The organism is Collinsella sp. AM13-34, from assembly GCF_003473055.1.
Taxonomy (GTDB): domain Bacteria; phylum Actinomycetota; class Coriobacteriia; order Coriobacteriales; family Coriobacteriaceae; genus Collinsella.
The window spans coordinates 1-55,629 of record NZ_QRLE01000009.1 but is presented as its reverse complement, the minus strand read 5'-3'; the positions used below and the strand labels follow the sequence as shown (position 1 = coordinate 55,629).

The window sequence follows — 55,629 nt, the reverse complement described above, 5'->3', positions numbered from 1 at the left end:
TCATCGCGGGCGCGACGTACTGCGAGCCGGGCGCGTCGGGCCCCGGCTGGGCCTGGACCGATGCCGACCACCTGGAGCTTGACGGCTACGCGGGTGGGGCCATCGGCGCCGAGGGCGACCTGGTGCTGACGCTTGCCGGGCAAAACTCCGTGACGGAGTCGCATGCGCCCGATGCGGACATCACGCTGTGCGGTATGGAGGTGTGGGGCAACCTGACGCTTCGCGGCACCGGGACCCTGACGGCGACGGGCTCGCAGTGCGGGATCCACGTTTCGCAGGCGCTCGTGGTGGACGGCTGCACCGTCGATGTCCGGGCGGACGGGGCCGATATTACGGACGAGGCGTTCGCCGGCGTGATCGCAGGCGACATGGCCGTGCGCGGCGGCGGGCGCATCGTTGCCGCGGGCGCCGGGTCCGGAGCGGGCGTGCGCGCCTACGGCGTGTATCTGCAGGATGCGGGCCTTGGCGCTGGCGCGGCCGGCTGTCGGCTTTCCGTCGATGCCTCGTGGCTCGATGCGACCGGTGCCGACGGCGGTGTTGCGTGCACGGGCGGGTCGCTTGTGTCTGCGCGGTTCGTGGCGCCTGCGGGAGGGGCCTTCGGTGCCGGCGGCGTGGCGAATGCTTCCGGCGACATGGCGCCGCATGTGGTGATCGAGCCCCAGGGCGCCACGGCGCCGCCGGGGGAGACCGACGGGCGCGAGGTGCCCGGCGGCGCGGGCGAGCCGGCCGGCGGTGCCGGTCCTGCCGTTGAGCGGCCCGGTGCCGGGTCCGCGACGGATCCCGTCCTAAAGCCCGCGGCTGCGACGCCCAAGACAATCACGACAACCAAAACGACCGTGACCAAGACCATGGCGTCCACGCCATCCAAGGCCAAGACTGCTGGCGTCTCCACCGTCACGCTCCCCAAGACCGCCGACGGCAACTGGATCGCCGCCTCCCTGGCGCTATTCCTGCTGGGAACAGCGCTTGTGTTTGTTAACGTCGTGATTGCGGTTCTAGGTAGGCCAAAGCGTAACGGCGATTGACCGAAGTGCCATACACTTTCTAGGTAGGGGCAATTGCAACGTGTATGACGCATAGCAGGGGCGCGCCGGCTATTCAAAGAAGCTCGGAAGCCTCTATGCGTCTGTGCAAAAGCGCGTGAACGAGCTCATCTCTTGAGCCCCCAAGAAATTCGCGAGCGCATCAACTCGGGCGTGGTCACTCTGCTGGCCGCGCCCCTCTGCATCGCGCTGCTGCTGGTTTTACCATTTCTGATTTGGGATAGGCACCTTCGCTAGCTCCATGCAAGTGAATTGTGGTCCCACGTGGATTCTTTGGGCCCGATCGCGAGCGCGGGCCCGAAGGCTGTAGTAGCTGGCCCATGCCTGGCGCGACGGATCGCAGACGCTTTCCTGGCTGCCGCCGTCCCATAGGTGGACACGTCCATGCGCGCCTTGGCCTGGGACGAGGCGCTGGTCTGGGTTACGTGGAAGGTCGTCGCGGTGCCCGCGGGGGCGTCGTTCCACGAGACGGTGAAGGTGACGCCGTTTTGGCTTGCGGTTGCGGAGTGGGCGTAGCCGGTTTGTGACGTGGTGGAGATTGCGGCGGGTGTGGGGTTGGTCTGGGTGCTGAGGGATGGGGCGGGGGTGCCGGTTGCGGCGGTGGTGCCGGTATTGGTGGCGTAAGCGCTTTCCGTGTTGGCTGCGCTGGTGCCGGTGGATGTTGCGGTGCTGTCCTCTACGGTATCTGCTGTCGTGCTTGTGTTGGTGCCGTCTTCGGCCTTGCCTGCGTCGCTGCTCGTTGCGTCGGCTTGCGCCTGCTGCCCGGCGGTTTCTTGAGGCTGCATAGCTTCTGCGATGGCTGCCATAGGCAACGTCGCGCCGACCATGGACGTGCACGCGATCGCGCAGAGCAGGTAGTAAAGGGATCGTTTCATAGCGGAGCCTCTCGGTGAGCAGCCAATAGGGTCCGAAGGCAGCTCCAGGCCAGCACTCCGCACATATTTTGTTGGGGATTATTTTACGGGAACCCCAGTCAACATCAGCGAACTTTCTGGGGAATGTTGGGGAGGGGGAGGGAGTTGGTCCTCGGCCTCGCTGTGCGCTGATGTCTTTGCCCTCAACGATGTGCCCGTCGGCGAGGAGCGCGAAGCGACCAATCTGAACAATGACAATCCACCCGTCTGTGCATCCAAACTCCTGGATTATGCACATCGGGATTTTCACGGTCTTGTCGGTGATATTGTCTCGCGGACCGTGTGCATGCATTAGCGTGCATGCATTAGATGGAGGAGTCCTTGTATCCGTAGAGGCGCACCAGCATTTTCGATGCGACCGCCGTCAAGACAATTGGGTGTGCATCAAGGCGCTGTTAACTGCATGAGCCGATTTCTTATAACCTGTTTAAGCAAAGCAAGAATGGGGAATAAAGCTAACTGCCCATCGCGAACTGGCGATGGGGTACGCTACTGCCGTCAATATCGCAAACGACGAAATTCCGACGTTCGCAACATTGACACCAGCGTTGCCTGCTGCTAGCTGGATAAGAGCCTCGATGGTCATAAGTACCAATTCCTCGCTTTCGTCTAGTATGCCATAGGCAAGCATTGTTTTAGGTGGCCGCGAAAGCGTTGGTTGCACTTGCTGCGCCTTTGATTAGCCTGTCCGGGGAGGGTTAGCCGCCGCTTGTTGATCCGGACAGGTTGATTTATTTGGGGGGTATTTTGGCCGAGTTCGATATCGCTCGTATTCCTCGATATAGTTCCAAAAGTTCATATGCCCATTTCGATCATAGGGCCTCTTTTGCCGAAGTTCAGGCCAAGATTTTAGATTCAGGATACGTTTCTCATCATGCGTTCCACCCTCTTATTTCCAACGAGATCATTACTGTTCGGTATCGTGGAGGTAAGCGAAGCTGCAAAGTTCGCAATATCGCTTATGCCTCGCATTTCGATCACCGCGTCTTCCAGTACTACTCTTATCTGTGGTCGGACTTATATAACAAGAAGGCTATTGCCGAAGAGTTTAATGAGGTTGCCGTAGCGTACCGCTCTTCGCTTTCATCAGACAGCGCCGTAACTGCTGGCAGCAATATTTCCTCAGCTAAAAAGGCATTCGACTATATGCGTGAGCAAGATTCGGCTTTTGTGCTTACGGGTGATTTCGAGAGCTTCTTCGACAACCTAAATCATGCCCATCTAATAGCGTCGTTGCGTTCGTTGTTTCCCAGTGGACGCTTGCCGGACGATCACTATCAAGTTATTAAAAATATCCTTCGCTATTCGTGCTGGCCTATTGCTGATTTGGCTGCTCGACATGAATTTCCATGGCCAGTAATCGATCCTACTCGGGAGAAAATGATCAATGAAGCGGCTATCGAACTTCGGTTCAAGTCTATTCGTGAACTTAATAAGCTGGATGTTATCTTGCCAAGGTCTGAGTTTCTTGCAAACAAAAGTAAAGTCATCACCAGGCCGTGGCGGCGAACGGGTATTGATCTCGGCATTCCTCAGGGTCTTGCTGCAAGTGGAGTGCTCGCTAACATCTATATGACCGATATCGATATGAAGGTCAGGCTTGCCGTTGAACGGGTTGGTGGCTTGTATCTTCGTTATTGCGATGACTTTATTATTGCCGTTCCAAAATCTGGCTTTGATGCACTTGTAGAGGCAATCAATCTAATGGCCGATGTCGATTCCGTTAAACTGCAATCTGAGAAAACCAAGGTGTTCCGGGTTGATGGCAACGGAGTTGCTCAGCTTGATTTTGAAAGCGTTTGCGCGGGTGAGGTTCTTTCGTATTCCGGTGCACATCCGGCGCAGAAAGTCAGTTTCCTGGGGTTTGACTTTGACGGGCGCATTGTAAGACTTCGACAGTCTACGGTTGGAAAGTACCACAAACGTCTCCGTGAGGCGGCCACTGCGATTGCGCGTTCTAATGAGGGAGAGGGGAGACACGCATCAAAAAAGCGCGTCTCCGCTCTATATCAACATTATTCACCACTCGGTATTAAGGGAAGAAGGCTATGCCCCTCGGGTGATGCTGACCCTTCTGCATTTTCTCGCTATGGGAACTTTCTTTCCTACGTAGCGAGAGCCCAAAAGGCGTTTCCAAATGATCCGATTGCCCCCGACGAGGCTAAGATTTATAGGAAGATTAAACGCTTGAGTGCTCGGTAAACGATGGCTTTAGCGCTGGATTATTCATAGCCATAAATACTAAATCGATATCGGCCAATTCCGATCACTAGGTAACAATTGACGTGCCTTCACGCGGTCGCGGAACGATGCCTCTGAAACTCGAGCCGAACATCAGAATGATATGACAAGAACGGTAGTGTCGCGAAAGTTGGTGTAATGGACTCCTTGGCCCCTGTGTCCAGGATCCGGAATCTATCGATATCCTAGGCCGACTCCACTCTGTCGGCAAGCTCAAGGCTGGATTCGACCATCTTCCCGGCAGTCTTTTCCAGCTCGGCCCAGTCATGACAGCACGATGCTCCCCTTCGCAGCGCCGCGTCGTGCAACTCGGCCATCTTCCTCTCCGAGAAGTAGCGCGAGGTTGCCATGGAAACGGCCAGGATAACCCCGAAAGCGGCCTGAACGCGCCATGGTGCGCGTATTCTAGGCGAAGGCACGGACCCTTCCGAGCCAGGACGGGCCGCTCGCTCGGCCAACTTTGGCGTACCCTGCTGGAACGGCTTCCGTCAACATCCGTAAAACTACCGCAAAGAGGAGGCCACAGTGATAGATAAGAGGCTTATTGAAGCCGTTCCCGGAGCCGAGAGACTTAAATCCGCAATGATTACCCCAGAATTGTTTGTTAAGGACCTCATGCAAGACTATTCTGGGCGTCCGTTATATACATACGAGGGATGGACGCGCGAGCTCATCAACCACTCTAACGCTTTCAAGGAACTGACCAGAGGTGCGGAGTTTCATGCGCCCGTATCCGAGGCAAATGGGGAGTGTGATGCGGTATCAGACGCGTATCAGTTAGATTTCAAGCTCATCTTCGGAAAATCCATGATGCGCGCCGTAAGTCTCACTTCGTCAAGGCGAGTTTCAGACCGCGGAATAACTTTAGAACAACTTTGCAGAAGTCATGTAAAAGAACAGAGAGGCTTACGCCTGCATGCAATTCTCAGGGATTACAGCCTCGCCAAGCTTGACGAGCTTCTAAAAACTGAGAGTAATAAACAATTGAGCGAAGAAGACCGTGAGGCCCGAGGACTTCTTCGCTCAATCAGTCATTCGAAAAACTTGCTGCTAATTTATCCTTGCCGCTTTGAAGGCATCGATAGACTGCCTGAACTTGAGGAAACCGCCAACGCCGCACTTTACTATGACTTCCGGAACGTGCTCAACGTCCGACGGATACACCATCCCGGCAAGGACACCTTCCTTTCATATTTTTGCGACGACCGCATGGTTGTCACAAGAGCGAGCGGGCACGGCCTATCCAAGTTCGACGATATCATGGTCGCAAAAAGCAGAACATACATGGATATTATGCGTATGCGTGATCCCGGAGAGTATCAAAGGCTGCTGAAACTTGTTTAACCGACCGCAAGGGCTAGTTTTGTGGACATCAACCCAAGATGGGACCTGCCAAGAGGACCGGACGCCGCTGCGTTCGGACTCGTTTTTCTGCATTCAAAAGCAACGCTGAGCTCGACCTCACGGCTTGCGCCTGCTGCTCGGCGGCCTTCTGAGGCTGAACCCCCTCTGCAATGGCTGCCATAGGCATCGTCGCGTTGACCATGGACGTGCACGCGGTCGCACAGAGCGGGTGGTAAAGGGGGCGTTTCATAGCGGAGCCTCTCGGTGTGCAGCCAATAGGGTCCGAAGGCAGTTTCAGGCCGGCACTCCGCACATTTTTTGTTGGGGTTTTACGGGAACCCCAGTCAACATCAGCGACCTTTCTGGGATATGTTGGTTGATCCGGGGTGCGCAAAACAACAGTTTCAAATATTGTTGCTTCCTGTTCAATTCTGTCTATCTACAATTAATCGCAAGCGTATGACCTGAGGAGATTGTTTACAGGTGGAATCGGTCACTATTCATTGGATTGTCTTTTACGTCTTTATCGGTTTGTCGAGCGTTCAGCTTGTCCGCTTTGCTGGGCCCTTGGCGATCGGAGGACAATACACCGTCGAAGAACTGTATCCCTCCGATGAGTCGGGCAGGCTGAACGTTGCCTACCGAATTCTCGCTCCAACAATTTGTTGCCAGCTCCCGGTGTTTATTATGGCTGCGATTTGCGATGCGTTTTCAGTTCCAGGTCCTTCGCTGCGATACATGCCTACCCTTTTCTATTGGTTGTTTCTTGGGGTAATCAAGCATGCAAGGGGTAAATTGCGGTACCGGACTCTTCCTTTCTCATTCGAGGCGTTCATGTCTCTTTTGCTGTCCGTCGCATTCGATCACTTTGTTATCGATGGCTATCTCGGAGGCCAGGGGCTAGATGTGCTTGATACTTCGAGTATTGCCTTTGAGTTTGAGCTGGCATTATTTGGTGTTGTGACCTTTTGGATTTCAACCTTTTTTAAGCGTTATCAAATTAAGTTTAGCCGTGTGTACTCAAATGCCGCTCCATCATATGTCGTTCCTTCGGACTCCGTATTTGGTTACTCTTCAATCGATACGGGTGAGGCCAGGCTCTTCTCATACGAGCGCGAATATGGCGATCTCTTACCTCAGCGATTTTCAAGTGATCTTCTGTTGAGAAGTGTTTTCTTTGCAATTATGGCGATTGAGGACGGGAATCGGCCCGAGTTTATCCGAACGATCGAGCGCATGGCAGCTCATTTCCATTTGGCAAAAACCACTGGAATAATGCAGCAGACGAGCGATGCTCCTTTGTCTGATATGGATAGCGTTAAACTCGCAATTCCCTATATTGAGCGCATGTGGGACCAGTTTCTTGTTGAATTCGCCCGTTCTGCCGAAGGGGCAGGGGGAGACGCCCTACGAATCTTCAAGTGTTACTACACCTACGATTACTGTATGTTGTCGCGGACTATCCGCAATCATTTTGCGCCGTTTTACGGGGACTATTGTGGAACGAGATTACTTAATGCTAATCGCGTATTTTGCGATGTTCTTGAATTTGAGGAAAGGCAGCGCTACGGATTGCTTCCAAAGACGGTTTCTGCGACTGGATCGATATGCGCCACTGAGCTTGGATGGCTTTCTGGGGAGTACTGTTATTGGGCCGATTACAATACGGTTGTATCCTGCCTGAATGAAAATGATGGCAATGGCGTTAAACTGGTCAGCAAAAATGATGTGAATAAAACCCAGATAACCGAGACGACCTTAAGGCTTAAGGAGCAAGGTGTTTCCGTTCTTGAGGCCAAGTATGTGCCCGGCGCTTCGGCGACCATCGTGTGCATCGGCGATTCCTCGAAGATTTCGAGTACTGTCGGTAGTGACTGGATGGTTGTTAGCTAGGTGAATCATCTTTGCCTTTCCGCATATTGATTGCGCATTCTCGTGCACGGACGCGAAAATGCTTCGCATTAGTTTCAACGCGAAGAGTATTTGCTACATGATTAACTTTTTTGGATGCGCAATTACTGCGCATCTAGGTTAACATCCAGTTAGTGATGCAGTTGTCGTGGGCTCTACGTGAGGCGATGACAAAGGAGGGTCGTTGTTTGGTTGTTATCGGCAACGGCCCTTTGATTTTAGGAGTTACTTTGGCGATGGAATTTTAGACTTTCGCTCAACTTATCGAACTCCTAGAGAGTCATGGCGTTCTAACTGATGCCGCTGCGCTAGATTGCCTGAGGCGCGAAATGAATATTTGCTCGTCGGAACACTGCTGAATATTGGGTCACCTGTGCGGTTCGAATTTTCAATTGTCGAGCAGCTTTGTCTCCGATGAAGTCTTGCAATTCTAGTAAAATCCAAACATATGTTCTATACTTATGGAAGTAGCTTGTTTGGAGGCGCTAGATGGAAGTCGGAAGAGATGACATTGTAGAAAGCGTTGTACGTTTGATAAATGGGGTGGGGCGTAGCCCATATTTATTCGTCGGCTCGGGCTTTTCCCGTAGATACATGGGTACCGACGATTGGGTTGGTTTGTTAAGGCACCTCTGTTCCCGTCTTTCCGATGATCCCTTTCGGCTTGACTCGTACCTGGCACGTTGTCCAGATGAGTCTGACAATAGCGCATTGCCCTCTGCCGCGACGATGCTTGATAAGGATATGCGCATAGCTGTTCTTGAGGACCCTCGCTTCGCTTCTTTTAGAAACGATCATGTAGAGGACATTCGTCAGCGTAAATCTATTTTAAAGATCATGGCGGCCGAGAGGTTATCCTCGTTCAAACCTGAATATATGACGCATGAGCTTGATATCTTGAGAGAGGTTGGCAGGCGGCGTATCTCTGGAGTTATAACAACCAACTATGACTGTCTCCTGGAGTCGCTATTTCCCGAGTTTAAAGTTTTTGTTGGCCAAGACGATCTCGTCTTTCACAGAACTTTTGAAATGGGTGAAATCTATAAGATCCACGGTTCTATGGATAATCCTGAATCTATGGTTCTTGAGGAGGCAGATTACGCAAAACTCGCCGAAACACAGGATTACTTGGCTGCCAAGTTGTTAACTATTTTTATGGAATACCCAATTATTTTTATCGGTTATTCCCTTAACGACCCCGATATCCAAGCTATCCTCATGTCGATTTCGCGCTGCCTCGGTTCTAACAATCTTGCGTTGCTTAGAAAGCGCTTTATCTTCCTTACTAGGGGAGAAAACGCAACCTCAACTCATTCGTTTACCTTTCCAGGTATTGGCGAGATAAGCATGACCGAGATTAGGACGAACGATTTTGGTGCAGTGTATGAAGCAATTGGACAATCCAAATGCTCCTTCTCGCCCAGGATCATTCGTGAGCTTCGCAGGAGCATCTACGCCTTGGCTGATGAGGGCGATCCGAATGACTCTCTGGTAGTTGAAGCGAGTTTTAGCGACCTCGAGAGACTTCCGGAGGGACAGCATCTTGTGCTGGGTATCGGTGTTGCGAATGCTTCTTTAGGGCACGGGCATATGGTCAAAGCCGAACTTCTATATCGTGATGTTGTGTTTGATGACGAACATGTTGCTCCTAAGCTTGCCGTCGAGGAATACCTTCCTTCGCTGCTTGCTTCTAACTCGGGTGGTTTGCCCATGTATAAGTATTTAAGCGCGTATTCAGGGGAAGTTCTTAATCCAAGGATGCTAAAGGAAATAGATGAGAAGAAGGATTTAGATGCTTTTCTAAACAACAGCCTACGAAAGGCAAAAGGTAGCTATCATCATTCGGGAATTAGACACTCGGTTCAGTCTGTTATAGCTAACGAAGGCTTTGAGGAAGCATTTAAAAAGCTTGTGCTACTTGAAGAAGATGAGATCGATCTAAATAAGTTGCTTGAATATCTGAGGGCGTTCATCACGGACGATCGCAAGATAATCCACGGTAATAGCGAGCTGAAACGGCTTATTAGAATGTATGATTTCCTTAAGTACAAGAAGGCCTTCGACATATCGGCTACTAGTGAGTAATCCCACCTAGCGTCTATGAAGAAGGCCATCTTTGTAAACTATGGCATCTGAGCGTATAGTGCGAACACCACGTGCAAATGCATACTTAATATAACGCTTTCTGCTTGAAATCACAATGGTGTCTGTTTCGACCCGCCAATCAAGGGAAGATAGTGTAGAGTATCTTCCTGCAATACAAAAGCTCTTTGGGAGCTTTAAGGGTGACGCTTTCAAATTGAGAGTGTTGCCCTTTTTTCATGTATGCAATGTGTGACGTACTAGCCAAGCACCATCCCGGCAATGGAATGATCGAGCATGGGCGGCTTCTACTGGTTGACGTGATCGTGGTCAAACAAGTGATATCGATTAGAATTAAATCAATTGCGCTGGAAGCCTTCGGGCGACACCTGAAGAGGGTTGATGCGTCGGTCCTCTTTTTTTTGTTTGGATGTAAGATTCGGCCAGGCAAAACAAGGATCTCATTTGGGGAGAACAAATATCCGGCGGTTTTCCGCTTCGGGACGCGCGGTTTAAGGGTGCTTTTCGGAAGTGCGGGGAAAAATCGGAAACCTCCGAGCATAAACCGAATTTCGGCAACAAAACCGCAGGTCGCGGAAGGCTAAAACAGGGGTCTGGTCTGTCGATCTCGGTTTTTCACCGCACTTCCGGAAACGCCCGACGGAAGCATGCGGCAAATTTTGGAACCCTCGAGCACATCGTCCTTTTCATGAAAAGAACCCGCAGGTAGAAGCGTTGCCACTATCCAGTGTGGTTGACGTGTCTAGAATATGCCGCACACTTCCGGATTTTGCATAAGCTCGACTGGTTTGTTTATCGATTGGGGCAGAGGAATCTTGTCTGGACCTCGTTATATGTATTTAAATGGATGAACTTAACCTATAAGTTAAGTTCATCTAGAAATGGGAGGTGCCCTTTGGCAGAAGGATATGATCTTGTCGAATATAGAGACCTCAAGGGTCGACCGTTTTGGGAATTGACGGCTTCTCCCGACAACTCTCAATTCCAGAAAATGTTGTCAGACCCTAAGCGGAAATTAACCGCTCGAACAATGATCGGCCAGAATAGCACGTCAACTTCTGGAATCTGAGCCTTGACTTTTATACTTGGCTTTCGAAACGGAGAACACAATGAATAAAGTAGATTTATCTGATTTTTACGCCGATACAGAAACCAGCGAAACACGCGCTTATGAACACGCGCTAGATATCGAGTTTATTGTTCATCGCGAGATGAAGCGTCTGGGTTTAAGCAAAAGCGATTTGGCAAAGCGTATGGGCGTGAGCCTTCAGTCGCTTTCGAAGCTGTTGAATTCTCAGCCCAATATGACGCTGAAGACGATCGCTAGGTTCGAGCTTGCTTTGGGTATCAATATCGTTCCTAAGGTTACCGTTAGCTATTCTAAAGAGCTACCGTTTCTTTCATCCAACAATTTCGTGCGAGAGCAATGGTCTTTTAGGAACGAGCGTCCGTCCTCGCATGTGAATCTCGAGATGATTTCCGGAGGTTTGGCAGCATGAGTGGGGATTTTATTGCTCCGATTCAAGTCGTTCATTTGTTCGTCGTTGACTCCGATTTCCATATCGAGGATTCGCCCTCGGATAACATGGAATTAAAAGTTGACGTTAGCTACCAAGATGTCCATCTTTCGAAAAAAGGTAATGATGCACGCGCAAGTCTAAAGATGTGCGTAATTGGCAGCCTCCTTGACAGAGACGAAGGTGCACAGGAGAAGATGCACGCTGGCGTTACAGTATCCATCTCGGTTTCAGCGCAAATGCCAATGAACTCTCCCGATGACGAGGCGCGTCACTACCTTCTTTCAAATGCTATTTCGATGGCATATGCCCATGCAAAGAGCTATTTGATGGTTGTTACTGGACTTTCACCCATGGGAGCGCTTACATTGCCTGCCATTCTCCCTGCAGAGCTGTCAGCAGATTGCGATGTGCCTTTTCAGAGCGAATAGCATTTCCTCGATGAATCTAAGTCGAATGAGTTGCCGCTCTCACATCCTCTAAAAAGTTCTTAAAACAGCCTTAAAGGCGCCTTGGCTCGCTTTTACAGCGTACAATACGCATGTTTGACTATGGCAAAAGTAGATTTTTGGGGAGGGGGAACGCCGTGGAAGTGCTGGTTGTTGGCAACACCGCATATGTTGACGATGACTTTTGCTCCAAGGCGTTCCCCGGCGACCATGTGTAGGTCGTAGCCGCGCAGGACGCGCGCCGCGATGAGTCGTCGCCCCATGCTTCGTGGAAAGAGCTCCTCCAGCACCTGGACCAGGCCTACGAGTTTGAGCGCGTGGTCTACCTTTCTACCTACCTCACCCCGCATACCGTGACTTTTGGCGACATTGGGCTGCTGCGCTCGGTGTTTCGTGCCTGTATGGGACGCAATGTGCAGCTGCTGTTTATTGCGGGGCCCGCGGGTGCAGAGGGCACCACTGGCGGATGTGACGACGACGCCACGGCCGCCAGTGGGGCCCAGACGGGCAAGGGCATTATCGCCCGCGCTGCCAACGACCTGTGCCGTTACTATGCATCGCGCGACGGCATCCAAGCCAAAGTCCTGCGCGTGCCGTATCTGTATACCGCATCGCCGGCATTAACCGACCCATTTTTGATGCCGTTGTTCGAGGCATGCTCGGGCGGGTCGGTCGCGCTTCAGGGTGCGGCAGATGCGCCGTTTCCCCTGCTGTGTGCCGAGGAACTCGCGGTGTTGGTGCATCGTATCTTTGACAGCTGGGATGCCAACTTTGAGATGCTCGACGTTGCAGACGCTTTTGGCCACCCGAGGCCTATGGCGTGACCGTTGACGCTCCGGGTGCGAGCGTGACCTATCACACGCTCAGCATCTAGGCGTTTCGTCGCCTATCGGCGCTATACTGCAGCCGTTGCCCACGATGCGGGGAACACCCGCATCGTGGGTTTTTTGCTTATGAAGGGACGGTGCCGCGTGGACGTACAGCAGCTAGAAGAGGCCTGGGCTGCAAGGGCCGGCGCGCGTGAGGCGCGTCTTGCTGCAGCGCCGCATGTGCCGGCGGCGCTGTCTCTGTTGGGGATTGTACGTCCCGGCGATCGCCTGGTTGCGTTTGCCGATGACTTTGCCGATGCGTTTGCGCGCGGCTTTGAGTGCTGCGACGTGGCTATGGTGGAGGAGCCGTCGGTTGCGGCGTTTACTGCTGCGTCCGAGGGCTTTGATGCTTCGTTTGAGGTCGAGGGGCCGCACCTGTGGTGGTTCGTCAACTCTATTGGCGGGTTTGGATTGCGCGTGCCCGATCTGCGTACGCTGGGTCGGGCGGCGCGTGAGGCCCATGCGCTGCTGGTTGTGGACAACACCGTGGCATGCGTCTTTGGCTGCGATCCGTTGCGGCTGGGCGCTGCGCTGTCGCTCGAGGCGCTCGATCGCGTATGCGCCGGTAAGGCTCCGCGCAAGCTGGTTGCCGCTTCGGTGGCGCGCTCGCAGCTCAAGCGCCATCGCGTGGATGCCGCGGCTGAATGCGTGCACGCGTTGTTTGCGGGCTGCGGTGCGTCGGCGCTCGACCTTTCTACCGAGGAGGCCGACGTGCTGGAGTGTGGGCTGGACTCGCTCGATGCCCGCATGCAGGCACATTTCGACCGCGCACGTGCGCTGGCCGAGTACTTGGCTGTCAATGAGATGGTGCACGCCGTGCGCTATCCCGGACTGAGCTCGCATCCCGACCATGCGGTTGCAACTGGAATCCTCGAGCACGGCTTTGGTCCGGCAGTTGAGTTTGACCTTATCGAGCGCAGTGCGGGCGATTTGTTCGATGCTTTGCCGGGGGAGTTTCGTACATCGCCGGCCGGCGGCGCAACGACGCGCCTTTCGGCTCCACGCGGCAAGCAGGGGTGCACCATCCGCCTCTTCGTCGGCACCGACAACCCCCTGATCGTGGCCGCCACCCTAGACAACGCCCTCCGCAAGTAGCTAATCGGGGTCTGTGCCACGAAAACGGCCTATTTACTACGTTTAAGCCGTAGGGGTCGACCATACCCGCTTATTTTGAAAATCGCCAAGCTGTCTACCAGCGGTTTTATTTTCATAATGCCCGGTATGGTCTAGGGTATTCAACTAAACGTAGTAGATGGGCCCATTTTGTGGCGCGAGCCTCAATCCGAGGGCGCGCTGGACAACAATTCAGTCCCAAAAGGACTATCCTGCGTTGATGCTGGCGATGAGGTCGTTGGCCTTTGCGGCAATTACTTGGTTGATGTCGGCCTGCAGCTCCTCGTACACCGCTATGGCTCGCTCGCCGGAGGGCGTGAGCGTGGATCCGCGGGCGCCGTCGCGCTCGATGAGTTTGCATCCCAGCTGCCCTTCGGCCTCGTTCACGATGCGCCAGGCCTTAGAATACGCCATGCCCATGCTTTTGGCGGCGCGGTTGAGTGAGTGCTCCCGGGCGATGCCCTGCAGCAGCAAGACACAACCGTGGCCGAACACGCCCGGCAGATCTTTGTCGCACGCTTGAATGACCAACTTTGCCGTCGTCTTGTACTCCATGTGCTCCACGTCTTCCCGCTAAAGTGTTTGCTGGGCAAACGCAAAGCCTGCGTCAAACCCTCGTGTGCTCTTTCTAAACCATGCATTGTAGCAGTCAAAGTGCGTTAAGATACTTCCCCAGTATTGGGCGCCCAAGGTTGGGCTGGGTCCTACGAGGCCTGCAGCCGACCGGTCGCATGGAAAAAGGAGAAACATGGCTACGTTCTTTCCCGGTGAGTCCCACACGTTTTCGGAGTATCTGCTGGTCCCTGGCTACTCGTCCTCGCAGTGCATCCCCAACAACGTCTCTCTCAAGACGCCGCTAACCCGCTTTAAGCGCGGTGAGAAGCCGGCAATCACCCTGAACATCCCCATGGTTTCCGCCATCATGCAATCCGTCTCGGGCGTCGACATGGGTGTCGCGCTCGCTACCGAGGGTGGCCTGTCCTTCATTTACGGTTCCCAGAGCGCCGAGTCCGAGGCCGCTATGGTCAAGGCCGTCAAGGATCACAAGGCCGGCTTCGTTCAGTCCGATTCCACGCTGACCCCCGACATGACCATGGAGCAGGTCATTGAGCTCAAGGAGAAGACCGGTCACTCCACTATGCCGGTCACCGACGACGGCACCCCCAAGGGCAAGCTCCTGGGCATCGTCACCAGCCGCGATTATCGCCCCAGCCGCGATGACCATCAGAAGAAGGTCTCCGAGTTCATGACCCCGCGTGAGCAGCTCATCGTGGGCGACAAGAACATCAGCCTCAAGGTTGCCAACGACGTCATTTGGGACAACAAGCTCAACGCCCTGCCGATCGTCGACGACAACGATCACCTTATGGGCATCGTCTTCCGCAAGGACTACGACAGCCACAAGACCAACCCCAACGAGCTGCTCGATAACGACAAGCGCTACATGGTCGGCGCCGGTATCAACACCCGCGACTATGCCGAGCGCGTGCCGCTGCTCATCGAGGCCGGCGCGGATGTCCTGTGCATCGACTCTTCCGAGGGCTTCAGCGAGTGGCAGAAGCGCACCATCGAGTGGATCCGCGCCAACTACGGCGAGGACGTCAAGGTCGGTGCCGGCAACGTCGTCGACGCCGAGGGCTTCCGCTTCCTGGCCGACTGCGGTGCCGACTTCATCAAGGTCGGTATCGGCGGCGGTTCTATCTGCATCACCCGCGAGACCAAGGGCATCGGCCGTGGCCAGGCCACCGCGCTGATCGATGTCTGCCGCGCCCGTGACGAGTACTACGAGGAGACCGGTGTCTACGTGCCCGTGTGCTCCGACGGCGGCATCGTCTACGACTACCACATGACGCTCGCCCTTGCCATGGGTGCCGACTTTATGATGCTGGGCCGCTACTTCGCCCGCTTCGACGAGAGCCCGACCGAGCGCGTCAACGTCAACGGTCAGTACATGAAGGAGTACTGGGGCGAGGGTTCTGCGCGTGCCCGCAACTGGCAGCGCTACGACCTGGGCGGCGCCGCGAAGCTCAGCTTCGTCGAGGGCGTCGACTCCTACGTTCCCTACGCCGGCTCCCTCAAGGACGGCGTGGGCGGCACGCTCTACAAGGTCAAGTCCACGATGTGCAACTGCGGTGCCCTCTCGATCCCCGAGCTCCAGGAAAAGGCACGCCTGACCCTGGTCTCCTCGACCTCGATCGTCGAAGGCGGAGCTCACGACGTCGTAGTCAAGGACTCCCAACAGAGCGTAACGTATCGATAAGATAAGACCTGCACATAAAGGTTGAGCCTCAACCACGTTATTTAGATAAAGCGAGATGCCTGCAAGTCGCAGGCATCTCGCTTGTCGTATTTGCTATCATCATGCGAGTTAACCTTAGGGTCGGGCGGCTTGACTTTGTTCGCTACAAGTTCCGCACGCAAAGAAGAGCACTTAATGTGCTCTTCGTCTTGCGCAGGACTGTCCGCAGTAGCGAATCAAGCTAAGCCGATCGACCCCAGCTAAGATTAAAGGAGCTGATATGTGCGATTGCACAGATCATAAGGACGAGATCCCTGCCTATGACGCACAGGCCATTGAGTCCAAGTGGATGAAGGCCTGGGAGGACTCCAACCTCTTTGCCGTCGACACCGACGCCAGCAAGCCCAAGAAGTACGTGCTCGAGATGTTCCCGTATCCGTCGGGCGACCTGCACATGGGCCACGCGCGCAACTACACCATCGGCGATGCCATGGCCCGTCAGGCCCGCATGCGCGGCTTTGACGTGCTGCACCCCATCGGCTTTGACGCCTTTGGCCTGCCCGCCGAGAACGCTGCCATCAAGCACAATACGCAGGCTGCCGCCTGGACGTATAAGAACATGGACCAGGCGCTCGCCACGATGAGGCGCATGGGCTTCTCCTACGACCTGGATCGCACCGTTAAGACCTGCAGCCCCGACTACTATCGCTGGGGTCAGTGGATCTTTGAGAAGATGTGGGAAAAGGGCCTGGTCTATCGTAAGAAGAATCCGGTTAACTGGTGCCCCACCTGCAAGACCGTTTTGGCTAACGAGCAGGTGACCGAGGGCAAGTGCTGGCGCTGCGGCACCGAGCCCGAGAAGCGCGATCTTGAGCAGTGGTACTACAAGATTACCGAGTACTCCCAGGAGCTGCTCGACGACCTGGAGAAGCTCCCTGGCTGGCCCGAGCGCGTCAAGCAGATGCAGGCCAACTGGATCGGCCGCTCCGAGGGTGCCGAGGTCGACTTTACCCTGTGCGACGCCGATGGCGAGCCCATCGAGGGCGACGAGGGCAAGATCACCGTCTTCACCACGCGCGCCGACACGCTCTTTGGCGTCTCCTTCTTTGTCCTGGCTCCCGAGTACGCCCGTCTGCACGAGCTCGTCGAGGGCACGGAGTACGAGGCGGCCGTCACCAAGATCGTTGAGGACTCTAAGCACATTTCTGCCGTCGAGCGTGCCCAGGGCACTCTCGAGAAGCACGGTGCCTTTACCGGCCGCTACGTGGTGAACCCCGTTAACGGCGAAAAGGTCCCCGTGTGGGTTGCCGACTACGTCGTGGCCGACTACGGCACCGGAGCCGTCATGGCCGTTCCCTGCGGCGACCAGCGCGACTTTGAGTTTGCCCGCAAGTATGATCTGCCGATCGTGCCGATCATCTTGGACGACGATGATCGCGCTGCCGTCGAGGCCAGCGGCGAGACCATCGATACCTTCCATGCCGAGACTGTCGACTGGGAATGCGCCCACGCTGCCGAGGGCACGCTGGTCCAGTCGGGCAAGTACACCGGCATGCGCGGCGGTAAGCACTCCGAGGGCGAGGCTGCGATCGTGGCCGACCTCGAGGCCATGGGCTGCGGTCGTCGCAAGGTCGAGTTCCGCCTGCGCGACTGGCTCATCAGCCGCCAGCGTTATTGGGGCAACCCCATCCCGGCCATTCACTGCGAGCACTGCGGTATTGTGCCCGTGCCCGAGGATCAGCTGCCGGTGACGCTGCCCGAGAACCTGGACCTGGGCGCCGGCGAGACGCTTGCCGAGTGCAAGGACTTCTACGAGACCACCTGCCCGGTCTGCGGCCGCCCGGCCAAGCGCGAGACCGATACCATGGACACCTTTACCTGCTCCAGCTGGTATTACCTGCGCTATACCGACCCGCACAACACCGAGCTGCCCTTCTCCCGCGAAGCCGCCGACCGTTGGATGCCCGTCGATAACTACATCGGCGGCATCGAGCACGCCATTTTGCACCTGCTCTACAGCCGCTTCTTTACCAAGGCGCTGCGCGACCTGGGCCTGCTGAGTGTGGACGAGCCCTTCACCAACCTGCTGTGCCAGGGCATGGTTAAGGACGAGAACGGCGACACCATGTCCAAGTCCAAGGGCAACGTCGTGCCCCCGAGCTCGGTCATCGAGCCCTACGGCGCCGACACCATGCGTCTGGCGATCCTGTTTATCGCCCCGCCCGAGAAGGACTTCGACTGGGATCCCAAGGCCGTTGAGGGCGCCAACCGCTTCATTAAGCGCGCCTGGCGTATCGTTTGGCAGCTCGTCCAGTCCGGCGACGCCAACGTGGCCTTCGACAAGTCCGCGCTCGACGAGACCGCGATGAAGCTCTATCGCGAGCGTCACCGCACTATCGCCAAGTGCACCGAGGACTTTGACCGAGGCCAGTTCAACACCGCCATCTCGGCCGTCATGGAACTCGTCAATGCCGCGAGTGCTTACCTCAATGCTACTGAGGGCGCTTCCCGTGACAAGGCGATGTGCTACGGCGTGGCTAAGGATATCGTGAGCGTCCTTGCCCCCATCTGCCCGTTCTGGGCCGACGAGCTGTGGCATGAGGCGCTCGGCTGCGAGGGCAATGCCTACACCGCCGCCTGGCCCGAGTTCGACTTGGCCGAGTCCATCGAGGACACGGTGCAGATCGTCGTACAGGTGCTCGGCAAGGTCCGCGGCCGCATCGACGTCGCCCGCGACGCCTCCAACGAGGAGATGCAGGCTGCCGCTGAGGAAGCCGTCGCCAAGTGGACCGAGGGTAAGACGGTCGTCAAGGCCATCTGCGTGCCCGGCAAGCTGGTCAACCTGGTGGTCAAATAAGCTCTGCGCGTAAAGCTGACATGCAATAAACGAGGGGCGGTCCGGTTGGGTCGTCCCTCGTTTTGTTTTGTCTGCTCGCGGCGCCCGCGGTCAATTGTTCTATTCTTGTGGAGATGCTGTGGGCGCGCTGACCTGCGAGTTTCTGTTGTGCTTGCTCGTTTTCGCAGGTATTGGTATAGTTTGCTTGCAAATGAAGTTGTAATTGAAAGAAGTGGGGTTTCGGCCCCGCTTCTTTTTTGTATGGATGGAGGTGCCGCAATGGTCAAGACCAAGACCGAGCAGGCGATCATCGACGCGCTCGAGGCCGTTGCTCCCCAGCACGATGTCGACATTGTCGACGTTGAGCTCGTGGGTGCCACCAAGGCCCCCTGCGTGCGCGTGCGTATCGAGGGTGCCGAGGGTCAGAGCCTGTCGCTCAATGACGTCACGGCCAACACCAAGTGGGTCGGCGATGTGATTGAGGAGCTCGACCCTATCTCTTCGAGCTATACGCTTGAGGTGTCGAGCCCGGGCATGGCGCGCCCGCTGCGCCGTCCGCGCGACTTTGCCCGCTTTGTGGGCGAGAACTGTGAGCTCACCTCCACCGCCTCCGAGGGCCGTCGCAAGTACGCCGGCAAGATTGCGGCTGCGACCGAGACCGACGTGACCCTCGAGCTCGAGGACGGCGAGTCCGTCACCCTCGATTTCTCTGATGTTAAAAAGTGCAAGTTGAAGCCCACCTACGACTTCAAGCCCGCGAAGGAAGGAAAGTAAGATGGCAGCATCCGACATGATGTCCGCCCTGATGGAGCTTTGCCAGGAGAAGCACATCGACCAGCTCTACCTGATCGACCGCCTGGAGCAGTCGCTCGCCAAGAGCTATGCCGAGATCCTGCATCTTGAGTGGGGCGCCAAGGTGACCATCGACCGCACCACCGGCAAGATCTACGTCTACCGCCTGGAGCCGATCGACGATTCCATGGACGAGGAGGGCAACTTCACCGAGTTCGAGGAGATCGACGTCACCCCCAAGAACACGAGCCGCATCGCCGCCCAGCACGCCAAGGCCGAGATCAATGCCATCGTGCGCAACTCCGCCCGCGAGCAGATCTACGAGGAGTTCTCCGGCCGCATCGGTGACCTCATCAGCGGCACCGTGCTGCAGTCCACGCCCGACTTCACGATCGTCAAGATTCGTGAGGGCGTCGAGGCCGAGCTGCCGCACTTCGATCAGCGCCGTTACGAGAACGAGCGCAACGAGCGCCCGATGGGTGAGCGCTACCTGCACAACCAGCATATCAAGGCCGTAATCATCGACGTTCGCGACCCCAACTCCAACCTGCAGCCGGTTCGTGGCGAGCACAGCCGTCCGCCGATTGTCATCTCCCGTACCCACCCCGAGCTCATGCGTCGTCTGTTTGAGCAGGAGGTGCCCGAGATCTATGAGGGCACCGTCCAGATCAAGTCGATCGCCCGCGAGCCCGGCCAGCGTTCCAAGGTCGCCGTCCACTCGCTCGACGACCGTCTGGATCCCGTGGGCGCCTGCGTCGGCCCCAAGGGCAGCCGTGTTCGCGCTGTCGTGGGCGAGCTCCGTGGCGAGCGCGTCGACGTCATCCTGTGGGATGCCGATCCTGCCGTCTACGTCGCCAACGCCCTGTCGCCCGCTAAGGTCACTCGCGTCCTCATTGACGAGGAGAAGGCCTACGCCGGCGTCATCGTCCCCGACGACCAGCTGTCCCTCGCCATCGGCAAGGAGGGCCAGAACGCCCGCCTCGCCGCGCGCCTGACCGGCTGGCACATCGACATCAAGTCCGAGACGCTTGCCGCCGACATCCTCAAGAACGTTCCCGTTCACGAGGAGCCCGCCGCCGACCTGATCGGTGACGAGGAGGACGAGGACGTCCGTCGCTGCGAGTACGTGTCCGAGGACGGCATCCAGTGCCGCAACCAGGCCCGTCCCGGCTCCCGTTTCTGCGGTGTCCACGACACCGACGCCTTCGATGATGCGGAGGACCTGATCTAGCGCGCGGTCGCGCCGGGCAGGTCCCAGCGCATACCCCACGCTCGTTCAGTCTCTAGGCACCCAAGGTGCCAGAAAGGGTAGGTGAAGTCATATGGCAAAAGTCCGTGTGTCCACCCTGGCCAAAGAGTTCGGCATGACCTCCAAGGAACTGATGGGTCATCTCGCCGATATGAAGATTCCCGCTAAGTCCGCATCCTCCACCTTGGAGGACGCCTATGTCGCCATGGTCCGCAAGCAGCTCGCCTCGGTGATCGAGGCCCGCGCTCAGGAAGTCGAGGCCGCCAAGCAGGCCGAGGAGCAGGCAGCTGCCGCCGAGGAGGCTGCACGCGCCGCCGAGGCCGAGCGCGAGCGCATCGCCGCCGAGAAGGCACGCGAGGAGGAGCGCCGTCAGTTTGCCGCAGCCCAGGCTGCCGAGGAGGCTGCCCGCGCCGAGGCCGAGGCCAAGAAGAAGGCCGAGCAGGAGCGCCTTGCTCGCGAGAAGGAGGAGGCTGCCCGCGAGGCCCAGCGCCGCGCCGTTCCCGCTTCCGACTCCGGTTCGCGCTTCCGTTCGCTGCTCGACCAGATCGCCGCACAGGAGACCGTGCTCAAGGAGAAGAAGGACGCCGAGGACAAGGCCAAGGCCGAGCGCGCTGCCGAGCGCGGTAACCGTCGTGGCGGCAACAATGACCGCCGCGGTGGCCGCCGTAACGATCGTAACGCCTCCGACAACAACTCCGAGCGCAACGCCTCCGAGAGCCGTCCGCACAGCCATCGCACCAACGCCAGCAACAACGTCGCTGCCGGCATGGACTTCCCCAACCCCGATAAGCAGGGCAAGGGCAAGAAGCGCAAGGGCGGTCACAACAACGAAGAGGACCACTACAGCCGCATGGCTCGCGAGGCCGAGGAGTACAGCCGCGAGAAGGTGCTCGAGGAGGCTCGTGCTGCCGTCGAGGAGGCCTCTCGTGAGTCCACCGGTCGCCGCAAGAAGCGCAAGGAGAAGCGCGAGCGCGAGGCTGCCAAGGCTCAGGAGGAGCGCAAGATAGAGGAGGCGTTGGCCCAGGGCGTGAACCCCGAGGAGCTCGACGCCATCAAGGTCTCCCAGGGCGTTACCGTCCAGGAGCTTGCCGAGGCTCTCGACGTTCCGGCCAACGACATCATCAAGCGCCTGTTCCTGCTGGGTACGCCGCTCACCATGACACAGTCCATGTCTGACGACCTCGTCGAGCTCGTTGCCGACGACCTGGGCCGTCAGATCAAGATCATCACCCCCGAGGAGGAGAACACCTTCTCGTTCTACGACGATCCCGCCGACCTTAAGCCGCGTGCCCCGGTCGTCACCGTCATGGGCCATGTCGACCACGGCAAGACGAGCCTCCTCGACGCCATCCGTCACACCGGCGTTGCTGCCGGCGAGGCGGGCGGCATTACGCAGGCCATCGGTGCTTCGCAGGTTATGATCAACGACCGCAAGATCACCTTCATCGATACCCCGGGTCACGCTACCTTTACGGCCATGCGTGCCCGTGGTGCCAAGGTGACCGACATCGTCATTCTGATCGTGGCCGCCGACGACGGCGTCATGCCCCAGACCGTCGAGTCAATCAACCACGCCAAGGCCGCCGGCGTACCCATCGTCGTTGCCGTCAACAAGATCGATAAGCCGGGCGCCAACCCCGACCGTGTGCGTCAAGAGCTCACCGAGTACGGCGTCATCCCCGAGGAGTGGGGCGGACAGAACATGTTCGTCAACATCTCGGCCAAGCAGAAGATCGGTATCGACGACCTTCTGGAGACCGTGCTGCTCCAGGCAGACGTGCTCGAGCTCAAGGCTAACCCGGACACCTTTGCCTCCGGCAACGTCCTCGAGGCCAAGCTCGACAAGGGCCGCGGCTCGGTCGCTACCGTGCTCGTGACCCGCGGTACCCTGCACGTGGGCGATACGCTGGTCGCTGGCCTTACCTACGGCCGCGTCCGCGCCATGCTCGACCCCAAGGGCCGCGCCGTCACCGAGGCCGGTCCCTCCGACGCTGTTGAGATCTTGGGCCTGCAGTCCGTGCCCAACGCCGGTGACGAGTTCCGCGTGTTTGAGGACGAGCGCGAGGCTCGCGCCCTGGCCGACGAGCGTTCGCTGAAGGCCCGTATCGAGGAGCAGAGCCGCGTCAAGCACGTCACGCTCGAGAACCTCTTCGAGACCATCGCCGACGCCGAGGTCAAGGAGCTCAACCTGATCATCAAGGCCGACGTCCAGGGTTCCATCGAGGCCCTTCAGGACTCCCTCGACAAGATGGATCAGTCCGAGGTTCGCATCAATACGATCCACTCCGCCGTTGGTGCCATCAACGAGACCGACGTCGTCCTGGCCGACGCCTCCAACGCCATCATCATCGGCTTTGGTGTCCGCCCCGACGGTAAGGCGCGTTCCGCCGCCGAGCGCGAGGGCGTCGAGATCCGTTGCTACGACGTCATCTACAAGTGCCTCGAGGAGCTCGACGCTGCCCGTATCGGCATGCTCAAGCCCACCGAGGTCGAGGTCTCCACGGGTACCGCGACCGTCCTGGACACCTTCAAGGTGCCCAAAGTCGGTATCGCCGCCGGTGTCCGCGTCGAAGAGGGCGAGATCGCCGCGACCGATTCCGTGCGTCTGGTGCGCGACGGCATCGTGGTCTTCAACGGCAAGATCGCCTCGATGCGTCACTACAAGGACGAGGCCAAGAGCCTCAAGAGCGGTTCCGAGGGCGGCATTGGCCTGGAGAACTTCCAGGACATCAAGCCCGGCGACCAGATCGAGGGTTACCGTATCGACCAGGTTGCCCGTACCGAGTAGGGGGTAGCGCTATGAAGCAAACGCAGGCAACCCGCCGTCTGGGCGAGCAGCTTCGCGAGAAGCTCGGTTATATCCTGCTCTTTGAGGTTTCCGATCCGCGTCTCGACCTGGTTACTTTGACCGCGGTCGAGGTCGCGGTGGACCGTTCGTTCGCGCGCGTGTACGTGTCGTGCGATGCGAGCCGCTACGATGAGGTCATGGAGGCGCTCTCCAGCGCCAAGGGCCGTATTCGTAGCCTGTTGGCTCGTTCGCTCGATTGGCGCGTCACGCCCGAGCTCGATTTTCGCATCGATCGCTCGACCGATGAGGCCGAGCGCATCACGCGTGCGCTGGAAAACGTTCCGGCCACGCTTGCGATCGAAAAGGACGAGGACGGCTACCCCATAGCGGATGCCGCCCAGGAGGCAGCTTTAGATGACTAATTCCGCCGACCTCGCCTCGTGCGAGTCTGCAGATATTCAGCGACGCATCCTCGAGCTCATCGAGGGTGCGTCCTCCATTGCGATTTCGGGACACACTTCTCCCGACGGCGATGCTTTGGGCTCTGTATTGGGTCTGGGCCTTTCGCTCATGAAGTTTTTCCCCAACAAGGACATTGCGCTGCTGCTGGCAGACGATGACCCGGTTCCGCGCATCTACCGCTTTATGGAAGGCTCCGATCGCCTGGTGCCAGCATCTGCGTACACCGGCAATCCGGACCTGTTCATCTCGGTGGACGTACCGGTCGTCGAGCGTCTCAATAATTCCGCCGAGGTGCTTCGTCGCTCCAAGCATGTGGTGTGCTTTGATCACCATCCGGCGCGCGAGGAGTTTGCCGAGCTCAGCCTGAGGCGCGTCGAAGCTGCAGCCTGCGCCATGATCATCGACCGTTTCTTGGACAATTGTGGCATTGTCGCCCGTGATGGCGTCGCGACTTGCTTGCTGTGCGGCTTGGTGACCGACACCGGTCGTTTCCAGTACCAGAACGCCGATGCTGCTGCGTTCCATGCGGCCTCGCGACTGGTTGCACACGGTGCCGATCCGGCGCGTGTGGCACTCGAGGTATATCAGAGCATGCGCGTTGAGTTTTTGCACCTCAAGTCCATCGTTATGGGCCGTATTAAGACGGTGGCCCACGGGCGCGTGGCGTATAGCTACGCGTACCAGAGTGACCTTGAGGCTTGCGGTGTCACCTCGGATGAGTGCGACGGCCTGGTTGACGTGGTGCGCTCGGTGATGGGCGTGGAGGTCTGCCTGTTCCTGAAGGGCATTGAGGGCGATACCAAGGTGCGCGGCAACCTGCGCTCCAAGGGCGACCTCAACGTGTCCGAGATCGCTGCTGCCTTTGGCGGAGGCGGACATTCCGCTGCCGCCGGTTTCTCCAACAACGGAACGATTCTCGAGACGCTCACCGTGGCACTTCCCATGCTGGCCGAGCTGGTAGGGGAGGATCCCGCTTCAGTGACCGTCGAGCTTTAACTTTTTGGATGGTACATGGCTCGTCGTACGCCTTCTCAACTGAATATGCTGCTCGCCGTCGATAAGCCGGTGGGCTGCACGTCCCACGATGTGGTCTCGCAATGTCGGCGCGCTCTCCATGAGCGACGCGTCGGCCATGCCGGCACGCTCGACCCTATGGCATCGGGTGTCATGGTGGTGGGCGTGGGCCAGGCCACCCGTCTGCTGGGTATGCTAACCCTCGATACCAAAAGCTATGTCGCCGACATTTCGTTTGGTGCCGAGACCAATACCGATGATGCGGAGGGCGAGGCGGTCCGCACGGTGGCTGTTGCCAACGAGCTCCGCGATCCTGCCTATGCCCGTGAGCACTTGGCCGCCATGTTGGGTCCGCAGATGCAGGTGCCGCCGGCGTTTTCGGCTATCTCGGTCAATGGCGTTCGCGCCTACAAGTCTGCTCGCGAGGGCAATGCGGTGGACCTACCTCCGCGCCCCGTCCAGGTCTATGCCGCCGACCTGATCGCCGTGGGCGGCGAGGGTGATACGTGTGTGTGGACCGTGGCGTTCTCGGTGAGCAAGGGCACCTATATACGTGCGCTCGCTCGCGACCTGGGCCGCGCCTGCGAGAGCGCCGCGCACATTTCCGCGCTGCGCCGCACGGCCTCCGGTGTTGTTTCCATTGGCGCCTGTCATGCGGTCGAGGAGCTTTCTCCCGAGTCCGCGGCTGACTTTGCCCTGGATCCCATTGCGGCCCTGGGCGCCACACGTGTTGACTTGCCGGGCAATCTTGCCGACGACCTGCTCTGCGGCCGACGCATTCCCGTTGAGCGTGCGCTTGCCGATTTCGATGCCTCGAAGGCGCCGTTTGCGTTGGTGCTCGATGGGGGACTCAAGGCGCTCGCCCGCATTGAGGGTGGCCGCTTTGTCATGGAGCACGTATTTCCGCAGGCAATCGGCGGTGTTCGATGATGTTGTCCGCTCGCGAGCTCGCGCGTGTCTTTTTCGCGGGCGAGTCGGACGAGGCTCGCATCGTTACTGCCGATACGTTTGATAGGTGTGAGCACCTGGGTGCTGCCTCGATCGCTATTGGCGTGTTCGATGGCGTGCACCGTGGACACCAGGAGCTCATTGCGGCGCTTGTCCGTGATGCCCGTGCCCATGGCTGTAAGGCGGTCGTGGTTACCTTCGATCCCGACCCGGATGTTGTGGTGAGTCCTTCGCCCGCTCAGAAATTGATGACGACGGCCGACCGTCTGCGTGCCCTGGCTCAAACCGGGGTCGATGCGGTGGTGGCCGTTCCCTTTACGCCTGAGGTTGCGGCGCTTGACCATGTTGATTTTCTCTCGCTGGTGTCGCGTCTGGTCGACATTCGCTCGATTCGCGTTGGTAGCGACTTTAGGCTGGGTCGCGGTGGTGCATCTGGTGTTGCCGAGATGCGCGCCTGGGGTGCCGAACACGGCGTTGACGTGTATGGTCACGACTTGCTTTGCGAGGGCGGTGAGGCCATTTGCGCCACCCGTATCCGTCATGAGCTTGGACAGGGCCATGTGGAGCTGGCTGCTGAGTTACTCGGCCGACCGTATATGGTGCGTGGCGGTGTTATTCGCGGCCGTCACGAGGGTTCTGGCATGGGCTTTCCCACGGCAAACCTACAAGTTCCCGATGGTATTCAGGTGCCTGCCGACGGCGTGTATGAGGGTCTGGTGCTGGTTGATGACACCGTGTGGCCCGCTGCTGTCAACGTCGGCCTGCCGCCAACGTATGCCGACGATGCGGCATCTGCGCATCTCGAGGCCAACTTAATTGGTTATACGGGCGACCTGTACGGCGCTTCCGTTTCGCTGGCGTTTACGCGCTGGCTGCGTCCGTCACGCGTGTTCGATTCCCTGGACGAGTTGATCGCGACCGTCGAGGGCAATATCGATGATATCCGTCATAACTTGGGTGAGCAGGGGGTGAGCATTCGTGATTAGCGATGAGGAAAAAGACCAGGTCCGCGCTGGGTCCGACCTAGTTGCCATCGTGCAGGAAACGGTTGAGCTCAAGCCCCGCGGCCATGAGTTTTGGGGCTGCTGCCCTTTTCACGGCGAAAAGACGCCGTCCTTCCACATTATCCCTGCCACGCAGGTGTGGCATTGCTTTGGCTGCGGTGAGGGTGGCGATGTCTTCACCTATATCATGAAGCGCGAGAACCTGAGCTTTCCCGAGTCAATCCGTTATTTGGCCGATCGCGCGGGTATTGAGCTGCATGACACCGGAGATCGCCGCGAGCGCGGCACCAAGCGTGCCCGCATCTACGATCTGTGCGCCGAGACGGCCCAGTTCTACCACACCATGCTTATGCGCGGTAAGGACGGCCGTCCGCGCGAGTACTTTGCCAGCCGCGGCATGGGTGGCGATGTCTGCCGCCGCTACTGTCTGGGCTTTGCACCGGGCCGTAACGCGCTGGTGTCACACCTGTCCCAGGCGGGTTTTACCCCGCAGGAGATGATCGACGCCAACGTTGCCGTGAGCCGCGGGCGCGGGCAGCTTGCCGACCGCTTCTACGACCGCGTGATGTTCCCCATCTTTGACGAGCAGGGTCACAACATTGCCTTTGGCGGGCGCATCATGGGTGACGGCCAACCCAAGTATCTCAACACCGCCGAGACGAGCGTGTTTCATAAAAAGCGAAACCTCTACGGCTTTAATTGGGCCAAGGAGTTTATCGTCGCGCAGGATACCGCCATCGTGGTAGAGGGCTATACCGACTGCATCGCCTGTTGGGAGGCGGGGATTAAAAACGTTGTCGCTACGCTGGGCACCGCGCTCACGGAACATCACGTCAAGACGCTCACCCGCTTTGCCAAGCGCATCGTGTATATGTTCGACGGCGATGCCGCGGGCCAGAAGGCCGCCCGTCGCGCGATTCAGTTTATCGAGCAGGATTCGATGGACCTGCGCTGCGTGGTGCTGCCCGACGGCAACGATCCCATGGAGTTCATCACGGCGCACGGCGGAGAGGAGCTGCAGAAACGAATTGACGTCGCCGAGCCGCTCATGGATTTCGTGTACCGTTCGCTGCAGGAGTCGAGCGACATCACCACGCCGGGCGGTCGCGCCAAGGCGCTCGAGGATGCGCTGACGCTTATCTATCCGCTGCGCGATAGCTATATGATCGATACGTACTTTATCCAGATTGCCGATCTGCTGGGTTTGGATCTGGAGACGGTGCGTGCGAGCTCGGGCCGTGTGTTTCGCGATGTCGCCAAGCGCGAGGATGCGGAACGACGTCGTGAGCAGAACTATGAGCGCCAGCGGGCACAGACTGAGCGGTCCGGTAGCGCGGGCGGTCGGTCGTCTGGTTCGCAGGGAACATCTCGTGGTGCTTGGGCGTCGGGCGCGACGCCGCCGGTGTCCGCGCCGGTCGAAGAAGAGCCGTACGACTACGTCCCACTCGATGCCTACGGTGCCGCGCCGGTCGAGGTCGTCGACGACCTGCCGCCGATCGATGTGCCTGACGGTATGGGCTCTACGCCCGCCGGTGCCCCGACAGACGCCTCGGCCCCTATGGTTTTGACAGATCTAGAGCGCAAGTCCTTGGCGGGGGAGCGTGAGCTGCTGACCATGCTCACGAGCTACCCCGACCTGTTCCGCACGTATGCCGACCGCATCTGCTCCATCGAGTGGGTTGACCCACGTCACGAGTCCATCGCATGGGCCGTGCTGGCAACGCCACCGGGAACCGATCCTGCAGCCTGCATGGATGCGGCACGCTCGGTGTGTCCCGAGGCGGCAACGCTTGTGAGTGCCGGGCGCATCTCGGCGACGAGCAAGCACCCCACCGAGACGAACATCGTGTTTATGCTCGATACGCTTGAGCTCTACACCATCAAGCGCCGCATGCGTGCCGCACAGGCCAAGCTGCGCCAGGACCGTTCGCTCGATGATGAGGCCCGTCGTGCGCTGACCGTGCAGGCCGCGCAGGACTCGCGGCGTCAGCGCGAACTGCAAAAGTCGATCGGCGGCGTGGCGGACCCGTTTCGTTTGATCGGCCTGGAGGCCGCAGGCACCGAACAGGCCTAGATGTTGTGGTCAACCAGCGTATTCTCGCCTATATCCAGTCCTCTTTTTGGGTATAGACGTCAATGTGTGTGCTAAAGTATTGAGTCCTGTGGACTATGAAGGGAGAATCTGTGCCAAAAAAGACTGAGAGCACGGGTACTGGGCTGGAATCCTACGTTGCAAAGCTCATGGGCAACGGCTCAAACAGGACTTCGGTAACCGAGGACGAGATTCAGGTCGCCCTGAAGGATATCGATGTTTCTGACGAGCAGCTCACCGCGGTGTATTCCGCGCTGCGCAACAGCGGCATCCAGATTATCTCCGCGAGCGGAAACGACGACGCCCCCATGGACGTCGACGATGACGATAACGATACCGATACTGACGATTTCGATGACGACGACGAGCACGATTCCGGCTCGCTCGACGATCACGAGCTCAAGATGGCCCGTCAGGCCGACGCCGAGATGGGTTCTTCCAAGAGCAAGAAGAAGCGCACCGTGCGCACGTCCCGTTCACGCTCCCGCGTGCGTGGCATCGATGCCTCCACGGTGATGCTGACCGGCGATCCGGTTCGTATGTACCTCAAGGAGATCGGCAAGGTCGACCTGCTGACCGCCTCCGAAGAGGTCGATTTGGCCATGAAGATCGAGGCCGGTCTCGAGGCCACCGAGAAGCTCGAGGCTGCCGATGCCGGCGAGCTCGAGCTCACGCGTGCCGAGATGCGTCGTCTTACGCGCATTGAGAACGTGGGCCTCGAAGCCAAGCAGGCACTCATCAGCGCCAACCTGCGTCTGGTAGTCTCCATCGCCAAGCGCTACGTCGGCCGCGGTATGCTTTTCCTGGACCTGATCCAGGAGGGCAACCTCGGTCTGATCCGCGCCGTCGAGAAGTTCGACTACCAGAAGGGCTTCAAGTTCTCCACGTATGCCACGTGGTGGATCCGTCAGGCCATCACGCGCGCTATCGCCGACCAGGCCCGTACCATCCGTATTCCCGTGCACATGGTCGAGACCATCAACAAGCTTGTCCGCGTGCAGCGCCAGCTCCTTCAGGACCTGGGCCGCGACCCGACCCCCGAGGAGATCGGTGCCGAGATGGACATGAGCGCCGACCGCGTCCGCGAGATCCAGAAGATCTCGCAGGAGCCAGTGTCGCTCGAGACCCCCATCGGCGAGGAAGAGGATTCCCAGCTGGGCGACTTCATCGAGGACTCCCAGGCTATCGTTCCGCCCGATGCTGCCAGCTTCTCCATGCTGCAGGAGCAGCTCACCCAGGTGCTCGACTCGCTTGCCGATCGTGAGCGCAAGGTTATCGAGCTGCGCTTTGGCCTTGTCGACGGGCATCCCCGCACGCTCGAGGAGGTCGGTCGCGAGTTTGGCGTCACGCGCGAGCGTATCCGCCAGATCGAGTCCAAGACTTTGGCCAAGCTCCGCCACCCCAGCCGCAGCAGCAAGCTCAAAGACTATATCGAGTCTTAGGGTTACGGCGTTTTACCAAACGCCGTAACTGGCCGACGCTGCGCGGACACCAGAGCGACAACTTGTCATTCAAAGAGGACGGCATGACCAGAAGGTCTATGCCGTCCTCTTTTCATGCCAATTTGTTCGCTCTGGTGCCCGCTCGCTGGCATTGTCAAAACATCGGCGTTTCCGTTGCCGGTGCCGGCAGTTAGGCCGTCCCCAAGGGATCAAGGCGAGAAAATTTCTCAAAAAAGTTCTTGCCCTGTGCCGATTCGTCCGTATAATAAACTTCGTTGCTTGAGAGCACGCACCTATTCCTCGGTAGCTCAATGGTAGAGCACGCGGCTGTTAACCGCGCTGTTGTAGGTTCGAGTCCTACCCGGGGAGCCAGAATTTCTCAGCCCATTCCGCTGGGCTTTTTAATTCCTCGGTAGCTCAATGGTAGAGCACGCGGCTGTTAACCGCGCTGTTGTAGGTTCGAGTCCTACCCGGGGAGCCAGGTTGTAGAACCCGTCGCTTATGCGGCGGGTTTTTTCATGCCGCGACCACTTGACTCGAACGTTGCCATATCAACATTTCGTGTCGAGGATGTAATCCCGCGACCCACCACCTCAACATGGCGCGGTCGTTGTAGAATATTGCAATGATTGCTCCCACGACATGGTGCCGCGAGCACCAGATAAGGAGATTCTTGTGTCTGAGACCATTAACGGCAGCCTGAGCGTCTCGAACGACGTTATTGCCGATATTGCCGGTTATGCCGCGATGACGTGCTACGGCGTTGTCGGAATGGCTGAGCAGCTCCAGGGCGCCGAGAGCGTGCGCCTGCTTGCCGGCCAGCGCCTCCGCAAGGGCGTGCTTGTCTCCGCCGACGAGAACGGCCTTACGGTCGATCTTCACGTCGTGCTCGAGAACGGCGTCAACATGAAGTCCGTCTGCCACAATCTTTCGAGCTCCGTTGCCTTCACCCTGCAGGAGATCGCCCAGATCGATCCCGCCAGCCTTAAGATCGGCATCCATATCGACGCGCTCAAGAGCCGTCTGAACTAGCATCCGAAAACGGAGATTCAAATACCCATGATTGCAAAGACCATTCGCACCTGTTTTCCGATCGCTGCGGCTGCCGTTTCCGACAAGGCCGAGGAGATCAACAAGCTCAACGTCTTCCCCGTGCCCGACGGCGACACCGGCACCAACATGTCGCTCACGCTCGCCTCGGTGACCAAGGAGCTCTCCGCCCTTCCCGCCGATGCCGACATGGAGGCCATTGCCGGCGCCATCACCCACGGCTCCCTGATGGGCGCCCGCGGTAACTCCGGCGTCATTACCTCGCAGATCCTGCGCGGCGTGGCCGAGGGCCTTGTCTCCGCCGACGAGCCCATTACGTCCGCCAACATCGCCTTCGCCTTCCGTCGTGCCGTCAAGGTGGCCTTCCAGGCCGTCCGCAAGCCCATCGAGGGCACGATCCTCACGGTGCTGCGCGATGTCTCGACCAAGGCCGACGAGTGCGAAAAGAAGAAGTTCTCGGCCGAGGATGCGCTCGACGCTATCGTCGTCGAGGCCTACCAGTCCGTCGCACGCACGCCCGACCTGCTGCCCGTCCTCAAAGAGAACGGCGTGGTCGACTCCGGCGCCTTCGGCTTTGCCATCTTCCTGGAGAACTTTGTGGCTGCAGCACTTGGTCGCAGCACCGTTGTCGAGGATTTCTCCGCTACGTTCGATTCCGCTGGCTCTGCACGCGATGCCGCTCTTGGCCGCGTTGAGATCGAGGCCAACGACGATTGGGAGGGCTCGGAGTTCCGCTACTGCAACGAGTTCCTCTTTAAGGCCGACGCCCCGTTTGACGAGGATGAGTGCCTTAAGTTCCTGGGTTCCATGGGCGACTGTGAGCTACTCGTGGGCGCCTACCCCGATTACAAGATCCACGTGCACTCCAACACCCCCAACCTGGTGCTCGAGCACATGCTGCAGCTTGGTCAGATCTACGAGGTCTTTATCCACAACATGGAGATGGAGGCCCACGACCGTACCGCCAAGATTCATGAGGACCAGGAAAAGGCCGCCGAGCCCGCCAAGGCGCTGGGCTTTGTCGCCGTTGCCGCCGGTTCCGGCGAGGCAGACATCCTCAAGTCCCTCGGCGTCGACGTGATCGTGTCGGGTGGTCAGACCATGAACCCCTCGACTGCAGACCTGCTGGGCGCTGTTGACCAGGTCAACGCGACCTCGGTCATCATCCTGCCCAACAACGGCAACATCCGCATGGCCGCTGAGGCCGCTGCCTCAGCCTGCACCGACAAGAAGGTCGCCGTCGTTCCCACCAAGACCGTTCCGCAGGCCTTCTCCGCGCTGTTCGCGGTCCTGCCCGATTCCGAGCTCGAGGATGCCGTCGCCGCTATGGTCGACGCCATCAGCGAGGTCCGCGATGGCGAGGTCACCCGCGCCGTGCGCGACTCCAGCGCCTCCGACGGTTCGCCAATTCACTCCGGTGACGTCATGGGCATCATTGCCGGCTCCATCGATGTGGTCGGCTCCGACGTGAAGCAGGTCACGCTCGATTGCATCAACCGCATGCAGGAGGAAGAGGAGGGCGACGCGCTGACGATTCTGGCCGGCGAGGAGCTGTCCGATGAAGCCTTCCAGGAGATCGTCGACGCTATCGAGGAGGCTCAGCCCGACCTGGAGATCGACGCCCATCGTGGCGAGCAGCCGCTCTATCCCGTGATCTTCTCGATCGAGTAGGCATCTGCCCATGTCCGAGCTCTGCTCCGTGCCGCGCGTCTCGGATCGCTTTGCCCAGAGCAATGCGCTCGACGAGGATATCGCGCGACTCAAATATGTTTCGGGTAAACGTGAGGAGGCCCTTCGCCGTCTGGGAATTCGGACGGTGGGGGACCTCCTTCTCCATATCCCTCATCGATACCTGGACTTTACGCGCTCCTGGTCCATCGAGATGGCGCCCATCGGTACCGTGTGCACCATCATCGCCACGGTCGACCGTATCGTTCAAAAGAAGCCGCGTCCGCGCATGCAGGTGACCGAGGTCTCACTCGTTGACGAGACGGGCGTGCTGCAGGTCGCCTTTTTCCGTCAGCCTTGGATTGCCCAGCAGCTTAAGCAGGGCGACCGCCTGGCCGTGATGGGCAAGGTCGAGTTTGCCTACGGTTTTAAGCAGATGGCCTCGCCGCACTTTGAAAAGCTTGATGACGGGCGTGCTGCGGGCACCATTTTGCCGGTCCATTATGTGAGTGACGGCGTGAGCCAGGCATGGATGCGCCGCATCGTAAGTGGCGCGCTCGAGGTCGTCGGCAATCCCTTCGACCCGATTCCCGCACGCTTGCGCGTTAAACGTCGCCTGATGAGCGATGCTCGTGCGCTTCGATCGATCCACTTTCCTTCGAGCATGGCTGAGCGCGATATCGCGCGCGCACGGCTTGCCTACGAGGAGTGCCTCTACCTGCAGCTGGCGCTGCGCCTGCGCAACGACGGCGGCCTGGTCGATGTGGTGCCCTATGCCCACGCCGCGGGCGAGCACCTGGCCGCGCTTAAGCAGGCCCTGCCGTTTTCGCTGAGCGACGAGCAGGAGGCCGCGTTCCAAGATATCCTGCGCGATATGTGCGATGGCGGGCGTGTGATGAACCGCCTGCTGCTGGGCGATGTCGGTACCGGTAAGACCGCCGTTGCCGCCTGCGCGCTGGCTGTGGCTGCCGATAGCGGCACGCAGGCCTGCGTTATGGCGCCCACGGGCGTGCTGGCGCGTCAATATGCCGATAAGACCGGCCCCTTGCTCTTGCAGGCTGGCATGACCTGGGCGCTCCTGACGGGCGCCACGCCGGCGGCCGAGCGTGAGCGGATCCATGCCCAGCTGGAATCGGGCGAGCTCGATGTCCTCTTTGGCACCCACGCGGTGCTTTCGGATAACGTGGCGTTTAAGCATCTGTCGCTCGTGGTCATCGATGAGCAGCACCGGTTTGGCGTCGGCCAACGCAACGCCCTGCGTGCGAAGGGCCCTGGTGCCGATCTGCTCGTTATGACGGCAACGCCCATCCCACGTACGCTGGCGCTTTCGGTCTACGGCGATCTGGACACGAGCATCATCCGCCATCGGCCCGTCCCTGGCGCTGGCGTGACGACACGCGTGCTTACCGAGTCGAGCCGCGACCTTGCCTATGGCGCCATCCGCGAGGCGCATGAAAAGGGTCAGCAGGCCTACGTGATTTGCCCGCTCGTGGAGCCGAGCGACTCGGTCGATGAGCTTGAGGATGTGCCCGGTATCGTCCGTGACGACGAGGGTCGCGTAACCGTGCCCGTGCCGCTGCACGATACGGCAACCGAGCTCGACCGCCTACGCCTGTCGTTGCCGGGGCTTACCATCGAGCGTCTTCACGGCCGCATGCCGGCGGGGGAGAAGGATCGCGTGATCGACGCCTTCAAGCGCGGCGAGATCGACGTGCTCGTTTCGACCACGGTGGTCGAGGTGGGCGTCGACGTGCCCAACGCCACCGTCATGGTCATCGAGAACGGTGAGCGCTTTGGCTTGGCGGCCCTGCACCAGCTGCGCGGCCGCGTGGGCCGCGGCAGCGTGTCGGGCACCTGCCTGGTCATGACGCACTCCAAGGGCAACGGCGGCGCTTCGGCGGCGCAAGACCGTCTCCAGTCGCTCGAAAAGACCTCGGACGGCTTTACGCTCGCCCAGATGGACCTTCGTCTGCGCCACGAGGGCGAAATCCTGGGGTACCGCCAGCATGGCGGTGTGACTCTGCGCTTTGTCGACCTGGATGCCGACGAGGAGCTGATCGAGTGGGCCCATTTGGACGCGGTCGAGCTCTTGCGGTATGCTTGCAACCTTGACTCCGTGGCGACGCGCCCCCTGCGCGATGCGGTCGCCATGCGATATCGACACATTTTTAAGGAGGTCAGCGGAGGATGAGAATCATCGGCGGCGAATGGCGCGGTCGTAAGATCGAGGAGCCCCGTGGTCGCGATGTCACCCGCCCCACGACCGATCGTGTGCGCGAGGCATGCGCATCTATGGTCATGTCGGCATTTGACTTCGATCTGGACGAGGTCCGCGTGCTGGACGCCTTTGGCGGCTCCGGCGCCTTAGGGTTAGAGATGCTCTCACGTGGCGTCCGCTCGCTCACGACGTTCGAGATCGATCGGAATGCCGCGCGGCTCATTACCAAGAATATCGAGTCGCTCTGCCGCGATCGCGCGCGTTGGCGCGTGGTAACGGGCGACATGCTGGCGAGCGCCTCGCGCGGTCGTGTGCCGGGCGGCCCCTTTGATCTGGTCCTGCTCGACCCGCCCTATGCTTTTGGTGCCGAGCCGGTCGAGATACTGCTGCAGAACCTGGCTCAGCAGGGTCTGCTTGCACCTGGCGCTTATGCCCTGTTTGAGCATGCTGCCGCCGACGTGGGCGCACATCCTGCCGGCTTTGTAACCGTGCGTGAGAAACGCTATGGCATCACCTCGGTCGACCTGCTCCGTTGGGTCGGCGAGGGCGAGGATGACGATACCGTCGCCGATGCCGATGGCAGCGACGGCACGACTTTTCAGGAGAACGCCCATGAGTGACACCATCTACCGCGTGATCGTCCCGGGCACCTTCGATCCCATCACGTTTGGCCATATCGACGTCATCCGCCGCGCCCGCCGTATCTTTCCCAGCGTGATCGTCGCTGTCGCCGAGTCGCAGGGTAAAAACGGTGTGGGCACCACGTTTATGCTGGATGAGCGCGTGGCGCTGGCTCGCGAGGCGCTCGGTGATATCGACGGCGTCGATGTCCTGCCCTTTACCGGCCTCTTGGTCGACTTCGCTCGCGAGCAGGGGGCGGGGGCCGTGGTCAAGGGCCTGCGCGCCATGACCGACTTTGAGTACGAGCTGCAGCAGGCAGACCTCAACTATCGCTTGGATAACGAGCTGGAGTCCATCTTTGTCATGAGTGCGCCGCAGTACGGCTATATCTCGAGTTCGGTCGTTCGCCAGATCGCCTCGCTCGGCAGCGATGTATCGACGTTTGTCCCGCCCAACGTGGTCGAAGCGCTCAGACACCGCTTTTCGTGACGTTTTTTATTGCCTGGTGGCATGTGGTAAACTAGCACGATGATATGTTACCTATGAAAGGAGACCGGATGCCGGGCGAGAATTTTCCTGGCGATAGGATCGTCAGCTTGGTCGATGAGCTCGAAGGGCTGATCGAGGAAGCCAAGCCGCCTTTCGGCAAGAACGCTCAGTTCAAGGTCATCGACGCCGACGTGTTCTTCAACATCCTCGACGAGATCCGCATGAGCTATCCCGAGGAGTGGCAGAAGTCCCGCCGTATCCTTAAGGAGCGCGAGGAGCTTATGGCTTCCGCCGCCGCTCAGGCCGATTCCATCATCGCCGACGCTCAGCAGCAGGCCCTCACCATTGCCGGTGAGCAGGAGATCGTCCGCTTGGCACAGCAGCAGGCCGACGACATCCGCGATCGTGCCCAGCAGTACGAGCGCGAGACGCGTTATGCTGCCGAGGACTACGCAGAGCAGGTCTTTACGCACCTGGAGGAGAACCTCAAGAGCCTGACCGGCACCGTTACCCGTTGCCGTCAGCAGCTCAACGAGGGTGCCGCCCAACAGAATGGTCAGTGGTAATGGCTGAGTTCCCGAGCGTTACCGTCGATCTTTCTGAGCGGCTCGAGTTTCCTGGTGATTCGTATCCGCTGACCGGCAAGGTCGATGTTGCCACCTACACGGTGGGCGAGAAGGAGTACCAGCTACAGGACGGCATCGACTACGACGTTGTCTTTACCAATGCCGGTACCGGTGTCTTGCTCACGGGCATGGTCCGCGCGCACGCCACCGGCGAGTGCGACCGTTGCCTGGAGCCTGCCTCGTTTGATATCGCCGGCGAGATCGAGGAGTTCTACCTCTTTGAGGAGCCCGAGGATCCCGAGGCCTACGAGGACAGCTACGAGCTCCTGGGTGAGGACCGCATCGTCGATCTGGGTGAGCCCATCAACGACGCGGTCGTCATGGACACGCCGTTTGTCGTTCTGTGCAAGCCCGATTGCCGCGGCCTGTGCCCCACTTGCGGTTGCAATCTCAACGTCGAGCAATGCGATTGCGCCGCCCAGGCAGAGGCAGAATGGGCCGCTGCCACGGAAAATCCATTTGCAGCATTGAAGAATCTCAAGCTCGATGAGTAAAACTGTGGTAGTATCGCTACTTGCGCGTAATCGCCACACTGGATAGTTCATAAGGAAGGTCACTATGCCCGTACCTAAACAAAAGCAGGGTCGTATCCGCACTCACACCCGTCGTTCCGCCAACATGAAGATCTCGGCTGCGGCTCAGTCCACGTGCCCCCGTTGCGGCGCTGTCAAGCTTCCGCACCACGTGTGCCCCAGCTGCGGTTTCTACAAGGACCGCGAGGTTATCGTTACCGAGTAACGGTATACTCTGGATGCGATGCCGTTCCAAATGGAACCACAATGGCCGGCTCAATGAGTCGGCCATTTTTGTATAAGGAGTATGTATATGAGTAACGTTCGCGTTTGTGTAGACGTTGTGGGCGGAGACGAGAAACCTCAGGTTGTTCTCGATGGTATCGAGGCTGCACTTGCCGCCGATCCCGATATCGAGGTCCTGGCAGTCGGTCCCGCCGAAATCGTCAATCCCTTTGCCGCGGCCTATGCACGTGTGGAGGCTCTGGAAGCCCCTGACATTATCGCCATGGATGACGATCCCATTCGCGCCGTGATGACCAAGCGCAAGTCCTCGATCGTGCTTGCCTGCCGCGCCATCAAAAAGGGCAACGCGGACGCGTTTTTCTCCGCCGGCTCCACCGGCGCCATGACCGCTGCCGCGACCGCCTACGTCACACCGTTTAGATATATGGCCGAAGGCAAGAAGCAGCCGGTGCGCCCCTGTTTGACCAATGCGCTGCCCAATCGTGCCGGCGGCCTGACGGTGCTGTGCGACATGGGCGCCAACCCCGATGTCGAGGTGGACGACATGGTGCGTTTTGCCCAGATGGGTAGCGCTTATGCCCGCGTTGTCCTGGGCATCGAGCATCCTCGCGTGGGCTTGCTTGCCAATGGCACCGAGGACGAGAAGGGCTCCAACTTTACCAAGGCCTGCTTCCCGGCCATGAAAGCCGCCGTTCCCGGCTTTGTGGGTAACTGCGAAGGCACCGATCTTACGTCGGGCAATTTTGACGTCGTGGTCGCCGACGGCATGTCGGGCAATATTGCGCTCAAGGCCACCGAGGGCGCTGCCAAGTTTTTGCTGCAGGAGCTCAAGGGCGCCTTTATGGCCTCGCTCGGCACCAAGATCGCCGCGCTGCTCATCAAAAAGCAGATGCGCGGGATTAAGGCCAAGCTCTCTGGTGATGCCAAGGGCGGCGCGATTCTTTTGGGCCTGCGTGGCGTGGTCCTAATCGGTCATGGCGCCACCTCGGTCGAGGCTGTTAAAAACGGTACGCTCGCGGCGGCCGAAGCCGTGCGCGCGGGGCTGGTCGAGAACGTCGCCAACTCCATGGACGGCATCGTTTTGTAAGAGCGAGTTAGAGCGCTGTTATGTGCCTCGCGGCCTGCTTCGTGGGGTAGAATCAGAACCGTGTCTTGGTACCGCCCGGGCGGTACCATTCTTTTGGTATTCATGCACTATGAGAGGAAGCGCTATGGACCGCTCCGAAATCTTCGACAAGATCGCCGAGGTCGCTGCTGACGTTCTGGGCGTCGATGTTGCCGAAATTAGCGATGAGACCACCTTTGACGATCTCGATGCCAACTCGCTCGAGCGCCTGCAGCTGGTTACGGCTATCGAGGACGAGTTCAACCTCGAGATCGATGACGAGACTCTGCTCTCGCTCAACTCTGTCGCCGACGCCGTCGACGCGATCGAAAACGCCAGGGAGGCCTAGGTCTTGGCTTTATCCGAACGACTTACGCGCGCACAGGAGATTCTGGGCCACGAGTTCAATGACAAGGTGCTGCTGCGCGCGGCTCTTACGCATCCTTCGGCCGTCGAAGGCCAGCCAGTCTCGGCAAGCTACGAGCGCCTGGAGTTTTTGGGCGATTCCATTTTGGGCGCCGTGGTGGCCCGTTCGCTCTTTGAGTCCTATCCCGAGTTTGACGAGGGCAAGCTTACGCGCCTTAAGGTGTCGCTTGTCTCTGGCGCCACGCTATCCGAGGTGTCGCATGAGCTGGGTATCGACGACATCATCATCTTTGGTGCCTCCGAGACCGGTACCGGCGCGCGCGGTCTGCACTCGGCGCTCGAGAACGTCTATGAGTCGCTCGTGGGCGCGCTGTATCTGGATGCCGGCTGGGATGCCGCGGCGGAGTTTATCCACCGTACGCTCAAACCGCACCTGGCTTCCGAGCGTGCCGAGCACCCTGCGAACCCCAAGTCGTTCTTGCAGGAGTGCGTGCAGGCAGACGGCCATGAGCCTCCCGCGTATAAGCTGGTCGGCTCCGAGGGCCCCGCGCATGCGCCCACCTTTACCGCTGTGGTGCTCATCGACGGTATTCGCCAGGGCCGCGGCTCCGGCTCCTCAAAGAAGGAAGCCGAGGGAGCCGCTGCACTCGAGGCACTTGACCGCATGGGCTACACCACCAACGGCGTGATTCTCAACAAGAAGCCTGTTTAAGCGAGGAACCGTGTATCTCAAGTCCCTCACGCTCAAAGGGTTCAAGTCGTTTGCCGACCGCGCCCATATGACGTTTGAGCCGGGCCTGACCGTCATCGTCGGTCCCAACGGCTCGGGAAAATCGAACATCTCTGACTCGATTCTGTGGGTCCTGGGCGAGCAGAGCGCCAAGCAGCTGCGCGGCCAGGCCATGGAGGATGTCATCTTCTCGGGCTCGTCAGCGCGCAAGCCGGTGGGTGTCGCCGAGGTCACGCTGGTGCTCGATAACTCGGACCATATGCTGCCCGTCGACTTTGACGAGGTCGCCATCACCCGTCGTATGTATCGCTCGGGCGAAAGCGAGTACCTCATCAACTCGAGTCCGTGCCGCCTGATGGACATTCAGGACATCCTGCACGATTCGGGCTTGGGCAAGGATACGCATTCCATCATCAGCCAGGGCAAGCTCGACGCCATTTTGCAGAGCCGCCCCGAGGAGCGCCGCGCCCTCATCGAGGAGGCCGCCGGCATCTCCAAGCACAAGCGCCGCAAGGAGCGTGCGCTCAAAAAGATTAAGTCGATGGACGAGCACCTGACGCGTGCCCGCGACATCAATAAGGAAATTGCCCGTCAGCTGCGACCGCTGGAGCGTCAGGTCGATCGTGCGCGCAAGTACAAAGAGCTGTCCTCGCGCGCGAACGAGCTTACGCAGATGCTGGCCGTCGACGAGCTGCGTTCGCTGCAGTCGCAGTGGAACGACTTGGAGAGCCGCTCCAAGGAAGGTGCCGCCGAGCTGGAGCTTGCGCAGTACCGCTTGGGCGAAAAGGAGCGCGAGCTCGAGAAGCTCCAGGTCATGCTCGAGGAAAAGGGCCTGTTTGTGGGCGATCTGGGCGAGCAGCGCCGCCATATGCAAGATGTGGTCGGTCGCATTAACTCCGATATGCGTCTGCTCGAGGAAAAGGGCCACAACATGGTGTCGCGCCTGTCCGACATGCGCGGGCAGATTTCGAGCTCCGAGCATCAGCGTCGTCGCGTGGTAGAGGAGCTCGAGGATGCACGTGCGCAGCTTGAGGAAGTGACCGGCGCGCACATGCAGGCCCAGGAGGACGTTGACGCCGCCGGACCTGCCGCCGCCGAGCTCCACGAGCGTCGCGTTGCGCTCGACAATCAGATTTCGCAGATTACGCGTGAGCAACGCGATGTGCAGCGTGTGGCCGATAACGCGGCGCTCGAACTCGCCAAGGTGAAGGACTCGCTGAGCAACGCCGAGGTCGAGGACAACATGTACGCCTCACGCCTGGAGCAGATCGACGAGCATCTCGAGGAAGTCACGGCCTCACTCGAGAGCCGTCGCGACCGCGCCGAGGAGCTCGACAGTGCACTTGATCAGGCCCGTCAAGCCCAGATTGATGCTCGCGAGGCTACCGAGGTCGCCCGTGCAGCCCTTAAGGACCTGCGTGCCCGCGAGAGCGAGGCGCGCAACAAACTGTCCGAGGTGCGCTCGGAGCTTGCCAGTCAAAAGAAACTCGATGCCCGCATGGCCGACAGCTCGCCGCTCGTGAGCCGCCTGGTGGGTGCGCTGGGCGACGATGTCTCGGGTCGTCTGGGCGACGTGCTCGAGGTCCCGCGCGAGCTTGAGGGCCTGGTTGAGCAATTGCTCGCCGGCGATATCGATGCCCTGTTGTTCGATAACGCTGCCGCACTCGAGCGTGCCGGTCGTGCTGCTCTGGACCAGAAGATGGCCTCGGGCGAGGCGCTGCTGGTGGCGCGCGGCGTGAGCGGCTCTACCGCCGCTGAGGGCGCTGCCGGTACCCGTCTGGTTGATCGTCTGTCCGTGCGCGCAGGCTACGGACCCGTCGTCGAGGCGCTGCTCGGCGGATATTACGTAGTGGATGATCTCGCTGCTGCGCTGTCGGCGCCGGTCGTTGACGGCGTGACTTACGTGACCCCCGATGGCGCCCGCGTCGCCTGCGGCGGCCTGGTTCGTGTGGGGCTTGATGCCGGCGAGGCTTCGGGTGCTCTGGAGCGCAAGCGTCGCATTCGCGAGCTGGACGGCCTGGAGCCCGATCTAGCTGCCGTGTTTGAGCATGTGTCGGATCAGGTCGTCGAGGCCAATGCGGCCGTTGAGGAAGCGCGTGCCGCCGAGGGCGATGCCGCCGGCGAGATCGCCCGTCTTGAGGGTGAGCGCCGCTCGCTGCTCTCCGAGATCGGCCGCTTGGAGCAAAGCGCCAACAATGCCGAGGTCGAGCGCGTGCGCATCTCCAAGCGCCGCGAGCAGGCCTCCGAAGCCGTTCGCGCTGCGCGCCCGCGCGTTGACGAGCTCACCCGTTCGCGTGACGAGGCCCGCGCGCAGGCAAGCGATCTGGGCTTGCAGATTGCCGAGGCCAACGACGAACTCGACCGCGTTCGCCGTGACGATTCCGAGGCTGCCGGCAAGCTCGCCGACGCCAAGGTTCGCCTAGCCCAGACGAGCGAACGCCTGCGTTCGCTGAAGGGCCGCGTGCCCGACCTGGAGCATCGTCTTGAGGGCATCGACCGTCGTATCCGCGGAACACGCCAGGCCTCGCGCTCACTCGAGCTGTTGCGTCTGCGCGTCGACCCCATGCACGAGCGCTATTCGGCCCTGCTGGAGCGCGCGTCGGATTGGGCCGCGCGCCTGCGTGACCAGGCTTCACTCGAGGAGGCGGACTCGGCCTCGCTCAAGAAGACCATCGAGGATGCCAAGGCAGAGGTTGCCCGCGCTAAGGAGCGGGTCGATACCGCCGCCGCCACGCAAAACGAGTTTAAGGTCGCGCGTGGCAAGCTCGAGGTGCAGGTAGAGGCCGCCATTAAGGCCATTACCGCCGATGGCACCACGGTACTCGAGGAAGCGCTCATGCTTCCTGCGCCTACCGACCGCGACGCCGCCGAGCGCGAGCTCAACCAGCTCGTGCGCCAGATCAACAACCTGGGCCCTGTGAACCAAGTCGCCATGGAGGAGTACGAGCAGCTCAAGCGCCGTGCCGATTACATCGAGGAGCAACTTGCCGATCTGGAGAGCGCGCGCAAGGCGCTCACCAAGATCACGGTGGCCATCGACCGCAAGATGCGCAAGGCGTTCCTGGTGACGTTTGAGAAGGTTGATGCGAACTTCCGCGAGATCTTCGCCATGCTCTTCCCGGGCGGCCAGGCTCATCTGGAGATGACCGACCCCGAGCACCCGGCCGAGACGGGTATCGAGGTCGTGGCCCAACCGCGCGGCAAGCGCATCACTAAGATGATGCTCATGTCGGGCGGCGAGAAGAGCCTGACGGCGCTCGCCCTGCTCTTTGCCGTATACCGTACGCGCACGGTGCCGTTCTATGTGCTGGACGAGGTCGAGGCTGCGCTCGACGACGCCAACCTGTCCAAGCTCATCGGCGCCCTCGATGTGCTGCGTTCCGATACGCAGCTCTTGGTAATCTCGCATCAGCGCCGTACTATGGAGGATGCTGACGTCCTCTACGGCGTCTCGATGCAAGCCGACGGCGTCAGTCGCGTCGTCTCGCAAAAACTCGATCGCGAAACCGGAAAGGTCGTGAATGCATAATGGGATTCTTTGACGCACTCTCGCGCGGACTTGAGCGCAGCCGCGAGGCCCTTAACGAGGTCTTCTACTTTGGCGGCGAGGTCGACGAGGATTTTTGGGAGGACCTTGAGGACACCCTCGTCATGGGTGACATGGGCGCCGAGGTCGCCATTCAGGTCTCCGATGACCTGCGCGACGCCGCCGCTAAGAAGAACCTCAAGACCGCCCCGCAGCTTCGTCGCGCCCTGGCCGAGCAGCTCGAGGGCCATTTTGTGCCTGTTGAGCGCGATCCGTTTTCCGATACGCCGAGCTGCGTACTGTTTGTCGGTATTAACGGTGCCGGCAAGACCACCACGGTCGGCAAGATTGCGAGCGCCATGGCCGCCCGCGGCAAGAACGTGGTGATCGGTTCGGCCGACACCTTCCGCGCCGCCGCCATCGAGCAGCTCGATGTGTGGGGCCAGCGTGCCGGCGTGCCCGTCATCAAGCGTGACCGCGGCTCCGATCCGGCGAGCGTGTGCTATGACGTGCTCGACGAGGCCGATAAGCGCGGCAGCGACTTGGTGCTCATCGATACCGCCGGCCGTCTGCACACGAGCGCCGAGCTCATGCGCGAGCTTGCCAAGGTGGTCAACGTGACGCGTAAGCGCGCCGCCAATATGGCCGCTGGTCCCATGCCGGTTTCGGTCGTGCTTGTGATCGATGCCGCCACTGGTCAGAACGGTCTGAACCAGGCGCTCGAGTTTAACGAGGCGCTGGGCCTGGACGGTATTATCATGACTAAGCTCGACGGCACGGCTAAGGGCGGTATCGCCATGGCCGTGGCCGAGAAGCTCAAGCTCCCGATCCTGCGCATCGGCGTCGGCGAGCAGGTCGATGACCTGCAGGAGTTTAATGCAAAAGATTTCTGCCGCGCCCTGGTGGGCGAGTCCAATTAAGGAGTGACTAGTGTTTGATTCTCTGAGCGATCGCCTCAACGACACATTTGACCGCCTGCGCGGCAAGGGTAAGCTGACCGAGGCCGATATCACTTCGGCCATGCGCGACATTCGCATGGCGCTGCTCGAGGCCGACGTTAACTTTAAGGTCGTCAAGGAGTTCGTTGCCAAGACCAAGGAGCGCTGCATGACCGCCGAGGTCATGGAGTCGCTGTCGCCGGCGCAAAACGTCGTCAAGATCGTGCTCGACGAGCTCACCGAGATGCTCGGCTCCACCGAGAGTAAGCTCGTTTTTAGCAATCGCATTCCTAATGTCATCATGCTCGTGGGCCTGCAGGGCTCCGGTAAGACCACGGCGGCCGTAAAGCTGGCCTACCTGCTCAAGAAGCAGGGCCGCTCGCCGCTGCTCGCCGCGTGCGACGTCTACCGTCCCGCCGCTGCCGACCAGCTGGCCACGCTCGGCGGAGAGATCGGTGTCCCGGTCTTCCGAGGCGACGGTGCGCACCCGGTCGACATCGCCAAGGGCGCCATTCAGGAGGCCGTCGACCACCTGCGTGACGTGGTCATCGTCGATACCGCCGGTCGTTTGCAGATCGACGAGCAGATGATGCAGGAGGCCGTGGACATCAAGAAGGCCGTCAAGCCCGATCAGGTGCTGATGGTCGTCGATGCCATGACCGGCCAGGATATTGTCAACGTCGTCTCGACCTTCGCCGAGCGCACCGACTTTGACGGCGTGATCATCTCCAAGCTCGACGGCGACGCCCGTGGCGGCGGCGCACTTTCCGTGCGCCAGGTGACCGGTAAGCCCATCAAGTTCGTGAGCATGGGCGAGAAACCCGATTCGCTGGAGCCGTTCTATCCCGACCGCATGGCCAAGCGAATCTTGGGCATGGGCGATGTTGTCGGCATTATCGAGAAGGCCCAGGAGGCAGCCGATGCAGAGCAGCTCGAGGCTGCCGAGCGTATGCTGCGCGAGGGCTTCACCATGAACGACATGCTCGACCAGATGAAAGCCGTCAAAAAGATGGGCGGCATGAAGGGTATCCTGGGCATGCTCCCCGGTGGTCAGCGTGCACTCAACCAGATGGGCGGCAACCTGGACGAGGGCATCTTCGATAAGAACGAGGCCATCATCATGTCGATGACCAAGGAGGAGCGCCTGCGTCCCTCCATCATCAACGGTCAGCGTCGCGCGCGTATTGCCAAGGGCGCCGGCGTAACCCCCACCGAGGTCAACAGCCTTATGAAGCAGTGGGGCGAGATGAATAAGATGATGGGCCGCATGCGCACGATGGCCAATCAGGCACAGGCCGGCGGCAAGAAGGGCAAAAAGGGCAAGAAGGGCAAAAAGATGCGCATGCCCAATATCCCTGGGCTGGACGCTATGGGTCTGGGCGGCATGGGCGGCCTGGGTACGGGCGGTCCCAAGTCCGATATGGAGCTGCTGCGCCAGATGGAAGCGCAGATGCGTAATAAGAAATAGAGCTGTAATTCCAGCTTGATATGGCAAAGGCCACTCGGATGCTACCGGGTAGCCTTTGTTGTTGGCTTTGATTGTTGGGTTGCGTTCGGCTTCGCGCCCCGAGCTCGCGGTGCCGTGCCGTTAGTGGCAACCGCAGCCCTCGTGGCCTTCGTGGTCGTGGTGGCCGTGGCAGCCGCAGGACCCGCCATGCTCATGGGTGTGCTCGTGGTCGTGGCTGTGGCAGCTGCACGTGGCCTCGCCGTTCTGTGCGAGCGTGCCGGCGATAAGGGCCTCGACGCAAGCGTCGCAGCTGCCCTGGGCACCTGCGTATACCGTGATGCCGGCTTGAGCAAGCGCGTTGATAGCGCCTCCGCCGATGCCGCCGCAGATGAGCGTGTCCACGTCGCCGTTGGCGAGCAGGCCCGCAAGTGCGCCGTGGCCGGTGCCGCCGGTGCCCACGACCTGCTCGTTGAGTACTTTGCCGTCCTGAATGTCGTAGATCTTGAACTGCTCGCTGCGGCCAAAGTGCATAAAGATGTTGCCGTTGTCATACGTGGTTGCCACCCTCATGGTGCCGACCTCCTTTGCTGGCCATGCGGCCGTTGTCGTGGTGATGGGGGAGTATGCGATGTTACCGCCTTCGATGACGATCGCCCGTCCGTTGACCAGCGCGTTTGCCACCTTGCGATGCGCGCGGCTGCAGATTGCCGCCACCGTGGCGCGGGCAATGCCCATCTGCTGTGCGACTGCCTCTTGGTTAAGGCCTTCCAGGTCGCACAGGCGCAGTACCTCGAGTTCGTCAATCGTCATGTCGATGGCGTCTCCGCTCGCCAGGCCATCGGGGGTAAAACCGCGATATTCGGGGATGATCCCAACGCGACGCAGTTTCTCGCGTCTTCCGGCCATACGCACTCCTTATCTGACATATGTCAACAATAGAATAACGAACGTGCAGATTTACGCAAGGGATTTCTGGCATATGTCAGAAAACGAGGGCTTATGTTTGGGCTGTGGGGCCGCGTGCGCCTGGGCTACAATGAATCTCGCTTATAGGCGACTGACAGGAGGGTCAATGAGCAAAGCTGATCAACAGTTTGTAACCATGTGCCGCGATATTCTGGACCATGGCACCACCACCGAGGGCCAAAAGGTCCGCCCGGTGTGGGAGGACGGCACCCCTGCCTATACCATTAAAAACTTTGGCGTCACGGCCCGCTACGACCTGCGTGAGGAGTTTCCGGCGCTTACCCTGCGTCGCACGGCCCTCAAATCTGCCATGGATGAGATCCTATGGATCTATCAAAAGAAGTCCAATAACGTGCATGACCTCAACAGCCATATTTGGGATGAGTGGGCCGACGAGACCGGCTCCATCGGCAAGGCCTACGGGTATCAGATTGGGCAGAAGAGCCATTATGCCGAGGGTGACTTCGATCAGATGGACCGTGTGCTGTACGACCTCAAGAACACGCCGTACAGCCGCCGCATTATGACGAATACCTACGTGTTTAGCGACCTGTCCGAGATGCACCTGTATCCGTGCGCCTACAGCGTGACGTATAACGTGACGCAGCGCCCGCAGGATGATAAACCGACGCTCAACATGATTCTCAACCAGCGCAGCCAGGACATTTTGGCTGCGAACAACTGGAATGTGTGCCAGTACGCCATTTTGCTGATGATGGTCGCGCAGTCGGTCGATATGATTCCCGGCGAGTTGCTGCATGTGATTGCCGATGCCCACATTTACGACCGTCATGTCGATATCGTCCGCGAGCTTATCGAGCGTCCGCAGTTTGCCGCGCCTAAGGTAACGCTTAACCCCGATGTGCATGACTTCTATGCGTTTACGACCGACGACCTGATTGTCGAGGGCTATGAGCACGGCCCGCAGGTCAAGAACATCCCCATTGCGGTGTAGGTGACGCGCATGACGTGTAAGCTTTCTGCCATTGTCGCCGTGTGCGATGACTGGGGTATTGGGTGCGAGGGTGACATGGTCGTGTCTAATCGCGCCGACATGCGTCATTTTGTGGCGTGCACCAAAGGCTGCCCGGTCATTATGGGACGCAAGACGCTGCTGAGTTTTCCCGGCGGGCGTCCGCTCAAGAACCGTCGTAATATCGTGCTCACGCGCGATGAGGACTTTGCTGCCGAGGGCGTCGACGTGGTGCATAGCGTCGACGAAGCGCTCACCGCGGTAGCCGATGAGCCCGTTGCGTGGGTGATCGGTGGCGGCGAGGTGTATCGGCAGTTTTTGCCGTATTGCGCCGAGGCCGAGGTTACGCATAACCATTGCGTGCATGACGTGGATACGTATTTTCCCGATCTGGATGCCGATCCCGCGTGGGAGATTGCGCGGCGTGGCGGTGTTGCCACGATTGCCTCGGGCGAGGGCGACGAGGGTGTCGATTATGAGTTCGTAACGTATCGTCGCGTTGAGGCGTAAATCGTCCGGCGTGAACGGTATCATCGGATTGTTTGAACGCATGGGGCGGCGCTTAGCGTCGCCTCGTTTGGTATAGATGCGCTGTAAAGAAAGGTGCGGGCTGGCTGCTATGACTGATGCCGTTGAGGTGCTGCGAATCGATTCGCTCGAGGACGAGCGGCTTGATGCCTACGTGCGACTGACCGAGCGTGAGCTGCGCTGCGTGCTGGAGCCGCAGAAGGGCATTTTTATCGCCGAGAGTGCCAAGGTCATCGAACGTGCGGTTCGCGCCGGATACGAGCCGGCGAGCTTTCTTTTGGGCGAGCGCTGGCTCGACCAGATGATGCCGCTGTTTGAGCGCCTGGCGGTACGCGAGGGCGCGGGTCCGGTTCCCGTGTTCGTTGCCTCGATGGAGCTTATGGAGCGTCTGACGGGTTTTAACGTGACGCGCGGTGCGCTCGCGGCATTTCGTCGCCCGCGACAGATTCCGGTTGATGAGTTCTTGGGCGGCGTCGTCGAGGCGGCGGGGGAGCGCCCGGTGCGCGTGTGCGTGCTCGAGGGCATTGTCGACCATACCAATGTGGGCGCAATATTCCGCTCGGCGGCCGCGCTCAACGTCGACGGCATTTTGGTCAGTCCTACGTGTTGTGATCCGCTGTATCGTCGTTCGGCCCGCGTGAGCATGGGCACGGTGTTCCAGGTGCCCTGGACACGCATTGGCAGCGAAGCGCGCGTATGGCCGCATGATGGGCTGGCGGCGCTACACGATGCCGGCTTTTCGTGTGCCGCTATGGCGTTGACGGATGATTCGGTGTCGCTGGACGATCCCGCGCTCCAGGAGATTGACCGCCTGGCAATCTTTATGGGCACCGAGGGTGCTGGCTTGGGCGCCAAGACCATTGCAGGCTGCGACCGCGCCGTGCGTATTCCGATGGCGCATGGGGTCGATTCACTCAACGTGGCCGCGGCAAGCGCTGTTGCCTTTTGGCAGCTGTGCCCGCATGTGAGCAACGAGTACCACTACCAGCCGGGGCTGTATCACTAGGCAGATAGTTAGCACCGGGCTCTGGTTCGGGGCGTTTCGGCCGACGTCGGTCGGTGCTAAGCTGGTATTGGCTTTGGTCTTAAATTGCCGTTTTGTTGTTTGACGTACGCTGGTGGGGAGGGCGTGTGGCTAAGAAATCTACGGCTATCGATGTAACGCAGGGTGTCATTTGGCAACAGCTGCTGTCGCTGTGCGTTCCTATCTTCTTTAGCTCGTTTTTTCAGCAGGCTTACACGCTTATTGGTACGTATATCGTCGGCCAGTTTGGCGGCAAGCTCGCGCTGGGTGGCATTCAAGCCACGATGGTGCTCACCGAGCTCTGCATTGGCTTTTGCGTTGGCGTTGGCGCTGGCTGCGCGGTCATTACCGGTCAGTATTTTGGTCAGCACGATGATGAGCGATTGAGTCGTTCGGTCCATACGGCCATGACGCTCGCGCTGGTGGGCGGTATCGTTTTCTCGATTCTTGGCATAGTGTTCGTTGAGCCCATGCTGGTACTTATGAACACGCCGCATGAACTATTGGCCGAGGGCGTGGCCTATGCTCGTTGCTATTTTGCCGCCATGGTTGCGGCGCTGCTGCTCAATATGGGAACGGCGCTGCTGCGCGCCGTGGGCGACACACGCGGTCCTGCTGTGATCATTGCTTCCGGCTGCCTTGTTAATGCGGTGCTGGATGTCATCTTCGTTGCCGTGCTTCATATGGAGGCTCTGGGCTGCGGCATCGCGGTGGCGCTGACCATTTGCTCCAACGCCACGATGATCGTGATTCGTATGATGCACGCTCCGGGTGCGTGGCGGCTTTCACTGTCCAAACTCTGCATTGATCCTGGCATTTGTAAGAGCATGATCTCGTGTGGTCTGCCGCTTGGCTTTCAGTCTGCTGCGTATTCGATTTCCAACGTTTTGATTCAGGTGTCGGTCAACTCGTTTGGTGCCGATGTCACCACGGCGTGGGGTCTTTCGGGCCGTTTGGATGGCATTGTCTGGATGGTTACCGAGGCGCTTGGCGTTTCGATCACCACGTTCTCGGCACAGAACTTTGGCGCGCGCAACTACGAGCGCATGCGCAAGGGCTACCATACGTCGCTTGTGCTGTCGTTTATGCTCATTGGTGGCCTGTCTGCCGTGCTACTGGTGTTCTCGGGTCCGTTGTCGCGTCTGTTTGTCGACGATGCTTCGATTTCGGCCTACACCACGACGATTCTTCATTTCATCGCGCCGTTCTACGCGATCTTCTCGATTATCGAAAACGCGTCCGGCTCCATCCGCGGCGCTGGCGTGAGCTTCCAGCCTATGATGCTCACGATTTTTGGCACCGTCGTGCTCAGGGTGATCTGGGTGTTTGCGATTATGCCGTTCGATCCGTCGCTTGAGCACCTGCTGCTGGTTTACCCCGTAACCTGGCTCATCACGGCCACGATGTTTACCATCTACCACCACAGCGGCAACTGGCTCGGCCGCGCCACCGCCTAATGATCCGCAGGGGACGGAGGAAAACGGATCATTGACCTGGCGATAAGGCAAAATGATCCGTTTTCCTCCGTCCCCTACGGATCATTTAGTATTCGATGCCTTGGCGGGCTAGGAGGCCTTCGTCGAAGTAGTGTTTGACGGGGCGCATTTCGGTTACTAGGTCCGCGAGATCGGCCAGTGGCAGCAAGCCGCGGCCGGTGAGCACGAGCTCTGTGGTGGTCGGTTTCATTGCGATCAACGCTTCGACATCTTCGCGCGTCACAAAGCCTCGGCGCATGGCTTCTCCCAGCTCATCCAAGATCAGCATGTCTACCTGGCTAATCTGCTCGCGTGCGAGCTCCATGATCTGCGCGGCGCAAGCCTCGGGCGTGTCGCGATCGGCCTGCACAATGCGCAGTCCCAGGCGCGGCGCGGCATCGTGTTCGGCGCAGTGCAGCTTCTTGGCAAACTGCAGCATGAGTACGTTGAGACCATAACCTGTGGCACGCAAAGCCAGCCCCAAGGCGGCCGTGGTTTTGCCCTTTCCGTCGCCCGTGTAGATCTGAACCTTGCCGACTTCCAGTGATGCCATCTCTGTCCTTTCGTGCCCGGCGTCGGTTTATCGTCGCTCGGGTTGGGTATTCTAGAAACCATTATCAACCCCAGTAGATGGAGTTCAAGCAGATGGAGATGGATGACAACAAACGTAGACGGAATATGATCCTCTACGTGCTCATCGCCTTCGTCGTCTACCTCGTGCTCTCGACCGTTCTGTTCCCCAACATCGGTCACACGCAGCAGATTACGAAGACCGATTACTCGACGTTTGTCAAAGCGCTCGATAAGAAGAGCGTCAACAAGGTCGAGTACAACACGGACGATTACACGATTTATTACACCAAGAAGGGCGAGGACGAGAACATCGCCTACAAGACGACCGGTGTGCCGAATGATGCGGGTTTTACCGATCGCGTGCTTGAATCCGGTGCGTCCCTGGAATCGGTCGTTCCCGACAAGAGCTCGGGCCTGATGACCTACTACCTGATCACGCTCATTCTTCCCATGGCGATTTTCTTCCTGATTGGCTGGTGGCTCAACCGCCGCATGAAGAAGGCTATGGGCGATGACGGCCCGTCGATGAACTTTGGCGGCGGTGGTTTTGGCGGCGGCGGATTGGGCAAGTCCGGCGCGCGCGTGATCGCCTCCAAGGACGTGGGCGTGACCTTTAAGGACGTCGCCGGCCAGGAAGAGGCCAAGGAGTCCCTCAAGGAGGTCGTCGACTTTCTGGAGAAGCCGCAGCGCTACGAGGAGATCGGCGCCAAGCTGCCGCGCGGCGCTCTTCTTGTGGGCCCTCCGGGCACTGGTAAGACCCTGCTTGCCAAGGCTGTGGCCGGCGAAGCTGGTGTTCCGTTCTTTAGTATTTCTGGTTCTGAGTTCGTCGAGATGTTTGTCGGCCGTGGCGCTGCCAAGGTGCGCGATCTGTTTAAGCAGGCCAAGGAAAAGGCCCCGTGTATCGTCTTTATCGATGAGATCGATACCATCGGTAAGAAGCGCGATGGCGGCGGCTTTAGCGGCAACGACGAGCGCGAGCAAACGCTCAACCAGCTGCTGACCGAGATGGACGGCTTTGATAACCATAAGGGTATCGTCGTCCTCGCTGCAACGAACCGTCCTGACAGCCTTGACCCGGCCCTGCTACGTCCCGGCCGCTTTGACCGCCGCATTCCCGTTGAGCTGCCCGATCTGACCGGCCGCAAGAACATCCTTGAGCTCCATGCCAAGAGCGTTAAGACGCAGCCGCCGATCGACCTGACTGCGATCGCCCGCGCGACGCCCGGCGCCTCTGGTGCCGACCTGGCCAATATCATCAACGAGGGTGCCCTGCGCGCCGTCCGCGAGGGTCGCAAGCGCGCGACGCAGGATGATTTTGAGGAGTCGGTGGAAGTCGTCATTGCCGGACAGCAGCGTAAATCCACGGTGCTGTCCGACCACGAGAAGCAGGTCGTTTCCTATCACGAGATCGGCCATGCCATCGTCGCCGCCCGCCAGAAGGGCTCCGCCCCGGTCACCAAGATCACCATCGTGCCGCGCACGAGCGGCGCTCTGGGCTACACCATGCAGGTCGAGGAGGACGAGCGCTTCCTGACGACGCGCCAGGAGGTCTTGGACAAGCTCGCCGTCTACTGCGGCGGCCGTGCGGCCGAGGAGCTCATCTTTGGCGAGATGACGACCGGTGCCGCCAACGATATCGAGCAGGCCACCAAGCTCGCCCGCAACATGGTGACACGCTTTGGTATGTCCGACGAGTTTGGCATGATGGCGCTCGGTACCGTGCAGAACGCGTATCTCAATCAGGACACGTCGCTCACCTGCGCACCCGGTACGGCCGAGCGTGTGGACGCGATTGTCGCTAAGTTGATCGAGGACGCGCACGATCGTGCCCTGCAGATCCTCAAGGAGAACAAGTTCAAGCTCCATGAGCTGGCTCGTTATCTGTACAAGAAGGAGACCATCACGGGTGAGGAGTTCATGAACCTCCTCACGCGCGAGAATCCGTTGATGCCCAAGCAACAGTAAAGCCGCGGCCGAGCCAGTAGACGCCGACGCCCCATTTGAGTAGCTTTCTCAAATGGGGCGATTTGTGTGGGGAGAGTTGTATATGAAGATCGTGGTAAGTGCCTGTTTGATGGGTGAAAGCTGTAAGTATAACGGGCTCGACAATTACCATCGCGAGCTGGTCGAGGCTTGCGAGCGCACGGGGACCGAGGTACTCCTCGTATGTCCCGAGGTTTTTGGCGGCCTTCCCACGCCGCGCAAGCCATCCGAGATTGCGAACGGCGAGGTCCGCACCTGCGAGGGCGTCTCGGTCGATCGCGAGTTTCGTCTGGGCGCCCAGCGTGCGCTCGATATGTGCGAGCAGGCGGGCGGGCCGTCCGAGATCGTTGCGTGCATTTTGCAGGACCGCAGCCCCTCGTGCGGTACGGGTCACGTCTACGATGGCACCTTTAGCGGTACGCTCACCGCGGGCAACGGCGTTTTCGTCGACCTGCTGCTGCGCCATGGGTACCGCGTGATTCCCGCAAGCGAATTCGATCCCAGCATGCTGGAACATTGTCCATAGCACTCGAACCCAACACTTCCTCACGGGTGACCGTTTTGGCATCATCCGTGAAGTTGATATTGAGTACGACCCGGTCATCAAGGACGTAGACCGAGTTGACAGGCGCCGCACCCAGGCAGCCCCTCCCCGCGGCCCTCGCGCAGGAACGCGTACACGGTCCTCTCGTCTCTTGCGCCCCCCCCCGGAACTGTCCACATCAGTGTAGCCAATCCAGTCCGCCAAGGGCTGCAGCCCGGACAACGCGGCGATGGAGGGCTTCTTCGGCCTGCTCAAGAAGGAGTTCTGGCATGGCAGGGACTGGTCGGACTGGACCCCGCCCGCTTCATCGAGGAGCTCGGGGGCTGGATCGGCCGATACAATACGGAGAGGCGCAGCGATGCGCTCGGTGGCCGCACGCCGGCCGAGTTCCGCTCCGCGCTGGGAAGGGCCGCGTAACGGTCCAAGAAATCGTCCGCAGTTCCCATTCCTGCCCCTTTGGGACAGCTTTTTGTTGGGGCGTGCCTGCCCCAACCCCTGCTAGGAACGAGTGCAGCAAACTGGAATTTTCAAATTAGTCTTTGCAAATTACCTTTGAACCTTCACCATCAATTACAATTCCCTGACGGTTGTTAATTGGGCATAGATTCAAATCCGAAAACTCAGTCATTATTTTCTCGGTAACTTTCTTAAATGGTGCTGTAAGAAAATGCGGAAGAACATAGAAATCAATCAAATTAAGCCCTGCATCATCTTCTTGTGAGTAGTCCTCCGGCTTTTCATCCATTTGCTCGATATATTGGATGCTTGGAGCGCATACAATCGCACCTGCCGATTCACCAATCATCAGTTTTCCCTTTGCCAATTCTTTCTTCAACAGCTCATCCGTTCCCGTTTTACGGAGCTGGTCTATAAGGAAAAAAGAATTTCCGCCGGTAAAATAGATCACATCCGCATCTTCAAAAAGAGGCTGTATCGTTGAATAAGCCTCCGTTGAAATATCAATTTCAGTTACGATTGCTCCCAACTTTTTGAATAATTTCCGAGCCGAGCCGACATAACCGGTGTAGCCTTCACGCAGTGAAGCTGTTGGAATAAATGCGACTTTCTTATTTTCAATTTCTTCCTTTATCAGACTTCCCACACTTGAAAAGTGAGAACATAAAAACAGTTTCATCAATATTCTCCTTTATATATAAATTCTTATTTGTTGAACTAAGCCGTGTATACCATACTCTCCAATGAAAGAACGCCCTGATATAGCGAAATTTTGCCGTTTTCCTGCGTACGTGCGTACACACTCTACAGGAATTCTAAGGGGCCTGCCCCCTTAGCACACGGACTTTGGAACAAAGTCTAGTGTTTTACGCCTTGCCAGAGGTGTACAGGCTCCCGGTATGCACGTACGAAGCAATTGCCATCAATGCCCCATATAAGTGGCGATCAAGTTCGCATAAAGCGACCTTGATCCCGCAAAACAAAAGGCAGGATACCATCACCACGATGATACCCTGCCTCTGTTCGTCCCTGTTTACCGTTCCGAGTAGTCCTTCCGCAGAATTTCCGATAAACAAAAAACGTACCCGAACCCTTTCTCGTAAAGAATCGGGTTCGAGTACGAACTGAATGCTGGAGCAATAAAAAACCACCAGAAAGGTGCCTGTGAACTGCCTCCCATTTCTTGGACATCGGG

General features: G+C 59.2%; 46 protein-coding genes, 2 tRNA genes and 1 pseudogene. 42 read left to right on the top strand and 7 right to left on the bottom strand.

Translation table 11 applies throughout. The features are described 5' to 3' along the window. Nucleotides 1-1,025, top strand: a pseudogene (locus DW151_RS05235) (hypothetical protein); the annotation flags it as partial. A 251-nt stretch (nt 1,026-1,276) separates the two neighbouring features. Here DW151_RS05235 and DW151_RS05230 read toward each other — a convergent pair. Then, nucleotides 1,277-1,918: a hypothetical protein gene (locus DW151_RS05230; RefSeq protein ID WP_117638230.1), complete on the bottom strand. Its 642-nt coding sequence runs from the start codon at nt 1,916-1,918 to the stop codon at nt 1,277-1,279. 786 nt (nt 1,919-2,704) lie between these two features. On the opposite strand from DW151_RS05230, the gene DW151_RS05225 reads away from it, so the two are divergent. Beyond that, nucleotides 2,705-4,159 (top strand): reverse transcriptase domain-containing protein, encoded by a 1,455-nt coding sequence (locus DW151_RS05225; protein WP_147351764.1) that lies wholly within the window; start codon nt 2,705-2,707, stop codon nt 4,157-4,159. Between the two features lie 224 nt (nt 4,160-4,383). Here DW151_RS05225 and DW151_RS10865 read toward each other — a convergent pair whose 3' ends face one another. Then, entirely contained in the window at nt 4,384-4,515 is a 132-nt protein-coding gene (locus tag DW151_RS10865; protein ID WP_255413169.1) for a hypothetical protein, read from the bottom strand. 208 nt (nt 4,516-4,723) lie between these two features. Between DW151_RS10865 and DW151_RS05220 the strand changes: the two genes are divergently transcribed. From DW151_RS05220 to DW151_RS05180, 7 genes are all read left to right on the top strand, one after another. After that, nucleotides 4,724-5,542: a hypothetical protein gene (locus DW151_RS05220; protein WP_118334790.1), complete on the top strand. Its 819-nt coding sequence runs from the start codon at nt 4,724-4,726 to the stop codon at nt 5,540-5,542. A gap of 483 nt (nt 5,543-6,025) precedes the next feature. After that, nucleotides 6,026-7,435 carry a hypothetical protein gene (locus DW151_RS05210; protein ID WP_117635106.1) on the top strand — a complete coding sequence of 470 codons (1,410 nt, stop codon included), beginning with the start codon at nt 6,026-6,028 and terminating at the stop codon, nt 7,433-7,435. 507 nt (nt 7,436-7,942) lie between these two features. After that, the gene (locus tag DW151_RS05205) at nt 7,943-9,538 is read left to right on the top strand and encodes an SIR2 family protein (RefSeq protein WP_118334788.1); all 1,596 of its coding nucleotides are present in this window, start codon (nt 7,943-7,945) and stop codon (nt 9,536-9,538) included. A gap of 1,127 nt (nt 9,539-10,665) precedes the next feature. Then, nucleotides 10,666-11,055 (top strand): helix-turn-helix transcriptional regulator, encoded by a 390-nt coding sequence (locus DW151_RS05195; RefSeq protein WP_117758172.1) that lies wholly within the window; start codon nt 10,666-10,668, stop codon nt 11,053-11,055. Further along, nucleotides 11,052-11,504, top strand: a complete 453-nt coding sequence (locus tag DW151_RS05190) for a hypothetical protein (protein WP_117765735.1) — start codon at nt 11,052-11,054, stop codon at nt 11,502-11,504. Before DW151_RS05195 ends, DW151_RS05190 begins: the two co-directional genes overlap by 4 nt. A gap of 335 nt (nt 11,505-11,839) precedes the next feature. Next, nucleotides 11,840-12,346: a hypothetical protein gene (locus tag DW151_RS05185; RefSeq protein ID WP_117765733.1), complete on the top strand. Its 507-nt coding sequence runs from the start codon at nt 11,840-11,842 to the stop codon at nt 12,344-12,346. Nucleotides 12,347-12,493: 147 nt separating this feature from the next. After that, nucleotides 12,494-13,486 carry a PLP-dependent transferase gene (locus DW151_RS05180; protein WP_158571655.1) on the top strand — a complete coding sequence of 331 codons (993 nt, stop codon included), beginning with the start codon at nt 12,494-12,496 and terminating at the stop codon, nt 13,484-13,486. A 225-nt stretch (nt 13,487-13,711) separates the two neighbouring features. On the opposite strand, the gene DW151_RS05175 is transcribed toward DW151_RS05180, so the two are convergent. Next, nucleotides 13,712-14,059 (bottom strand): winged helix-turn-helix domain-containing protein, encoded by a 348-nt coding sequence (locus tag DW151_RS05175; protein ID WP_118334784.1) that lies wholly within the window; start codon nt 14,057-14,059, stop codon nt 13,712-13,714. A gap of 193 nt (nt 14,060-14,252) precedes the next feature. Between DW151_RS05175 and DW151_RS05170 the strand changes: the two genes are divergently transcribed. The 27 genes from DW151_RS05170 (at nt 14,253) to ffh (ending at nt 45,933) form a co-directional block, all read left to right on the top strand. Continuing rightward, nucleotides 14,253-15,764 (top strand): IMP dehydrogenase, encoded by a 1,512-nt coding sequence (locus DW151_RS05170; RefSeq protein ID WP_117639292.1) that lies wholly within the window; start codon nt 14,253-14,255, stop codon nt 15,762-15,764. A gap of 259 nt (nt 15,765-16,023) precedes the next feature. Further along, nucleotides 16,024-18,600, top strand: coding sequence for a leucine--tRNA ligase (leuS, locus tag DW151_RS05165; protein ID WP_117776302.1), 2,577 nt, complete (start codon nt 16,024-16,026; stop codon nt 18,598-18,600). Nucleotides 18,601-18,858: 258 nt separating this feature from the next. Then, complete coding sequence (gene rimP, locus DW151_RS05160) at nt 18,859-19,353, top strand: ribosome maturation factor RimP (protein ID WP_117639296.1); 495 nt, start codon at nt 18,859-18,861, stop codon at nt 19,351-19,353. 1 nt (nt 19,354) lies between these two features. Then, nucleotides 19,355-20,602, top strand: coding sequence for a transcription termination factor NusA (gene nusA / locus DW151_RS05155; protein ID WP_006234042.1), 1,248 nt, complete (start codon nt 19,355-19,357; stop codon nt 20,600-20,602). A 91-nt stretch (nt 20,603-20,693) separates the two neighbouring features. Then, a complete protein-coding gene (gene infB / locus DW151_RS05150; RefSeq protein WP_089571695.1) occupies nt 20,694-23,408 on the top strand; it encodes a translation initiation factor IF-2 in 2,715 nt (904 codons plus the stop codon). An 11-nt stretch (nt 23,409-23,419) separates the two neighbouring features. Continuing rightward, nucleotides 23,420-23,830 (top strand): 30S ribosome-binding factor RbfA, encoded by a 411-nt coding sequence (gene rbfA, locus DW151_RS05145; protein WP_118334782.1) that lies wholly within the window; start codon nt 23,420-23,422, stop codon nt 23,828-23,830. Next, nucleotides 23,823-24,866 carry a bifunctional oligoribonuclease/PAP phosphatase NrnA gene (locus DW151_RS05140; protein WP_006234037.1) on the top strand — a complete coding sequence of 348 codons (1,044 nt, stop codon included), beginning with the start codon at nt 23,823-23,825 and terminating at the stop codon, nt 24,864-24,866. Before rbfA ends, DW151_RS05140 begins: the two co-directional genes overlap by 8 nt. 15 nt (nt 24,867-24,881) lie before the next feature. Beyond that, nucleotides 24,882-25,814 carry a tRNA pseudouridine(55) synthase TruB gene (gene truB / locus DW151_RS05135; protein WP_118334781.1) on the top strand — a complete coding sequence of 311 codons (933 nt, stop codon included), beginning with the start codon at nt 24,882-24,884 and terminating at the stop codon, nt 25,812-25,814. Next, a complete protein-coding gene (ribF, locus tag DW151_RS05130) occupies nt 25,811-26,818 on the top strand; it encodes a riboflavin biosynthesis protein RibF (protein ID WP_233543355.1) in 1,008 nt (335 codons plus the stop codon). The genes truB and ribF overlap by 4 nt, the downstream gene beginning before the upstream one ends. Continuing rightward, complete coding sequence (gene dnaG, locus DW151_RS05125) at nt 26,811-28,910, top strand: DNA primase (RefSeq protein ID WP_118334779.1); 2,100 nt, start codon at nt 26,811-26,813, stop codon at nt 28,908-28,910. The genes ribF and dnaG overlap by 8 nt, the downstream gene beginning before the upstream one ends. 110 nt (nt 28,911-29,020) lie before the next feature. Then, nucleotides 29,021-30,370, top strand: a complete 1,350-nt coding sequence (gene rpoD / locus DW151_RS05120) for an RNA polymerase sigma factor RpoD (RefSeq protein WP_055286388.1) — start codon at nt 29,021-29,023, stop codon at nt 30,368-30,370. A 297-nt stretch (nt 30,371-30,667) separates the two neighbouring features. Further along, nucleotides 30,668-30,742: transfer RNA gene (locus tag DW151_RS05115), tRNA-Asn, on the top strand. Nucleotides 30,743-30,776: 34 nt separating this feature from the next. Further along, nucleotides 30,777-30,851: transfer RNA gene (locus tag DW151_RS05110), tRNA-Asn, on the top strand. A 161-nt stretch (nt 30,852-31,012) separates the two neighbouring features. Further along, on the top strand, nt 31,013-31,402 hold the full coding sequence (locus DW151_RS05105; protein ID WP_187361832.1) for an Asp23/Gls24 family envelope stress response protein: 390 nt from the start codon (nt 31,013-31,015) through the stop codon (nt 31,400-31,402). A 27-nt stretch (nt 31,403-31,429) separates the two neighbouring features. Continuing rightward, nucleotides 31,430-33,091, top strand: coding sequence for a DAK2 domain-containing protein (locus tag DW151_RS05100; RefSeq protein WP_006234030.1), 1,662 nt, complete (start codon nt 31,430-31,432; stop codon nt 33,089-33,091). 10 nt (nt 33,092-33,101) lie between these two features. Beyond that, nucleotides 33,102-35,279, top strand: a complete 2,178-nt coding sequence (locus tag DW151_RS05095; RefSeq protein WP_118334778.1) for an ATP-dependent DNA helicase RecG — start codon at nt 33,102-33,104, stop codon at nt 35,277-35,279. Continuing rightward, the gene (rsmD, locus tag DW151_RS05090) at nt 35,276-35,926 is read left to right on the top strand and encodes a 16S rRNA (guanine(966)-N(2))-methyltransferase RsmD (RefSeq protein WP_118334776.1); all 651 of its coding nucleotides are present in this window, start codon (nt 35,276-35,278) and stop codon (nt 35,924-35,926) included. The genes DW151_RS05095 and rsmD overlap by 4 nt, the downstream gene beginning before the upstream one ends. Beyond that, nucleotides 35,919-36,416, top strand: a complete 498-nt coding sequence (gene coaD, locus DW151_RS05085) for a pantetheine-phosphate adenylyltransferase (protein WP_118334775.1) — start codon at nt 35,919-35,921, stop codon at nt 36,414-36,416. Before rsmD ends, coaD begins: the two co-directional genes overlap by 8 nt. A 68-nt stretch (nt 36,417-36,484) precedes the next feature. Next, a complete protein-coding gene (locus DW151_RS05080) occupies nt 36,485-36,982 on the top strand; it encodes an ATPase (protein WP_040358176.1) in 498 nt (165 codons plus the stop codon). Beyond that, on the top strand, nt 36,982-37,536 hold the full coding sequence (locus DW151_RS05075; protein WP_118334773.1) for a DUF177 domain-containing protein: 555 nt from the start codon (nt 36,982-36,984) through the stop codon (nt 37,534-37,536). Before DW151_RS05080 ends, DW151_RS05075 begins: the two co-directional genes overlap by 1 nt. A gap of 64 nt (nt 37,537-37,600) precedes the next feature. Beyond that, nucleotides 37,601-37,780 (top strand): 50S ribosomal protein L32, encoded by a 180-nt coding sequence (gene rpmF, locus DW151_RS05070; RefSeq protein WP_022094017.1) that lies wholly within the window; start codon nt 37,601-37,603, stop codon nt 37,778-37,780. A gap of 87 nt (nt 37,781-37,867) precedes the next feature. Further along, nucleotides 37,868-38,887: a phosphate acyltransferase PlsX gene (plsX, locus tag DW151_RS05065; RefSeq protein ID WP_118334772.1), complete on the top strand. Its 1,020-nt coding sequence runs from the start codon at nt 37,868-37,870 to the stop codon at nt 38,885-38,887. 124 nt (nt 38,888-39,011) lie between these two features. Continuing rightward, a complete protein-coding gene (locus tag DW151_RS05060) occupies nt 39,012-39,254 on the top strand; it encodes an acyl carrier protein (protein ID WP_055309519.1) in 243 nt (80 codons plus the stop codon). Between the two features lie 3 nt (nt 39,255-39,257). Then, complete coding sequence (gene rnc / locus DW151_RS05055; protein WP_118334770.1) at nt 39,258-39,983, top strand: ribonuclease III; 726 nt, start codon at nt 39,258-39,260, stop codon at nt 39,981-39,983. Nucleotides 39,984-39,993: 10 nt separating this feature from the next. Further along, complete coding sequence (gene smc, locus DW151_RS05050; protein ID WP_118334769.1) at nt 39,994-43,530, top strand: chromosome segregation protein SMC; 3,537 nt, start codon at nt 39,994-39,996, stop codon at nt 43,528-43,530. After that, nucleotides 43,530-44,447, top strand: a complete 918-nt coding sequence (gene ftsY, locus DW151_RS05045; RefSeq protein ID WP_118334767.1) for a signal recognition particle-docking protein FtsY — start codon at nt 43,530-43,532, stop codon at nt 44,445-44,447. Before smc ends, ftsY begins: the two co-directional genes overlap by 1 nt. 10 nt (nt 44,448-44,457) lie before the next feature. Next, entirely contained in the window at nt 44,458-45,933 is a 1,476-nt protein-coding gene (gene ffh / locus DW151_RS05040) for a signal recognition particle protein (protein WP_117637757.1), read from the top strand. Nucleotides 45,934-46,053: 120 nt separating this feature from the next. Here the strand turns inward: ffh and DW151_RS05035 are convergent, their stop codons facing one another. Beyond that, on the bottom strand, nt 46,054-46,818 hold the full coding sequence (locus DW151_RS05035) for a NifB/NifX family molybdenum-iron cluster-binding protein (protein WP_118334766.1): 765 nt from the start codon (nt 46,816-46,818) through the stop codon (nt 46,054-46,056). A gap of 166 nt (nt 46,819-46,984) precedes the next feature. On the opposite strand from DW151_RS05035, the gene thyA reads away from it, so the two are divergent. The 4 genes from thyA (at nt 46,985) to DW151_RS05015 (ending at nt 50,860) form a co-directional block, all read left to right on the top strand. After that, on the top strand, nt 46,985-47,833 hold the full coding sequence (thyA, locus tag DW151_RS05030) for a thymidylate synthase (protein WP_117629294.1): 849 nt from the start codon (nt 46,985-46,987) through the stop codon (nt 47,831-47,833). 9 nt (nt 47,834-47,842) lie between these two features. Then, entirely contained in the window at nt 47,843-48,361 is a 519-nt protein-coding gene (locus DW151_RS05025; RefSeq protein ID WP_117779162.1) for a dihydrofolate reductase, read from the top strand. A gap of 109 nt (nt 48,362-48,470) precedes the next feature. Next, nucleotides 48,471-49,385 (top strand): RNA methyltransferase, encoded by a 915-nt coding sequence (locus DW151_RS05020; RefSeq protein ID WP_118334764.1) that lies wholly within the window; start codon nt 48,471-48,473, stop codon nt 49,383-49,385. A gap of 125 nt (nt 49,386-49,510) precedes the next feature. Then, on the top strand, nt 49,511-50,860 hold the full coding sequence (locus DW151_RS05015; protein ID WP_117564142.1) for an MATE family efflux transporter: 1,350 nt from the start codon (nt 49,511-49,513) through the stop codon (nt 50,858-50,860). Between the two features lie 85 nt (nt 50,861-50,945). On the opposite strand, the gene DW151_RS05010 is transcribed toward DW151_RS05015, so the two are convergent. Then, nucleotides 50,946-51,431 carry a cob(I)yrinic acid a,c-diamide adenosyltransferase gene (locus DW151_RS05010; RefSeq protein ID WP_118334763.1) on the bottom strand — a complete coding sequence of 162 codons (486 nt, stop codon included), beginning with the start codon at nt 51,429-51,431 and terminating at the stop codon, nt 50,946-50,948. A gap of 92 nt (nt 51,432-51,523) precedes the next feature. Here DW151_RS05010 and ftsH point away from each other — a divergent pair, with 92 nt between their 5' ends. Next, on the top strand, nt 51,524-53,416 hold the full coding sequence (ftsH, locus tag DW151_RS05005; RefSeq protein WP_199579895.1) for an ATP-dependent zinc metalloprotease FtsH: 1,893 nt from the start codon (nt 51,524-51,526) through the stop codon (nt 53,414-53,416). A gap of 82 nt (nt 53,417-53,498) precedes the next feature. Next, nucleotides 53,499-53,960 carry a DUF523 domain-containing protein gene (locus DW151_RS05000; protein ID WP_118334760.1) on the top strand — a complete coding sequence of 154 codons (462 nt, stop codon included), beginning with the start codon at nt 53,499-53,501 and terminating at the stop codon, nt 53,958-53,960. A gap of 550 nt (nt 53,961-54,510) precedes the next feature. Here DW151_RS05000 and DW151_RS04990 read toward each other — a convergent pair. After that, complete coding sequence (locus DW151_RS04990; protein ID WP_118334757.1) at nt 54,511-55,113, bottom strand: Type 1 glutamine amidotransferase-like domain-containing protein; 603 nt, start codon at nt 55,111-55,113, stop codon at nt 54,511-54,513. Between the two features lie 187 nt (nt 55,114-55,300). After that, nucleotides 55,301-55,629, bottom strand: a 329-nt coding sequence (locus DW151_RS10755) for a hypothetical protein (RefSeq protein WP_233543354.1), incomplete at its 5' end; no start/stop codon positions are given.

Bases quoted from the DNA above. Each gene is read 5' to 3' on its own strand.
- DW151_RS05230 (WP_117638230.1), bottom strand. From the start codon at position 1,918: ATGAAACGATCCCTTTACTACCTGCTCTGCGCGATCGCGTGCACGTCC.
- DW151_RS10865 (WP_255413169.1), bottom strand. From the start codon at position 4,515: ATGGCCGAGTTGCACGACGCGGCGCTGCGAAGGGGAGCATCGTGCTGT.
- DW151_RS05205 (WP_118334788.1), top strand. From the start codon at position 7,943: ATGGAAGTCGGAAGAGATGACATTGTAGAAAGCGTTGTACGTTTGATA.
- DW151_RS05195 (WP_117758172.1), top strand. From the start codon at position 10,666: ATGAATAAAGTAGATTTATCTGATTTTTACGCCGATACAGAAACCAGC.
- DW151_RS05190 (WP_117765735.1), top strand. From the start codon at position 11,052: ATGAGTGGGGATTTTATTGCTCCGATTCAAGTCGTTCATTTGTTCGTC.
- DW151_RS05175 (WP_118334784.1), bottom strand. From the start codon at position 14,059: ATGGAGTACAAGACGACGGCAAAGTTGGTCATTCAAGCGTGCGACAAA.
- DW151_RS05170 (WP_117639292.1), top strand. From the start codon at position 14,253: ATGGCTACGTTCTTTCCCGGTGAGTCCCACACGTTTTCGGAGTATCTG.
- leuS (WP_117776302.1), top strand. From the start codon at position 16,024: ATGTGCGATTGCACAGATCATAAGGACGAGATCCCTGCCTATGACGCA.
- rimP (WP_117639296.1), top strand. From the start codon at position 18,859: ATGGTCAAGACCAAGACCGAGCAGGCGATCATCGACGCGCTCGAGGCC.
- nusA (WP_006234042.1), top strand. From the start codon at position 19,355: ATGGCAGCATCCGACATGATGTCCGCCCTGATGGAGCTTTGCCAGGAG.
- infB (WP_089571695.1), top strand. From the start codon at position 20,694: ATGGCAAAAGTCCGTGTGTCCACCCTGGCCAAAGAGTTCGGCATGACC.
- rbfA (WP_118334782.1), top strand. From the start codon at position 23,420: ATGAAGCAAACGCAGGCAACCCGCCGTCTGGGCGAGCAGCTTCGCGAG.
- DW151_RS05140 (WP_006234037.1), top strand. From the start codon at position 23,823: ATGACTAATTCCGCCGACCTCGCCTCGTGCGAGTCTGCAGATATTCAG.
- truB (WP_118334781.1), top strand. From the start codon at position 24,882: ATGGCTCGTCGTACGCCTTCTCAACTGAATATGCTGCTCGCCGTCGAT.
- ribF (WP_233543355.1), top strand. From the start codon at position 25,811: ATGATGTTGTCCGCTCGCGAGCTCGCGCGTGTCTTTTTCGCGGGCGAG.
- DW151_RS05105 (WP_187361832.1), top strand. From the start codon at position 31,013: ATGGTGCCGCGAGCACCAGATAAGGAGATTCTTGTGTCTGAGACCATT.
- DW151_RS05100 (WP_006234030.1), top strand. From the start codon at position 31,430: ATGATTGCAAAGACCATTCGCACCTGTTTTCCGATCGCTGCGGCTGCC.
- DW151_RS05095 (WP_118334778.1), top strand. From the start codon at position 33,102: ATGTCCGAGCTCTGCTCCGTGCCGCGCGTCTCGGATCGCTTTGCCCAG.
- rsmD (WP_118334776.1), top strand. From the start codon at position 35,276: ATGAGAATCATCGGCGGCGAATGGCGCGGTCGTAAGATCGAGGAGCCC.
- coaD (WP_118334775.1), top strand. From the start codon at position 35,919: ATGAGTGACACCATCTACCGCGTGATCGTCCCGGGCACCTTCGATCCC.
- DW151_RS05080 (WP_040358176.1), top strand. From the start codon at position 36,485: ATGCCGGGCGAGAATTTTCCTGGCGATAGGATCGTCAGCTTGGTCGAT.
- DW151_RS05075 (WP_118334773.1), top strand. From the start codon at position 36,982: ATGGCTGAGTTCCCGAGCGTTACCGTCGATCTTTCTGAGCGGCTCGAG.
- rpmF (WP_022094017.1), top strand. From the start codon at position 37,601: ATGCCCGTACCTAAACAAAAGCAGGGTCGTATCCGCACTCACACCCGT.
- plsX (WP_118334772.1), top strand. From the start codon at position 37,868: ATGAGTAACGTTCGCGTTTGTGTAGACGTTGTGGGCGGAGACGAGAAA.
- DW151_RS05060 (WP_055309519.1), top strand. From the start codon at position 39,012: ATGGACCGCTCCGAAATCTTCGACAAGATCGCCGAGGTCGCTGCTGAC.
- ftsY (WP_118334767.1), top strand. From the start codon at position 43,530: ATGGGATTCTTTGACGCACTCTCGCGCGGACTTGAGCGCAGCCGCGAG.
- DW151_RS05035 (WP_118334766.1), bottom strand. From the start codon at position 46,818: ATGGCCGGAAGACGCGAGAAACTGCGTCGCGTTGGGATCATCCCCGAA.
- thyA (WP_117629294.1), top strand. From the start codon at position 46,985: ATGAGCAAAGCTGATCAACAGTTTGTAACCATGTGCCGCGATATTCTG.
- DW151_RS05025 (WP_117779162.1), top strand. From the start codon at position 47,843: ATGACGTGTAAGCTTTCTGCCATTGTCGCCGTGTGCGATGACTGGGGT.
- DW151_RS05020 (WP_118334764.1), top strand. From the start codon at position 48,471: ATGACTGATGCCGTTGAGGTGCTGCGAATCGATTCGCTCGAGGACGAG.
- DW151_RS05010 (WP_118334763.1), bottom strand. From the start codon at position 51,431: ATGGCATCACTGGAAGTCGGCAAGGTTCAGATCTACACGGGCGACGGA.
- ftsH (WP_199579895.1), top strand. From the start codon at position 51,524: ATGGAGATGGATGACAACAAACGTAGACGGAATATGATCCTCTACGTG.
- DW151_RS05000 (WP_118334760.1), top strand. From the start codon at position 53,499: ATGAAGATCGTGGTAAGTGCCTGTTTGATGGGTGAAAGCTGTAAGTAT.
- DW151_RS04990 (WP_118334757.1), bottom strand. From the start codon at position 55,113: ATGAAACTGTTTTTATGTTCTCACTTTTCAAGTGTGGGAAGTCTGATA.